This window comes from Pseudomonas sp. UBA4194, from assembly GCF_002379585.1.
In the GTDB taxonomy this organism is placed as follows: Bacteria; Pseudomonadota; Gammaproteobacteria; order Pseudomonadales; family Pseudomonadaceae; genus Aquipseudomonas.
On the sequence record NZ_DFUE01000088.1, the window covers coordinates 1 to 41,676 of the forward strand.

The 41,676-nt window shown below is 63.0% G+C and carries 32 protein-coding genes, 6 tRNA genes and 1 riboswitch; of the genes, 31 read left to right on the forward strand and 7 right to left on the reverse strand.

Annotated features, from left to right (window positions below; all coding sequences use genetic code 11):
• The first annotated feature begins 37 nt into the window (after positions 1–37).
• The 7 genes from B3397_RS21560 to arfB all read left to right on the forward strand — a co-directional run bounded on the left by B3397_RS21560 (position 38) and on the right by arfB (position 4,007).
• Positions 38–113: transfer RNA gene (locus tag B3397_RS21560), tRNA-Val, on the forward strand.
• A 51-nt stretch (positions 114–164) separates the two neighbouring features.
• Positions 165–241, forward strand: a tRNA-Asp gene (locus tag B3397_RS21565).
• Positions 242–335: 94 nt separating this feature from the next.
• A tRNA-Asp gene (locus tag B3397_RS21570) sits at positions 336–412 on the forward strand.
• A 131-nt stretch (positions 413–543) separates the two neighbouring features.
• On the forward strand, positions 544–732 hold the full coding sequence (locus tag B3397_RS21575; protein ID WP_296253883.1) for a DUF1289 domain-containing protein: 189 nt from the start codon (positions 544–546) through the stop codon (positions 730–732).
• A 120-nt stretch (positions 733–852) separates the two neighbouring features.
• Entirely contained in the window at positions 853–2,028 is a 1,176-nt protein-coding gene (gene rluB, locus B3397_RS21580) for a 23S rRNA pseudouridine(2605) synthase RluB (RefSeq protein ID WP_296253884.1), read from the forward strand.
• Between the two features lie 154 nt (positions 2,029–2,182).
• On the forward strand, positions 2,183–3,565 hold the full coding sequence (locus B3397_RS21585; RefSeq protein ID WP_296253886.1) for an amino acid permease: 1,383 nt from the start codon (positions 2,183–2,185) through the stop codon (positions 3,563–3,565).
• 28 nt (positions 3,566–3,593) lie between these two features.
• Positions 3,594–4,007 carry an alternative ribosome rescue aminoacyl-tRNA hydrolase ArfB gene (gene arfB / locus B3397_RS21590; RefSeq protein WP_296253888.1) on the forward strand — a complete coding sequence of 138 codons (414 nt, stop codon included), beginning with the start codon at positions 3,594–3,596 and terminating at the stop codon, positions 4,005–4,007.
• Positions 4,008–4,019: 12 nt separating this feature from the next.
• On the opposite strand, the gene B3397_RS21595 is transcribed toward arfB, so the two are convergent.
• From B3397_RS21595 to B3397_RS21605, 3 genes are all read right to left on the reverse strand, one after another.
• The gene (locus tag B3397_RS21595; RefSeq protein WP_296253889.1) at positions 4,020–5,222 is read right to left on the reverse strand and encodes an MFS transporter; all 1,203 of its coding nucleotides are present in this window, start codon (positions 5,220–5,222) and stop codon (positions 4,020–4,022) included.
• Positions 5,223–5,403: 181 nt separating this feature from the next.
• Positions 5,404–5,538 (reverse strand): hypothetical protein, encoded by a 135-nt coding sequence (locus tag B3397_RS21600; RefSeq protein WP_296253890.1) that lies wholly within the window; start codon positions 5,536–5,538, stop codon positions 5,404–5,406.
• A 126-nt stretch (positions 5,539–5,664) separates the two neighbouring features.
• Positions 5,665–5,925: a DUF2790 domain-containing protein gene (locus tag B3397_RS21605; protein ID WP_296253892.1), complete on the reverse strand. Its 261-nt coding sequence runs from the start codon at positions 5,923–5,925 to the stop codon at positions 5,665–5,667.
• Between the two features lie 364 nt (positions 5,926–6,289).
• On the opposite strand from B3397_RS21605, the gene acs reads away from it, so the two are divergent.
• The 14 genes from acs (at position 6,290) to astE (ending at position 22,127) form a co-directional block, all read left to right on the forward strand.
• Entirely contained in the window at positions 6,290–8,251 is a 1,962-nt protein-coding gene (gene acs / locus B3397_RS21610) for an acetate--CoA ligase (protein WP_296253893.1), read from the forward strand.
• Between the two features lie 638 nt (positions 8,252–8,889).
• The gene (locus tag B3397_RS21615; RefSeq protein WP_296253895.1) at positions 8,890–9,666 is read left to right on the forward strand and encodes an ABC transporter substrate-binding protein; all 777 of its coding nucleotides are present in this window, start codon (positions 8,890–8,892) and stop codon (positions 9,664–9,666) included.
• Positions 9,667–9,751: 85 nt separating this feature from the next.
• The gene (locus B3397_RS21620) at positions 9,752–10,441 is read left to right on the forward strand and encodes an ABC transporter permease (RefSeq protein WP_296253897.1); all 690 of its coding nucleotides are present in this window, start codon (positions 9,752–9,754) and stop codon (positions 10,439–10,441) included.
• Positions 10,438–11,136, forward strand: a complete 699-nt coding sequence (locus B3397_RS21625; protein WP_296253899.1) for an ABC transporter permease — start codon at positions 10,438–10,440, stop codon at positions 11,134–11,136. Before B3397_RS21620 ends, B3397_RS21625 begins: the two co-directional genes overlap by 4 nt.
• 3 nt (positions 11,137–11,139) lie before the next feature.
• The gene (locus B3397_RS21630; RefSeq protein WP_296253901.1) at positions 11,140–12,252 is read left to right on the forward strand and encodes a succinylglutamate desuccinylase/aspartoacylase family protein; all 1,113 of its coding nucleotides are present in this window, start codon (positions 11,140–11,142) and stop codon (positions 12,250–12,252) included.
• A gap of 22 nt (positions 12,253–12,274) precedes the next feature.
• The gene (locus B3397_RS21635; protein ID WP_296253903.1) at positions 12,275–13,039 is read left to right on the forward strand and encodes an ABC transporter ATP-binding protein; all 765 of its coding nucleotides are present in this window, start codon (positions 12,275–12,277) and stop codon (positions 13,037–13,039) included.
• Positions 13,040–13,195: 156 nt separating this feature from the next.
• Entirely contained in the window at positions 13,196–14,176 is a 981-nt protein-coding gene (gene argR / locus B3397_RS21640) for a transcriptional regulator ArgR (protein ID WP_296253905.1), read from the forward strand.
• Between the two features lie 356 nt (positions 14,177–14,532).
• Positions 14,533–15,753, forward strand: a complete 1,221-nt coding sequence (locus B3397_RS21645) for an aspartate aminotransferase family protein (protein WP_296253906.1) — start codon at positions 14,533–14,535, stop codon at positions 15,751–15,753.
• Positions 15,754–15,818: 65 nt separating this feature from the next.
• Positions 15,819–16,847 (forward strand): arginine/ornithine succinyltransferase subunit alpha, encoded by a 1,029-nt coding sequence (gene aruF, locus B3397_RS21650; RefSeq protein ID WP_296253908.1) that lies wholly within the window; start codon positions 15,819–15,821, stop codon positions 16,845–16,847.
• Between the two features lie 75 nt (positions 16,848–16,922).
• Positions 16,923–17,951 (forward strand): arginine N-succinyltransferase, encoded by a 1,029-nt coding sequence (gene astA / locus B3397_RS21655; protein WP_296253911.1) that lies wholly within the window; start codon positions 16,923–16,925, stop codon positions 17,949–17,951.
• Entirely contained in the window at positions 17,948–19,414 is a 1,467-nt protein-coding gene (gene astD / locus B3397_RS21660; protein ID WP_296253913.1) for a succinylglutamate-semialdehyde dehydrogenase, read from the forward strand. The genes astA and astD overlap by 4 nt, the downstream gene beginning before the upstream one ends.
• Before the next feature lie 37 nt (positions 19,415–19,451).
• The gene (gene astB / locus B3397_RS21665) at positions 19,452–20,795 is read left to right on the forward strand and encodes an N-succinylarginine dihydrolase (protein ID WP_296253915.1); all 1,344 of its coding nucleotides are present in this window, start codon (positions 19,452–19,454) and stop codon (positions 20,793–20,795) included.
• Between the two features lie 21 nt (positions 20,796–20,816).
• Entirely contained in the window at positions 20,817–21,107 is a 291-nt protein-coding gene (locus B3397_RS21670; protein ID WP_296253918.1) for a topoisomerase II, read from the forward strand.
• Positions 21,108–21,134: 27 nt separating this feature from the next.
• Complete coding sequence (gene astE / locus B3397_RS21675; RefSeq protein ID WP_296253921.1) at positions 21,135–22,127, forward strand: succinylglutamate desuccinylase; 993 nt, start codon at positions 21,135–21,137, stop codon at positions 22,125–22,127.
• A 193-nt stretch (positions 22,128–22,320) separates the two neighbouring features.
• Here the strand turns inward: astE and B3397_RS21680 are convergent, their stop codons facing one another.
• Positions 22,321–22,827 (reverse strand): 6,7-dimethyl-8-ribityllumazine synthase, encoded by a 507-nt coding sequence (locus tag B3397_RS21680; protein ID WP_296253923.1) that lies wholly within the window; start codon positions 22,825–22,827, stop codon positions 22,321–22,323.
• Positions 22,828–22,935: 108 nt separating this feature from the next.
• Positions 22,936–23,095: riboswitch (FMN riboswitch) on the reverse strand.
• Positions 23,096–23,241: 146 nt separating this feature from the next.
• Here B3397_RS21680 and ltaE point away from each other — a divergent pair.
• The 7 genes from ltaE (at position 23,242) to B3397_RS21715 (ending at position 29,183) form a co-directional block, all read left to right on the forward strand.
• Positions 23,242–24,246: a low-specificity L-threonine aldolase gene (gene ltaE / locus B3397_RS21685; protein ID WP_296253926.1), complete on the forward strand. Its 1,005-nt coding sequence runs from the start codon at positions 23,242–23,244 to the stop codon at positions 24,244–24,246.
• A 145-nt stretch (positions 24,247–24,391) separates the two neighbouring features.
• The gene (gene alaS / locus B3397_RS21690) at positions 24,392–27,016 is read left to right on the forward strand and encodes an alanine--tRNA ligase (RefSeq protein ID WP_296253927.1); all 2,625 of its coding nucleotides are present in this window, start codon (positions 24,392–24,394) and stop codon (positions 27,014–27,016) included.
• Positions 27,017–27,103: 87 nt separating this feature from the next.
• Positions 27,104–28,336 (forward strand): aspartate kinase, encoded by a 1,233-nt coding sequence (locus B3397_RS21695; RefSeq protein WP_296253930.1) that lies wholly within the window; start codon positions 27,104–27,106, stop codon positions 28,334–28,336.
• Between the two features lie 171 nt (positions 28,337–28,507).
• Complete coding sequence (csrA, locus tag B3397_RS21700; RefSeq protein ID WP_003178872.1) at positions 28,508–28,696, forward strand: carbon storage regulator CsrA; 189 nt, start codon at positions 28,508–28,510, stop codon at positions 28,694–28,696.
• Between the two features lie 62 nt (positions 28,697–28,758).
• A tRNA-Ser gene (locus B3397_RS21705) sits at positions 28,759–28,849 on the forward strand.
• A gap of 106 nt (positions 28,850–28,955) precedes the next feature.
• Positions 28,956–29,032 (forward strand) — tRNA-Arg (locus tag B3397_RS21710).
• Between the two features lie 74 nt (positions 29,033–29,106).
• Positions 29,107–29,183, forward strand: a tRNA-Arg gene (locus tag B3397_RS21715).
• Positions 29,184–29,203: 20 nt separating this feature from the next.
• Here the strand turns inward: B3397_RS21715 and B3397_RS21720 are convergent.
• Complete coding sequence (locus B3397_RS21720; RefSeq protein WP_296253969.1) at positions 29,204–29,593, reverse strand: hypothetical protein; 390 nt, start codon at positions 29,591–29,593, stop codon at positions 29,204–29,206.
• A 455-nt stretch (positions 29,594–30,048) separates the two neighbouring features.
• On the opposite strand from B3397_RS21720, the gene mgtE reads away from it, so the two are divergent.
• Positions 30,049–31,497 carry a magnesium transporter gene (gene mgtE / locus B3397_RS21725; protein ID WP_296253972.1) on the forward strand — a complete coding sequence of 483 codons (1,449 nt, stop codon included), beginning with the start codon at positions 30,049–30,051 and terminating at the stop codon, positions 31,495–31,497.
• 141 nt (positions 31,498–31,638) lie between these two features.
• On the opposite strand, the gene metR is transcribed toward mgtE, so the two are convergent.
• Entirely contained in the window at positions 31,639–32,556 is a 918-nt protein-coding gene (gene metR, locus B3397_RS21730) for a transcriptional regulator MetR (protein WP_296253974.1), read from the reverse strand.
• Between the two features lie 105 nt (positions 32,557–32,661).
• On the opposite strand from metR, the gene metE reads away from it, so the two are divergent.
• On the forward strand, positions 32,662–34,974 hold the full coding sequence (gene metE, locus B3397_RS21735; protein ID WP_296253976.1) for a 5-methyltetrahydropteroyltriglutamate--homocysteine S-methyltransferase: 2,313 nt from the start codon (positions 32,662–32,664) through the stop codon (positions 34,972–34,974).
• A gap of 51 nt (positions 34,975–35,025) precedes the next feature.
• Here the strand turns inward: metE and B3397_RS21740 are convergent, their stop codons facing one another.
• Positions 35,026–40,335 carry a dermonecrotic toxin domain-containing protein gene (locus B3397_RS21740; protein ID WP_296253978.1) on the reverse strand — a complete coding sequence of 1,770 codons (5,310 nt, stop codon included), beginning with the start codon at positions 40,333–40,335 and terminating at the stop codon, positions 35,026–35,028.
• Between the two features lie 191 nt (positions 40,336–40,526).
• Here B3397_RS21740 and B3397_RS21745 point away from each other — a divergent pair, with 191 nt between their 5' ends.
• Positions 40,527–41,534 carry an alpha/beta fold hydrolase gene (locus tag B3397_RS21745; RefSeq protein WP_296253981.1) on the forward strand — a complete coding sequence of 336 codons (1,008 nt, stop codon included), beginning with the start codon at positions 40,527–40,529 and terminating at the stop codon, positions 41,532–41,534.
• Positions 41,535–41,676: the final 142 nt, after the last annotated feature.

Consider the following 41,676-nt stretch of genomic DNA (forward strand, 5'->3'; position numbering starts at 1 on the left):
AAGTTAAAATTGCAGTGCAATTTTTTAACGCTGCTCAGGGTGATTAGCTCAGTTGGTAGAGCGTCTGCCTTACGCGCAGAATGTCGGCGGTTCGAATCCATCATCACCCACCACTCTTTTTAGCGAGTGTCTCTGTAATAAGAGAAGATGCTACGACGACCTAAGCAGCGGTAGTTCAGTTGGTTAGAATACCGGCCTGTCACGCCGGGGGTCGCGGGTTCGAGTCCCGTCCGCTGCGCCATTTTATGTACTGATTCGGTCCGCCGGGTCAGCGTTCAAGAAACTCGAAAGTTCTTGAGCAACCTGTTTCAAACGGACGCAAGTCCGAGCGATACGCAGCGGTAGTTCAGTCGGTTAGAATACCGGCCTGTCACGCCGGGGGTCGCGGGTTCGAGTCCCGTCCGCTGCGCCATATAGAGCTTCGAGGCCCTTGAACTCCTTGAAGCAAACAAAGAGAGCGACCTTCGGGTCGCTTTTTTTGTGGGCGCGATTTGATGTGTCCGTTGTCCAAGGTTGCACCCCACCTTCCAGGTACTGCCCTCGATGAGCACCAAGAACCCCTGTATCAGCGTCTGCAAGTTTACCGACGATACGTGCATCGCCTGCGGTCGCACCAAGCGCGAGTGCAAGGCCTGGAAGAAGATGGACAAGGATGAGCGGCGCGACGTCAACGCCGAGGCCGAGCAGCGCCTGCGGGCGCTGAAAGGCGCCGGTAAGCGGAAAAAGAAATAAGCGCGCAAATATCGGCTAGGCTTGGGTGCGCAACGCTGTGGATGAGCGTATGATTCGCGACCCTCTGGCGCGCCTGCGCCACGAGCAGCATTCAATTCGACCCACCGGGAGGTGCTTACGATGAAAGATCTCGATCAGCAAGACGGCAGCCAGGAAATCGGCCCCGCCGGCGAAAAACTGCAGAAAGTATTGGCCCGTATCGGCGTAGGTTCACGCCGTGACGTCGAGGCGTGGATCAGCGAAGGCCGTATCAAGGTCAACGCCAAGGTCGCGACCCTCGGCCAGCGCGTCGACCTGCACGATGCCATTACCGTCGACGGCAAGGTGATCAAGCGCGAAGAAGCCTCGGAAACCGTGCGCCGCGTCATCATCTACAACAAGCCCGACGGCGAAATCTGCACCCGTGACGACCCGGAAGGTCGCCCGACCGTATTCGATCGCCTGCCGCGCCCACGCGAAGGCCGCTGGATCAACGTCGGCCGCCTGGACATCAACACCACGGGCCTGCTGATGTTCACCACCGACGGTGAGCTGGCCAACCGCCTCATGCACCCCTCGTTCGAAATGGACCGTGAGTACGCCGTGCGTGTACGCGGTGAAGTCGACGACGACATGCTGCTGCGCTTGAAGAATGGCGTGATTCTGGAAGACGGTCCGGCGCGTTTTACCGACATCCAGGAAGCACCGGGCGGCGAAGGCTTCAACCATTGGTACCACTGCGTGGTGATGGAAGGCCGCAACCGTGAAGTGCGCCGTCTGTGGGAATCCCAGGGCTTGGTGGTCAGCCGCCTGAAGCGTGTGCGCTTCGGTCCGGTGTTTCTCAACTCCGACCTGCCCATGGGCCGTTGGCGCGAGCTGACCCAGGGCGAAGTCGACACCCTGAGCGCTGAAGTCGGCCTGGCTGCCGTGGCCATGCCCAGCATGACCACCAAGACCAAGGACAAACTGGAGCGCATGCAGCGCAAATCGTCGCGGCCGATGGGTCGTGGCGAGCGCGTGCGCACCTTGCGTCCTGCTCACGATGGCGCCCCTGCCAGCGAGGAGCGTCCGGCCCGCAAGCCGCGTGGCGATTCGGCTCCGCGCAAGGAAGGCGGTCGTGGCAGTGCCGTGGCCGAGCGTCCGGCGGACATGAACAAGCGTCCTGCCAAGCCGGCTGGGAAGCCAGGTGCCAAGCCTGCGGCCAAGCGTCCGGGTATCAAGCTGGTCGACGACGCGCCTTCGGGCAATCGTCGTGGTCCGGCGGCCGGCACGGGTCAGCGCCCTGGCTTCGGCCGTCGCAAGCCCAAGCCCGAATAAGCAGCCCTGATGTGAAGGAGCGCCAGCCATCGAGCTGGCGTTTCCTTTTGGGGTATCCGTGCGGGCTTATGTGCAAGCCGGTGCTACCCGCGATGGGGGCCTTCACAGACACCCCATCAACCCCCCCGACTCACCGAACAAGTGACACCCTCCGATGACCGAACACACCCAGCTCAAGCGCGGCCTGAAAAACCGCCATATCCAACTGATCGCCCTGGGCGGCGCCATCGGTACCGGGTTGTTCCTGGGCTCGGCCGGCGTGCTGAAATCCGCCGGCCCCTCGATGATCCTGGGCTACGCCATTTGCGGCTTCATTGCTTTTCTGATTATGCGCCAGCTCGGCGAGATGATCGTCGAAGAGCCGGTGGCCGGCTCCTTCAGCCATTTTGCCCATAACTACTGGGGCGGCTTCGCCGGCTTTCTGTCCGGCTGGAACTGCTGGGTGCTGTATATCCTGGTAGGCATGTCCGAGTTGACCGCCGTGGGCAAATACGTGCACTACTGGTGGCCGGAAATACCCACCTGGGTATCGGCGGCGGTGTTCTTCGTGATGATCAATGCCATCAACCTGGCCAACGTCAAAGTCTTCGGCGAGGCCGAGTTCTGGTTCGCCATCATCAAGGTGGCCGCGATCGTTGGCATGATCGCGCTGGGCAGCTATCTGCTGGTCAGCGGCCATGGCGGCCCGCAGGGGTCGGTCAGCAACCTCTGGAGCCACGGCGGTTTCTTTCCGAACGGCGTAAGTGGGCTGGTGATGGCCCTGGCAATCATCATGTTCTCCTTCGGCGGCCTGGAAATGCTCGGCTTCACTGCGGCCGAAGCCGACAGCCCCCGCACGGTGATTCCCAAGGCGATCAACCAGGTGATCTATCGCATTCTGATCTTCTACATCGGCGCTCTGGTGGTGCTGTTGTCGTTGACGCCCTGGGACGCCCTGTTGGGTACCCTCAACGCCTCGGGCGATGCCTACAGCGGCAGCCCGTTCGTGCAGGTGTTCGCCATGCTGGGCAGCGATACGGCCGCTCATGTACTGAATTTCGTGGTGCTGACGGCCGCACTGTCGGTCTACAACAGCGGTACCTATTGCAACAGTCGCATGTTGCTGGGCATGGCTGAACAGGGCGATGCGCCTCGCGCACTGGCCAAGGTCGACAGCCGTGGTGTGCCCGTGCGCGCCTTGCTGGTGTCGGCGGCGATCACGCTGGTGGCCGTAGCGCTGAACTACTTCGTGCCGCAGAACGCCCTCGAAATGCTGATGTCTCTGGTAGTCGCCACCTTGGTGATCAACTGGGCGATGATCAGCTACTCGCACCTCACGTTTCGCCAGCACTTGCGCAGCAAGGGCCAGCAGCCGCTGTTCAAGGCGCTGTGGTACCCCTACGGCAACTACCTGTGCCTGGCGTTCGTGGTGTTCATCCTGGGTATCATGTTGCTGATTCCGGGGATCAATCGCTCGGTCTACGCGATCCCGATCTGGGTGATCGTCATGTGGTTGTGCTACCGCGCCAAGCAACGCAACACCCTGGGCAATCGTTGACAGGCTGATTCACTCCGAGGTCTTAGAGATGCTGGAAATTTCCAATGCCGTTCAGGTGCCCGACGCCGAGATCGAGCTGAGCGCCATCCGTGCCCAGGGTGCGGGTGGACAGAACGTCAACAAGGTTTCCAGCGCGATGCACCTGCGTTTCGATATCAATGCATCGTCCCTGCCGCCGTTCTACAAGGAGCGGCTGCTGGCCTTGCGCGACAGCCGCATCACCGGTGACGGGGTGATCGTGATCAAGGCCCAGCAATACCGGACGCAGGAGCAGAACCGCGCCGATGCCCTGGAACGGCTGCGGGAGTTGATCCTGGCGGCGACCAAGGTCGAGAAGAAGCGCCGCCCCACCAAGCCCACCCTGGGCTCCAAGACACGGCGCCTGGAAGGCAAGACCAAGCGCGGGGCGATCAAGGCCAACCGCGGACGAGTGGATTTCTAGGTCATTGCGCCTTCAGACCAGCTTGTCCTCGGGTGGCGGCAGTTGCGCGGCCTGCTTGTACAGATAGACCGTCAGCCCCAGCCCGGACAGCGCGGCCACCGCGGCAAACAGGAAGATCGAGCTGAAGCCGTAGCCCGACGCGATCGCCCCCGCCACCGGTCCGGTGATGCCCAGCGACATATCGATGAACAGGGAGTAGGCACCCACCGCTGCGCCGCGGCTGGAGGCGGGCACTAGGTTCACGGCTTCCACGCCCAGGGCGGGGAACACCAGGGAAAAGCCGAAGCCGGTCAATGCTGCGCCTGCCAGCGCCAGCTCCTGATTAGGCGCCAGCCATAGCAGCAGCAGCCCCAGGGCTTCCACGCTGAGGCAGGCGATGGCGACGCGAAAGCCGCCAAGCCGGTTGATCAGGTTGCCGAACAGCAAGCGTGCGCAGATGAAGCTGGCACCGAACAGGCTCAAGCACAGCGCGGCGTTGTCCCAATGGTTGCTGGCGTAGTACAGGGTGATGAAGGTGGCGATGGTGCCGAAGCCGATGCCGCCCAGGGCCAGACCGGTACCGTGGGGCAACACCCGGCCCAGCACATGCAGGAAGGGCAGGCGGACGCCTGCGACGATGGCGGCAGCGGTCTTGTTCCAGGCCAGGGCGATACCCAGGCCGGCGAGCAGGATGATGCTGACGCCCATGCTCCACAGTCCCAGGTACTTGACCATGACGACGCCCAGCGGGGCGCCGATCGCCAGCGCCCCGTAGCTGGCAATGCCGTTCCAGGAAATCACCTTGGCGGTATTCGCCGCGCCTACCCGGCCAATGCCCCAGCCGATGGAGCCGGAGCCCACCAGGCTTTCCGCGGCGCCGAGCAGTATGCGCCCCACCAGCAATGTACCCAGGCTGAGCATCGGCCAGCTCTGCAGCCACCCCGACAGTAGCATCAGCACACCGCTGCCGCCGCAGCCGAACAGCCCGTAGATCACCGCTTTCTTGCTGCCCAGGTTGTCGATGATCTTGCTGGCCTGTGGCCGGCTGAGCAGGGTGGCAAGGTATTGCACGCTGATCACCAGGCCCGCGACCACCGCACCGAAGCCCAGGTCGCTGTGGACGTAACCCGGCAGTACCGCCAGGGGGATGCCGATGCTCAGATAGCCGATGAAGGTGAACAGGACAATGGAAACGACTTGCAGCGTGACCGCCAGCGGGCGCTCTGATTGAGGCATGGGTATATCCGGACGAAAAGCGGGGGGAGAGGGCGTGGTGCTTATGATAAAGGCGTGCGCCGGCAAAGTGGGCGGATAACGCGGATTTTATGTTCGCTTGGGACGCAGTCCTGGCGCCTGGAGCGGTGTGGGAATCGGGCCGTTGGCCGCTGCGCTTCCCACGCCGCCTGACAGAGGCGTATCAGCCTTCGCGCTGATCGCTGGGCTTGTCCTTGCTTTCATCGTGGCCATCAGGCTTGTGGCTGGCCGATTGGGTGGGTGCAGGCTGCTGCGGTTGGTGCAGGCTTGGGAAGGGGAGGTTTGGGATTTCGTGCATCTTCTGCGCTCCTCGCAAGTGCTGTTGGGTTGAGTGGACAGCGCCCTGATTGTGTCAGGGCGCGGGCAGGATACCCCAGGTTGCATGACAGTTTGGGGATAATCGACCCGGGTCGCCAGGCAATCCCTAGCCGTTCGAGCACCCATTGCCCATGATCCGGTACTCCAGGATATGCCGCGTGCCCTGGGAATCTTCGTAGGTCATGCGCGCCGGGACCACGGCGCAGACGTTGGGCACATCGCTCTGGGAGATCACTCGGGCAATATCAAGGTGCTGAGCGTAGTCATACTGTTCTACAGCAATGTTCTGGGCAGTTTCAGTTGTCGCTTCCTCGGCCACGGCGATGCTGCTCATGCCAATCAGCGCAAGTACGATCAGGGATTTCATTCAGGTTTACCTGTTTTCTTACAGTCGTGAAGGGGCACGCGACCCTTGTGAGGCCACGTGTGAAGCTTGAGAGTTGGGAAGTTGGGTTCAACGTGCCTTCGTGGGGGCGTGTTGCCAGTGTCGAACCTGTTGCCGTTGCTGGCGAGGTGGATTCTAGGCCTGGGGTCGGCGAGCAAACAGAGCGGGTTTGGATAAACTGTTTTATCGGAAGTAGTAACAATCCGTATCCGGCAGTTTCGACCGGTCGCCCAGCGTTGCTATCGCGCCGGGGCAGGCCGTTACTACCATCGTCGAATGGTTCCGTGGCGCAGATACCCTTACAACACGGTCATACAACAACAACTATCGAACCGAGGTGAGAAAGATGAGTGCGGCTTCCCTGTATCCCGTTCGTCCTGAAGTGGCAGCGACCACCCTGACCGATGAAGCGAACTACAAGGCCATGTACCAGCAGTCAGTCGTCAACCCGGACGGTTTCTGGCGCGAGCAGGCTCAGCGCCTCGATTGGATCAAGCCCTTCACCAAGGTCAAGCAAACCTCGTTCGACGATCACCATGTCGACATCAAGTGGTTCGCCGATGGCACCCTGAACGTTTCCTACAACTGCCTGGATCGCCATCTGGCCGAGCGCGGCGACCAGGTCGCCATCATCTGGGAGGGCGACGACCCTTCCGAAAGCCGTCACATCACCTATCGCCAACTGCATGAAGAAGTCTGCAAGTTTGCCAACGCTCTGCGTGGCCAGGACGTGCACCGCGGCGACGTGGTGACCCTGTACATGCCGATGATCCCCGAGGCGGTGGTGGCCATGCTGGCCTGTACGCGCATCGGCGCGGTGCACTCGGTGGTGTTCGGCGGGTTCTCGCCGGAGGCACTGGCCGGTCGCATCATCGACTGTCAATCCAAGGTGGTCATCACGGCCGACGAAGGCTTGCGCGGCGGCAAGAAGACCGCGCTCAAGGCCAACGTCGACCGCGCCCTGACCAACCCGGAAACCAGCAGCGTGCAGAAAGTCATCGTGTGCAAGCGCACCGGTGGCGACATCGAATGGAACCGCCATCGCGACATCTGGTACCACGCCCTGCTGGAAGTCGCCTCCAGCACCTGCGCGCCCAAGGAGATGGGTGCCGAGGAAGCGCTGTTCATCCTCTACACCTCCGGCTCCACCGGCAAGCCGAAAGGCGTGCTGCACACCACTGGCGGTTACCTGCTGTATGCCGCGTTGACCCATGAACGGGTGTTCGACTACAAGCCCGGCGACATCTACTGGTGCACCGCCGACGTGGGTTGGGTCACCGGCCACAGCTATATCGTCTACGGCCCGCTGGCCAATGGGGCTACCACGCTGCTGTTCGAAGGCGTGCCGAACTACCCCGACATCACCCGCCTGTCCAAGATCATCGACAAGCACAAGGTCAATATCCTCTACACCGCGCCCACCGCCATTCGCTCGATGATGGCCGAGGGCACCAAGGCCGTGGAGGGCGCCGACGGGTCCAGCCTGCGCCTGCTGGGATCGGTGGGTGAGCCGATCAACCCGGAAGCCTGGAGCTGGTACTACAACACCGTGGGCAAGCAGAACTGCCCGATCGTCGACACCTGGTGGCAGACCGAAACCGGCGGCATCCTGATCAGCCCCTTGCCTGGCGCCATTGGCCTCAAGCCTGGCTCGGCGACCAAGCCGTTCTTCGGCGTCGTGCCGGCGCTGGTGGACAACCTGGGCAACCTGATCGAGGGGGCGGCCGAAGGCAATCTGGTCATCCTCGATTCCTGGCCAGGCCAGTCGCGCTCGCTGTACGGCGATCATGACCGCTTCGTCGATACCTACTTCAAGACCTTTCGCGGCATGTACTTCACCGGCGATGGCGCGCGCCGCGACGAGGATGGTTACTACTGGATCACCGGCCGGGTCGACGACGTGCTCAACGTGTCCGGCCACCGCATGGGTACCGCCGAAATCGAAAGCGCCATGGTCGCGCATCCCAAGGTGGCCGAAGCCGCGGTGGTGGGCGTGCCTCACGATCTCAAGGGGCAGGGCATCTATGTCTATGTCACGCTCAATGGCGGTGAAGAGCCCAGCGAAGCGCTGCGCATCGAGCTGAAGAACTGGGTGCGCAAGGAGATCGGTCCGATTGCCTCGCCGGACGTGATTCAGTGGGCGCCAGGATTGCCCAAGACCCGCTCCGGCAAGATCATGCGGCGCATCCTGCGCAAGATCGCCACGTCCGAATACGACGCGCTGGGGGATATTTCGACGCTGGCCGATCCTGGTGTGGTGCAGCACCTGATCGATACCCACAAGGAGATGCAGCGGGCGTCGGCATAGGTCGGTACCGCGGCGATCCCATCGCGGGTAGAACCCGCTCCCACAGGGGGGGCTTCACCGGGGCGGACATCCTGGTGATTCACCTCTATCCCTGTGGGTGTCAACATTGGGTTGATTCACCCCTATCCCTGTGGGGGCCCCAACATTGGGTTGATGCACCTCTATCCCTGTGGGGGCCAACATTGGGTTGATTCACCCCTATCCCTGTGGGGGCCAACATTGGGTTGATGCACCGCTATCCCTGTGGGAGCGGGCTCTGCCCGCGATGGGGCCCAGGAGGCGGGTCGAGATGCCATTTAGTTCATGTCCTTCGGACTGCACCCATTGGCAAACCCTTTCCAGCAACACTGCACTTGCCGTCCCACTTGCCTTTGCCAATAATGGGCGCGCCAATGGCTGTCTCAATGGACTGCGTTGTTCGCTACCCATATCTGCTCAATCCTGTCAACATCCGCTCCGCTTAATCTCGATACTTCTGTAACTAGTTGTCGCATTGAAGAAATATCGACTGACACAACGCCGCTAAAATGCCCTCACTCGCCGGCCCTGGCTCGGCGTCCCCTGTTCCGCCTTACCTTTGCACATTGGGCATTTGCTCGGTCTGCCTATTACTGCCCTTTTTCGCTGGAGCTCACCCGATGAAGAAACTTGCACTGTTTGGCGCGTTGGCGTTGTCCGTGCTGTCCATGTCCGCCTTCGCCGATGAAAAACCGCTGAAGATCGGCATCGAAGCCGCCTACCCACCGTTCGCCTCGAAGGCGCCGGATGGCAGCATCGTGGGCTTTGACTACGACATCGGTAATGCCCTGTGCGCCGAGATGAAGGTCAAGTGCACCTGGGTCGAGCAGGAGTTCGACGGTCTGATCCCGGCGCTGAAAGTGCGCAAGATCGACGCCATTCTGTCGTCGATGTCCATTACCGAAGACCGCAAGAAGTCCGTGGACTTCACCAACAAGTACTACGCCACCCCGGCGCGCCTGGTGATGAAAGAGGGCGTGCAGGTCAGCGACAGCATGGCCGAGCTCAAGGGCAAGAAGATCGGCGTGCAGCGCGGCTCGATCCACGACCGCTACGCCACCGAAGTGCTCAAGCCCCTGGGCGCCGAAGTGATGCCGTACGGCTCGCAGAACGAAATCTATCTGGATGTGGCCGCCGGCCGCCTCGACGGCACCCTGGCTGACGCCACCCTGTTGCAGGACGGTTTCCTCAAGACCGACGCGGGCAAAGGCTACGCTTTCGCAGGCCCGACCGTGACCGATCCGAAATACTTCGGTGACGGCATCGGCATTGCCGTGCGCAAGGGCGACAAGGCCAACCTGGATCGCATCAATGCGGCAATCGCCGCCATTCGCGCCAACGGCGAATACAAGAAGATCCAGGACAAATACTTCGACTTCGACATCTACGGCAAATAAGCCCTCAGACGTCGCAACCGATGGTGCAAACCGCAGGTAGCTGTGGTTTGCACCATTTTTTCATTCTCCGGGCGAGGATATTTTCATGTTGAAAGGCTACGGGGCTGTCATCCTCGATGGCGCTTGGCTGACCCTTGAGCTCGCCTTGTCGTCCATGGCCCTGGCCGTGTTCCTGGGGTTGGTGGGCGTGGCCATGCGCCTGTCGCCCGTGCGTTGGCTGGCGTGGCTGGGCGACCTGTATTCCACCGTGATCCGCGGCATCCCCGACCTGGTGCTTATCCTGCTGATCTTCTATGGCGGCCAGGACATTCTCAATCGCGTTGCCCCGCTGGTGGGCTACGACGACTACATCGATCTCAACCCGTTGGCCGCTGGCATCTTTACCCTGGGCTTCATTTTCGGCGCCTACCTGTCGGAAACCTTTCGCGGTGCCTTCATGGCCATTCCCAAGGGGCAGGCCGAAGCGGGCATGGCCTACGGCATGAGCAGCCTGCAGGTGTTCTTCCGGGTCCTGGTGCCGCAGATGATCCGCCTGGCGATACCCGGCTTTACCAACAACTGGCTGGTGCTGACCAAGGCCACTGCGCTGATCTCGGTGGTGGGCCTGCAGGACATGATGTTCAAGGCCAAGCAGGCGGCCGACGCCACCCGCGAGCCTTTCACGTTCTTCCTCGCCGTGGCGGCCATGTACCTGGTGATCACCAGCGTGTCGCTGCTGATCCTGCGGGCGGTGGAGAAACGCTACTCGGTAGGCGTAAGGGCGGCTGACCTATGATTTTCGATTACAACGTGGTGTGGGACAGCCTGCCGCTGTACTTCAGCGGCATGCTCGAAACCCTGAAACTGCTTGCCCTGTCGTTGGCTTTCGGCCTGATCGCGGCACTGCCGCTGGGTCTGATGCGCGTCTCGAAGAACGTATTCGTCAACGGCGTGGCCTGGCTCTACACCTATGTCATCCGCGGCACACCGATGCTGGTGCAGTTGTTCCTGATCTACTACGGGCTGGCGCAGTTCGAGGCTGTGCGCGAGAGCATCCTGTGGCCGTGGTTGTCCAGCGCGACCTTTTGCGCGTGCCTGGCCTTTGCCATCAATACCAGCGCCTACACTGCCGAAATCATTGCCGGCAGCCTCAAGGCCACGCCGCCTGGCGAGATCGAGGCGGCCCGCGCCATGGGCATGTCCAAAGGCAAGATGTACCGCCGCATCCTGCTGCCCTCGGCCCTGCGCCGGGCACTGCCGCAGTACAGCAACGAGGTGATCATGATGCTGCAGACCACCAGTCTGGCCTCCATCGTGACCCTGATCGACATCACCGGCGCCGCGCGCTCGGTGAACGCTCAGTATTATCTGCCGTTCGAAGCCTATATCACGGCCGGGGTCTTCTACCTGTGCCTGACCTTTATCCTGGTGCGCCTGTTCAAGCTGGCCGAACGCCGCTGGCTGGCCTACCTGGCACCACGCAAGGGCTGAAGCATGCAACGAATCGATCATCCGTTGCCTTGGAGCAGCCTGGGCAGCGAGCGTCAGCTGAGCGTTTTCCGCTTTGGCAATGGCGAGCGCAAAGCCTATATCCAGGCCAGCCTGCACGCCGACGAACTGCCCGGCATGCGCACGGCATGGGAGTTGAAAAAGCGCCTGAGCGCGCTGGAAGCGGCAGGCAGGCTCAAGGGCGTCATCGAGTTGGTGCCGGTGGCCAACCCGCTTGGCCTGGGCCAACTGCTGCAGGGCGCCCATCAGGGCCGATTCGAGTTCGGCAGCGGCAAGAATTTCAATCGCGACTTCTTCGAGCTCAGCGAACCCGTTGCGCAGTCCGTTGAAGGGCGGTTGGGCGATGATCCACGGGCCAATGTCCTGCTGGTGCGTCAGGCCATGCGCGAAGCCCTGGCCGGGCTGCCGCCGGCCGCCAGCCAATTGCAGGGCTTGCAGCGCGTGCTGCTGGCCCAGGCCTGCGACGCCGATGTGGTGCTGGATCTGCACTGTGATGCCGACGCCGCACTGCACATGTATGCCTTGCCACAGCAGTGGCCACAGTGGCGCTCCCTCGCTGCGCACATGAACATGCGCGTGGCGCTGCTGGCCGAAGACTCCGGCGGCAGCTCGTTCGACGAAGCCTGCTCGCTGCCCTGGTTGCGTTTGCAACGGCTGTTTCCCGAGGCGCAATTGCCGCTGGCGTGCCTGGCCACCACCCTGGAGCTGGGTGGTCAGGCCGACACGGGCAAGGAGCAGGCCGAGGCCCATGCCGAAGGCATTCTGGCGTTTCTGGCCGAACAGGGATTGATCGACGGCCAGTGGCCTGTCGCCGCTGACGACACCTGCGAAGCCATGCCCTTGCAAGGCACCGAATTGCTCTACGCGCCGCACCCCGGCGTCATCACTTTTCTGCGTCCAGCGGGCGTCTGGGTCGAGGCTGGCGAACCGCTGTTCGAAGTCATCGATCCGCTGTGCGACCGTGCCAGCGTCGTCTGTGCGGGTACCGCTGGCGTGCTGTTCGCCATTGAACGCCTGCGCTACGCCCAGCCGGGTTTCTGGCTGGCCAAGATCGCCGGACGCCAACCTCTTCGTCATGGGCGCCTGCTCAGTGACTGAACGCTGCTCGAGAACCGAGAACATGTACAAACTTGAAGTCCAGGACTTGCACAAGCGCTATGGCACCCACGAGGTGCTCAAGGGTGTTTCCCTGCAAGCCAAGGCCGGCGATGTGATCAGCATCATTGGCTCCAGCGGTTCCGGCAAAAGCACTTTCCTGCGTTGCATCAATCTGCTGGAGCAGCCGCATGCCGGAAGAATCCTGCTCAACAACGAAGAGCTCAAGCTGGTGCCCGGCAAGGACGGTGCGCTCAAGGCCGCCGACCCCAGGCAGTTGCAGCGGCTGCGCTCGCGCCTGTCGATGGTGTTCCAGCATTTCAATCTGTGGTCGCACATGACGGCCCTGGAAAACATCATCGAAGCGCCCGTGCACGTGCTGGGCATGTCGAAGAAAGAGGCGCTGGAGAAGGCCGAGCACTACCTGGCCAAGGTGGGTGTTGCCCATCGCAAGGATGCCTACCCCGGGCACATGTCCGGCGGCGAGCAGCAGCGAGTGGCGATTGCCCGGGCACTGGCGGTCGAGCCTGAGGTGATGCTGTTCGACGAGCCGACTTCGGCGCTGGACCCGGAACTGGTGGGCGATGTGCTCAAGGTGATGCAGGGCCTGGCCCAGGAAGGGCGGACCATGGTCGTGGTGACGCACGAGATGGGCTTTGCCCGGGAAGTCTCGAATCAGTTGATCTTCCTGCACAAGGGACGCGTGGAAGAGTGCGGCAATCCGCGCGAGGTGCTGGTCAACCCGCAGTCCGAGCGTTTGCAGCAGTTCCTGTCCGGCAGCCTCAAGTGAATGTGGATCGAAATATTTCCGGGGCTGTCGTATCCCCGGTAAACGGGCATGCTTGGCGGATCTTGCCAAGCGTGCCGGATTGGCGCGGCATGCTTTACTGGCAAGGGTGCAATCCAGCATTCAGCTTTTGATACCTAAGGTTTCGGTCCGCATTTCATGACAGTTCAACGAATCGGTTTCCTCTATTGGCCCAGCACCCGAGCCCTGACCCTGGCGCTGGCCGAAGAGGCATTGCGGGTCGCCCAGAAGGTGCACCCGGAGGTGACGTATGAGCTGGCATTCCTGCAGGCCGAACCGCCCACCGAAGGGGGCTGGCAGTTGCCGGGCGAGCCATGGAGCGGGCGCCTGGACGGCTGCCAGAAACTGTTCCTGCTGGCCGATGAGCCGCCAGGTGCGATGACCCCGGCGCTGTCCTCGGCGATCAAGCAGGTGGCCCGCTCCGGTTGTGTGGTCGGTGGGCTGTCGGCGGGTGTCTATCCATTGGCGCAGCTGGGGCTGCTGGACGGTTACAGGGCCGCCGTGCACTGGCGCTGGCAGGATGACTTCGCCGAGCGCTTTCCCAAGGTCATCGCCACCAGCCACCTGTTCGATTGGGACCGCGACCGCATGACCGCTTGCGGCGGGCTGTCGGTGCTCGACCTGCTGTTGGCCGTGCTGGCCCGTGATCATGGCGCCGAGCTGGCGGGCGCCGTCTCGGAGGAGTTGGTGGTGGAGCGTATTCGCGAGGGTGGCGAGCGCCAGCGCATCCCCTTGCAGAACCGCCTGGGGTCCAGCCACCCCAAGCTGACCCAGGCGGTGTTGCTGATGGAGGCCAACATCGAGGAGCCGCTGACCACCGATGAAATCGCCCAGCACGTGTGCGTGTCGCGGCGCCAGTTGGAGCGGATCTTCAAGCAGTACCTGAACCGGGTGCCCAGCCAGTACTACCTGGAGCTGCGCCTGAACAAGGCGCGGCAGATGCTGATGCAGACCAGCAAGTCGATTATCCAGATCGGTTTGTCATGCGGCTTTTCTTCGGGCCCGCATTTTTCCAGCGCCTACCGCAATTTCTTCGGCGCTACGCCGCGGGAAGATCGTAACCAGCGGCGCAGCAGCAGCCCGTTCGAACTGTCGCCGGTGCCTGCGGAGCGGGGGTAGGGTTTTGGGTTCGGTGGTGGATGGTCCCCTCACCCCAGCCCTCTCCCTGAGGGAGAGGGAGCAGTACGATGGCGTTACGGATATAGGTGATTTGCTTTTAGCTCCCTCTCCCTCAGGGAGAGGGCTGGGGTGAGGGGACCATCCACCACAGAACCGAAACCCAACCGCTACAACAATCCCCCATCACCCTGCGCCTTTCTATCCCTATATGTCGCATTCCCGACAACCCCCGTAGAATGCCGGTTTGGCGCTATAACAAGTTGTCGCTTGGCGGCAATGCCGGGCGTGGCCCAATCCTTACAATCCCCCATCGCTTGCCCATTTTTGCGGCGAGCGTTCCTTGACAGGAGACTCCGATGTCCGTTGAGCAAGCCCCCGTGCAACGTGCCGATTTCGACCAGGTGATGGTCCCCAACTATGCCCCGGCCGGGTTCATTCCCGTGCGCGGTGCAGGCTCTCGGGTCTGGGATCAGGCCGGTCGCGAGCTCATCGATTTCTCCGGTGGCATCGCCGTCAACGTGCTGGGCCACGCTCACCCGGCGCTGGTCAGCGCGCTGACCGAGCAGGCCAACAAGCTGTGGCACGTGTCCAACGTATTCACCAACGAACCGACCCTGCGCCTGGCCAGGAAACTGGTCGACGCCACCTTTGCCGACCGGGTGTTCTTCTGCAACTCCGGCGCCGAGGCCAACGAAGCCGCGTTCAAGCTGGCGCGGCGCGTGGCCCACGATAATTTCGGTGCGGACAAGTACGAAATCATCGCCGCCACCAACAGCTTCCACGGTCGTACCCTGTTCACTGTCAGCGTGGGCGGCCAGCCGAAATATTCCGACGGTTTCGGCCCGAAGATCACCGGCATCACCCACGTGCCGTACAACGATCTGGAAGCCCTGAAGGCTGCCATCTCGGACAAGACCTGCGCCGTGGTGCTCGAGCCCATCCAGGGTGAAGGCGGCGTCTTGCCGGCCGACCAGGCTTACCTGGAAGGCGCGCGCGCCCTGTGCGACCAGTTCAACGCACTGCTGGTGTTCGACGAAGTGCAGAGCGGCATGGGCCGCAGCGGCGAGCTGTTTACCTACATGCACTACGGCGTGACGCCGGACATCCTCTCCAGCGCCAAGAGCCTGGGCGGCGGTTTCCCCATCGGCGCCATGCTCACCACCGATGCCCTGGCCAAGCACTTTGCGGTCGGTGTGCATGGCACCACTTACGGCGGCAACCCATTGGCCTGCGCCGTGGCCGAAGCCGTGGTGGATGTGATCAATACCCCAGAAGTGCTGGCCGGGGTCAAAGCCAAGCACCAACGGTTCAAGACCCGCCTGGAGCAGATCGGCCAGCGCTATGGTGTATTCAGTGAAGTGCGCGGCATGGGCCTGCTGATCGGCTGCGTCCTGAGCGATGCCTGGAAAGGCCGCGCCAAGGACTTCTTCAATGCCGCCGAGCAGCATGACCTGATGATCCTGCAGGCCGGGCCCGACGTGGTGCGCTTCGCCCCGAGCCTGGTGGTCGAAGATGCCGACATCGATGCCGGTCTGGACCGTTTCGAGCGCGCCGTGGCGCAACTGACCCAGGCCTGATCGGGCCTGTCTCGCGGCGCAGGCATCCACGCCCTGCGTCGCTCACCTATTCAAGGAGTGACACCATGCTGGTGATGCGCCCTGCGCAAATGGCTGACCTGGCCGAGGTTCAACGCCTGGCCGCCGACAGCCCTATCGGTGTCACCTCTCTGCCGGACGACGCCGGTCGCCTGAGCGACAAGATCGCCAAGTCCGAGGCCTCGTTCGCCGCAGAGGTCAGCTTCAATGGCGAAGAAAGCTATTTCTTCGTCCTCGAGGACCTCGCCGCGGGGCAACTGGTGGGCTGCTCGGCCATCGTTGCCTCGGCAGGCTATTCGGAACCCTTCTACAGCTTTCGCAACGAGACCTTCGTGCATGCCTCGCGCGAGCTGAAGATCCACAACAAGATTCACGTGCTGTCGCAGTGTCACGACCTGACCGGCAACAGCCTTCTGACCAGCTTCTACGTCGTGCCCGAGCTGGTCGGCAGCCCGTGGTCCGAGCTCAACTCGCGAGGCCGGTTGCTGTTCATGGCCAACCACCCGGAACGCTTCGCGGACTCGGTGGTGACCGAGATCGTCGGTCACAGCGACGAGAACGGCGACTCGCCGTTCTGGGACGCCATCGGCCGCAACTTCTTCGACCTCAACTACGCCGAGGCCGAACGTCTGTGCGGGATCAAGAGCCGCACCTTTCTGGCCGAGCTGATGCCGCATTATCCGATCTACGTCCCGTTGTTGCCGGATGAAGCACAGGAGGCCATGGGCCAGGTGCATCCTCGGGCGCAGATCACCTTCGACATCCTAATGCGCGAGGGTTTCGAAACCGATCATTACATCGACATCTTCGACGGCGGCCCGACCTTGCATGCGCGGGTTTCGGGCATTCGCTCCATTGCCCAGAGTCGAGTGGTGCCGGTGAAGCTGGACACTGGTGTCGAGCAACGCATGGCCGGCGGGCGCCAATACCTGGTGTCCAATGGCCTGCTGCAGGACTACCGCGCGGCGTTGCTGGAATTGGATTGGGTGCCCGGCAAGCCGGTGAGCCTGAGCCTGGCCGCGGCCGAAGCGTTGGGTGTGGGCGAGGGCGCCAGTGTGCGTCTGGTTGCGGTTTGACAGCAGGATAGCCAGGTCCCCAAGCCTGGCAGCAAGAGCCGCGGTGGCCACAGGGTCGCCGCTCGAGGAGAAAGCATGATCGTTCGTCCCGTACGCAGCAGCGACCTACCCGCGCTGATCGAGCTGGCGCGCAGCACCGGCACCGGCCTGACCACTTTGCCGGCCAACGAAGAGCGCCTGGCGCATCGGGTCGGCTGGGCGGAGAAGACCTTCCGTGGCGAAGCCCAGCGCGGCGACACCGATTATCTATTCGTCCTCGAAGACGACGACGCTCAGGTGGTGGGCATCTCGGCCATCGCCGGCGCCGTGGGCCAGCGCGAGCCTTGGTACAACTACCGGGTGGGTCTTACCGTCAGCGCCTCTCAGGAGCTGAACATCTATCGGGAAATCCCGACGCTGTTCCTGGCCAACGACCTGACCGGCAACTCGGAGCTGTGCTCGCTGTTCCTGCGCGACGGCTATCGCAAGGGGCTCAATGGTCGCCTGCTGGCCAAGGCGCGGTTGCTGTTCATCGCCGAATTCCCCCAGTTGTTCGGCCGCAAGGTCATCGCCGAGATGCGCGGTATTTCCGACGCCAATGGCCGTTCGCCGTTCTGGGAAAGCCTGGGCCGGCACTTCTTCAAGATGGAGTTCAGCCAGGCCGACTACCTGACCGGTGTTGGCAACCGGGCTTTCATCGCTGAGCTGATGCCCAAGTTTCCCCTGTACAGCTGCTTCCTGTCGGAAGCGGCGCGCAGTGTCATCGGCCAGGTGCATCCCGACACCGAACCGGCGCTCACCATGCTCAAGGCCGAGGGCTTTCGCTATCAGGGCTACGTCGACATTTTCGATGCCGGCCCGGCCGTGGAGTGTGAAACCAGCAAGATCCGTGCAGTGCACGACAGCCAGACGCTGGTGCTGGCCATTGGCACCCCGGGGGACGACGCCCCACCGTTTCTCATCCATAACCGCAAGCGCGAGGAGTGCCGCATCACTGCCGCGCCTGCGCGCTTTGCCTCGGGCACGCTGGTGGTCGACCCGCTGACCGCCAAGCGCCTGCAGCTCAACGCCGGTGATCAGGTGCGCGCGGTGCCCCTGGCGCCCCCAGCGCGGGAGGTGCTGTGATGAGCAGCTTGTACATCGATGGGCAGTGGACCCAAGGCCTGGGGCCTACTTTCACCTCACTGAACCCGGTCGGTCAGGCCATCGTCTGGCAAGGTGCTGCGGCCAGCAGCGAGCAGGTCGATCAGGCCGTGCAGGCTGCGCGCAAGGCTTTCCCCGCTTGGGCCAGCCAACCCCTGGAAGCGCGTATCTCCGTATTGGAAGCCTTTGCCGCCAGGCTCAAGGCTCGCGCCGACGAGCTGGCGCGCTGCATTGGCGAGGAAACCGGCAAGCCGCTCTGGGAAGCGGCCACCGAAATCACCAGCATGGCCAACAAGGTTGCCATTTCGGTACAGAGCTACCGGGAGCGCACGGGCGAGAAGAGCGGCCCGATGGCCGACGCCACGGCGGTGCTGCGGCACAAGCCGCACGGTGTGGTAGCGGTATTCGGCCCCTACAATTTCCCCGGTCACTTGCCCAATGGACATATCGTTCCGGCCCTGTTGGCCGGCAACTGCGTGCTGTTCAAACCCAGCGAGCTGACGCCCAGGGTCGCCGAGCTGACCCTTGAGTGCTGGAACGAGGCGGGGCTGCCTGCTGGCGTGCTCAACCTCCTGCAGGGCGCGCGGGACACCGGCATTGCCCTGGCTGCCCACAGCGGTCTGGATGGGCTGTTCTTCACCGGTTCCAGCCGCACCGGCAACGCCTTGCATCAGCAATTTTCCGGGCGTCCCGACAAGATCCTGGCTTTGGAAATGGGTGGCAACAACCCGCTGCTGGTGGAGCAGGTCGAGGATGTCGATGCAGCGGTGTACACCATTATTCAGTCGGCATTCATTTCCGCTGGCCAACGCTGCACCTGTGCGCGGCGTCTGCTCGTACCCGAAGGCCCATGGGGCGATCGCCTGCTCGAGCGCCTGGTGCAAGTGTGTGCGGCCCTGGAAGTGGGCGAGTTCGACCGTCAGCCGGCGCCTTTCATGGGTGCGGTCATTTCGCTGGAGGCAGCCCGGGCACTGCTCGCTGCACAGCAGCAGATGCTCGCCAACGGCGCGGTCAGCCTGCTCACCATGGCCCAGCCGCGGGCCGATGCCGCGCTGCTGACGCCCGGGCTGATCGACGTCACCGCCATGCCCGAGCGCAGCGACGAAGAGCTGTTCGGGCCTTTGCTGCAAGTGCTGCGCTACAGCGATTTCGACGCCGCCATCGACGAAGCCAACAACACCCGCTATGGCTTGGCCGCAGGGCTGTTGTCCGACTCCGAGCAGCGCTACCAGCAGTTCTGGCTGCGCAGCCGGGCCGGTATCGTCAACTGGAACAAGCAACTGACCGGTGCCGCGAGCACCGCGCCCTTCGGCGGTGTCGGCGCTTCGGGCAACCATCGCGCCAGCGCCTATTACGCGGCGGACTATTGTGCCTACCCGGTGGCCTCGCTGGAGGCGCCCACCGTGACCTTGCCCGCTAGCCTCAGCCCTGGCATCACGCTGTAACGCAATGCATAACAACCAGATCCGCGGAGCCGAGCCGATGAAATCCTGTGAAGTGAACTTTGATGGTCTGGTGGGACCGACCCACAACTACGGCGGCTTGTCGTACGGCAACGTAGCCTCGCAGAGCAATAGCCAGCAGGGCTCGAACCCTCGCGAAGCGGCGCGTCAGGGCCTGGCCAAGATGAAAGCGCTGATGGAGCTGGGCTTTACCCAAGGCGTCCTGGCCCCGCAGGAACGCCCGGACGTCGCCGCGCTGCGCCAGCTCGGTTTCAGCGGCAGCGACGCCCAGGTGATCGAGCGCGCGGCCAGGCAAGCGATGCCGCTGCTGGTCGCCAGTTGCTCGGCGTCGAGCATGTGGGTGGCCAATGCCGCCACCGTGAGCCCGAGCGCCGACACCGCCGACGGTCGCGTGCATTTCACTGCTGCCAACCTGAACTGCAAGTTTCACCGCAGCATCGAACATCCCACCACCAGCCGCGTGCTGCAGGCGATGTTCGCCAGCGAACAGCACTTTGCCCACCACGCGGCCCTGCCGGCGGTGGCGCAGTTCGGCGACGAAGGCGCGGCCAATCACACGCGCTTTTGCCGTGACTACGGCGAGCCGGGCGTGGAGTTTTTCGTGTACGGCCGCAGCGCCTTCGACGCCCGCGTTCCAGCCCCGCAGAAATACCCGGCGCGCCAGACCCTGGAAGCGTCCCAGGCGGTCGTGCGCTTGCACGGGCTGAGCGAAGACGGCGTGGTGCTGGCCCAGCAGAATCCGACGGTGATCGACCAGGGCGTGTTCCACAATGACGTGATCGCCGTCGGCAACGGCGAGTTGCTGTTCCATCACCAGGACGCCTTTCTCGACAGTGATGCGGTGATGGCCCAGTTGCAGGCCAAGCTGGCCCGCCGTGGCGGCCGGTTTCAGGCCGTGTGCGTACCCCGCGCCGAGGTGGCGGTGGAAGACGCCGTACGCACTTACCTGTTCAACAGCCAACTGCTGAGCCGCGCCGATGGTTCGATGTTGCTGGTAGTGCCAGAGGAGTGCCGGGCCAATCCGCGGGTGTGGGCGTATCTGGAAGGCCTGACCACCCAGGCGGGCCCGATCGGTGAAGTGAAGGTGTTCGACCTCAAGCAAAGCATGCAGAATGGCGGCGGGCCGGCTTGCCTGCGCCTGCGTGTGGCGCTCAGGCACGACGAGCTGGCGGCGGTGAACCCCGCCGTGATCCTCACCCCCAAGCTGTATGACACCCTGACCCTGTGGGTCGACAAGCATTACCGCGACCGCTTGGCCGAAACCGACCTGGCGGACCCGCAATTACTCATCGAATGCCGCACGGCACTGGATGAACTGAGCCAGATCCTGGCATTGGGCTCGGTGTACCCGTTCCAACTTTAAACGACTTGTGAGAATACGATTATGTCCGACGCCCTGCGATTGATCCTTGAAGACACCGACGGCACTCAGCTGGAAACCTCTTGCACGCGCTTCTGCGTGGTCTGGCAGGGCAAGGAAGTGTGGATTCAGCACGATGGTCGTGGCCAGTTGCTGATCGGCGTCGACGTCGAGGAAGGCGACGCCGAGTACGCCAACCTGCTGCTGCGCCCGTTGGCCACAAACCTGGTCAGCCTGCAGCTGGAGATGGAACCGGCCGACGCTGGCGCCGATGAAGAAGACGGCCACGTGCATGGTCCGGACTGCAACCACTAAGGCAACACTCGCTCAAGGACGCTGCCTATGCTGGCCCTCGGCAAACTGCTTGAATTGACGCTCGCTGGCCGAGAGCCCGCGCAGCAGACGCAAATGACCGTTAGCGGCGTACGCCTGCGTTGGTTGGGCGAGGGCGCACTGGAAGTGCGCCCACCCGAAGGCTCGGACACTGGCCTGGACCTGCTTCTTTCAGCCGGCATCCACGGCAACGAAACTGCGCCCATCGAGCTGCTCGACGAATTGATTCATCAGATTGCCCGCGGCCACCTCAAGCCGCGGGCACGTATCCTGTTTCTGTTCGGCAACCCTGACGCTATTCGTCGTGGCGTGCGCTACGTCGAGCAGGACGTCAACCGCCTGTTCAATGGGCGCCACGCGCTGTCCAGCGGACGTGAAGCGTTGCGCGCCTGCGAGCTGGAACGGTTGGCGACGGCGTTCTTCAGTGTGATGGGGCGCACGCGCCTGCACTATGACCTGCACACGGCGATCCGCGGCTCGAAGATCGAACAGTTTGCCCTGTACCCGTTCCATCCAGACCGGGCGCACAGCCGTGCCGAACTGGCCCGCCTGCAGGCGGCGGGCATGCAGGCGGTGCTGCTGCAGAACCGCTCATCCATCACCTTCAGCGCCTTTACCTACGAGCAACTGGGCGCCGAGGCCTTTACCCTGGAGCTGGGCAAGGCGCGGCCATTCGGGCAGAACGCCGAGGTGGATCTGAGCCGTTTGCACGTCCGGCTGCAACACATCATCGAAGGCACTGAACCGGCTGCCGATGAGGCGCTGACCCAGATGGCGGTGTTCAACGTGGCGCGAGAAGTGATCAAGTACAGCGATGCATTTCGCCTGTATCTGCGTGACGATGTGGAGAATTTTTCCGAGCTGGAAGAGGGCTATCTGCTGGCTGAGGACAGCGATGGACGGCGGTTCGTGGTGGAGGAGCAGGGGGCGCGGATCATCTTTCCCAATCCACGGGTGGCCAATGGGTTGAGGGCGGGGATTGTGATAGTGCCGGCGGGGTAGGGGGCTGTCTTGGGGATCGGCGGTGAATGGTCCCCTCACCCCAGCCCTCTCCCTGAGGGAGAGGGAGCCGAACATCGACAGCCGCCCCACCGCGCTCCGCTTTTAGCTCCCTCTCCCTCAGGGCGATACGGCGGCCCGGGAGGGCTGGGGTGAGGGGACCATCCACCACAAATCCCCAACCCCGCCGCCGCTGTTAAACCGCCACCTTCTGCTGCACCTGCAACCGACGCAACCCACGCACCTTCTGCACGGTGTCAGCCACGGTCCGCGCCGCTTCGGCACCCTTGTGCAGGAAATGATTGAAGAAATACGTGTGATGTTGTTCGCCATCGTGGAAGTGGTGCGGCGTCAGAACCACCGAGAACACCGGCACTTCGGTTTCCAGCTGCACCTGCATCAGGGCGCTGACCACCGATTGGGCGACGAACTCGTGGCGGTAGATGCCACCATCCACCACCAGGGCGGCGCCGACCACGGCCGCATAGCGACCGGTCTTGGCCAGCAGCTTGGCGTGCAGCGGAATCTCGAAGGCGCCACCAACCTCATAGAAGTCGATATCACTTTCCTGGTAGCCCTGCGCGGCCATCTCTTCGACGAAGCCTTTACGGCTCTGATCAACAATATCCTTGTGCCAGCAGGCCTGAACGAAGGCGATACGCTCGTAGGTATGGCTCTTGCTGTCGATTGCGGTGGGTTGCATCTACGTTGACTCCTGTTTCAAGAAAAAAAACAGGGCATGTGGATCGAATGGGATCTGGGGTGCGTGCGCGTGGCACGGCCCTGCGTTGGCCTTGTATAGGTGTCGCAATCCCGTTCTCTCTTCATCCGGACTATGACCGTCGGCCCCGGAATCACACCGGGTCTGCTGACCTTGCAAGGCTGTTGCCAACCCGGCAAGCGCTCGCGGGCTAGACGCATTGCGCGTCATTACCGCCGGTGGGGAGTTGCACCCCGCCCTGAGAACGTGTGCCGCCCATGGGGGGCAGCGAGGGTTTTGTAACATATTTCCGGCACAAGTGAATAGCAGGCTTAGTAATTGTTTCGAGCTGTTACTCTTGATTCAGCAGCCCGCAATCCGCAGTAATAGAGTCTGACTCCGACCTCTGAGGCCCCCATGTCCGTTATCGACCTGCGCAGCGACACCGTCACCCAGCCTACCCCCGGTATGCTTGCCGCCATGCACGCAGCACCCACCGGCGATGACGTCTACGGTGAGGACCCGACGGTCAACCGTCTGGAAGCCGAACTCGCTGCGCGTCTGGGCTTTGCGGCGGGGCTGTTCGTGCCCAGCGGCACCATGAGCAACCTGCTGGGCTTGATGGCGCACTGCGAGCGGGGCGAGGAGTACATCGTGGGGCAGCAGGCCCACACCTATAAATACGAGGGAGGTGGCGCCGCCGTATTGGGCTCGATCCAGCCCCAGCCACTGGAGTTCCAGGCCGATGGCAGCCTGGATCTGGCGCAGGTAGAGGCGGCCATCAAGCCCGACGACTTCCACTTCGCCCGCACCCGCCTGCTGGCGCTGGAAAACACCATGCAAGGCAAGGTGCTGCCCTTGAGCTACCTGGCCCAGGCCCGTCGCTTCACCCGTGAGCGCGGTCTGGAGCTGCATCTGGATGGCGCGCGGCTGTACAACGCCGCGGTCAAGCTGGGCGTCGATGCCAAGGAGATCACCCAGCACTTCGACTCGGTGTCGGTGTGCCTGTCCAAAGGGCTCGGCGCCCCGGTGGGTTCGGTGCTGCTTGGCAGTCGGGCGTACATCGCCAAGGCGCGGCGCTTGCGCAAGATGGTCGGCGGCGGCATGCGCCAGGCCGGCATCCTCGCCGCAGCCGGGCTGTATGCCCTGGAGCACCAGGTGGCGCGCCTGGCCGAAGATCATCGCAATGCCGCGCAACTGGCCGATGGGCTCACGGCCCTGGGCTACGTCGTGGATCCGGTGCAGACCAATATGGTCTATGTGCAACTGGACCAGCGCGCCACCGCCTGCAAAGCCTTCGCGGCCGAGCGCGGCGTGGTCTTGAGTGCCGCGCCGCGGTTGCGCATGGTCACCCATCTGGATGTTTCCAGCGCACAGATCGAGCAGGTCGTCGGCGTATTTGCCGATTTCGCCCGCCAGTAGGCCGTTTGCTGTCCAATTGAGTCGATCAATCGTATAAACACACTGTACCCAGGCCGCAGGGCCTATATAATGCGGCCCTTTGCCGTCGTATCGTCAGTTTGACGTGCGCACTGGCCTCTGGCCGCAGCCTGTCGTGGAAGAACCTATGAAAAGCGCAGAAATCCGTGAAGCCTTCCTTCGCTTCTTCGAGGAGCAAGGCCATACCCGAGTCGCCTCCAGCTCCCTGATCCCGGGCAACGACCCGACCCTGCTGTTCACCAACGCGGGGATGAACCAGTTCAAGGACTGCTTCCTGGGTCAGGAGAAGCGCGCCTACACCCGTGCCGTCAGCAGCCAGAAGTGCGTGCGCGCCGGCGGCAAGCACAACGACCTGGAAAACGTCGGTTATACCGCGCGTCACCACACGTTTTTCGAGATGCTGGGCAACTTCAGCTTCGGTGATTATTTCAAGCGCGACGCCATCACCTACGCCTGGACCTTCCTGACCTCGGACAAATGGCTGAACCTGCCCAAGGAAAAGCTGTGGGTGACGGTCTACGCCAGTGACGACGAAGCCTACGCCATCTGGACCCGGGAAATCGGCGTGCCGGCCGAGCGCATGGTGCGTATTGGCGACAACAAGGGCGCGCCGTACGCCTCCGACAACTTCTGGACCATGGGTGACACCGGCCCGTGTGGCCCTTGCACCGAGATCTTCTACGACCACGGCGCCGACATCTGGGGTGGCCCGCCCGGCTCGCCGGAAGAAGATGGCGACCGCTACATCGAGATCTGGAACAACGTGTTCATGCAGTTCAACCGCACCGCCGATGGCGTGTTGCACCCGCTGCCAGCACCGTCGGTGGACACCGGCATGGGCCTGGAGCGCGTGAGCGCGGTACTGCAGCACGTCAACTCGAACTACGAGATCGACCTGTTCCAAAGCCTGCTGGACGCTTCGGCCAAGGCCATCGGCTGCGCCAACGAAGGCCAGGCCTCGCTCAAGGTCGTTGCCGACCACATTCGTTCCTGCGGTTTCCTGATTGCCGATGGTGTGCTGCCGTCCAACGAGGGCCGTGGCTACGTGCTGCGCCGCATCATTCGCCGCGCTTGCCGCCACGGCAACAAGCTGGGCGCCAAGGGCAGCTTCTTCTACCAGATCGTGGCTGCCCTGGTGGCCGAGATGGGCGAAGCCTTCCCCGAGCTCAAGGCTCAGCAGGCGCACATCGAGCGCGTGCTCAAGGCCGAAGAAGAGCAGTTCGCCAAGACCCTGGAGCAGGGCCTGAAGATCCTCGAACAGGATCTGGCCGAACTCAAGGGCAGCGTGGTCCCGGGCGACGTGGTGTTCAAGCTGTATGACACCTATGGCTTCCCCATGGACCTCACCGGCGACATCGCCCGTGAACGCGAACTGACCCTGGACGAAGCCGGCTTCGAACGGGAAATGAACGCGCAGCGCGAACGCGCCCGTTCCGCCAGCTCGTTCGGCCTGGATTACAACAGCCTGATCAAGGTCGACGTACCCACCGTATTCATGGGCTACGACGCCAACCATGGCAACGGCAAGGTCGTGGCCATCTATAAGGATGGCGCTGCGGTAGACGTGCTGAAAGAAGGCGAAGAGGGCGTAGTGATCCTCGACCAGACGCCTTTCTATGGCGAATCCGGTGGCCAGGTCGGTGACCGTGGCTACCTGCTGGCCGGTGGCTCGCGCTTCGATGTGCGCGACACCACCAAGACCGGCGGCGCGTTCCTGCATCACGGTGTGGCGGTACTGAGCGACCTGGCTGTGGGCGCCGAAGTCAGTGCCGTGGTCGACGAGACCCTGCAGCAAGCGACCGCGCTGAACCATTCGGCCACTCACCTGCTGCACGCCGCGCTGCGTCAGGTGCTGGGCGATCACGTGCAGCAGAAGGGCTCGTTGGTGGACAGCCAGCGCCTGCGTTTCGACTTCAGCCACTTCGAGTCGATCAAGCCTGAGCAGATCAAGGCGCTGGAAGACATCGTCAACGCCGAGATTCGCAAGAACACCCCGGTGTTGACCGAAGAGATGCCCATCGACCAGGCCCGCGAGAAGGGCGCCATGGCGCTGTTCGGCGAGAAGTATGGCGACACGGTGCGCGTGCTGACCATGGGCGGTGATTTCTCGGTGGAGCTGTGCGGCGGTATCCACGCCAAGCGCACCGGTGACATCGGCCTGCTGAAAATCACTAGCGAAGGCGGCGTGGCCTCCGGCGTGCGCCGCATCGAGGCGGTCACCGGCGCTACGGCGTTGAGCTATCTGAACCAGGCCGAAGAGCAGCTCAAGGAAGCCGCGCAGTTGGTCAAGGGCAGTCGCGATAACCTGATCGACAAGCTCTCGGCGGTACTCGAGCGCAACCGCGCCCTGGAAAAGCAGCTGGAGCAGTTGCAGGCCAAGGCGGCCAGTGCCGCCGGCGACGACCTGTCGGCTTCGGCTGTCGACGTCAAGGGCGTGAAGGTGCTGGCCGCGCGTATCGACGGTCAGGACGGCAAGGCGTTGCTGGCGCTGGTCGACCAGTTGAAGAACAAGCTGGGCCAGGGCGTGATCCTGCTCGGCGGCGTGCACGAAGACAAGGTGGTGCTGGTGGCGGGTGTCACCAAGGAATTGACCACCAGGCTCAAGGCCGGTGACCTGATGAAGCAGGCCGCTGCGGCGGTAGGCGGCAAGGGCGGCGGTCGTCCGGACATGGCCCAGGGCGGCGGCGTCGATGCCGGCGCACTGGAAAGTGCCTTGGCGCTGACCGTGCCGTTTGTCGAACAAGCGATCTGATTCAACCCTCGCTGGGGCTCGTAGTCTAGTGACGAGTCCCGGTGTTGTATTTAATGGGCGCCCTTCACGGGCTGAGGCGGCTTTGAAATGGCTTTGATCGTACAAAAATTTGGCGGCACCTCGGTCGGCACTGTCGAACGTATCGAGCAGGTAGCCGACAAGGTTAAGAAATTCCGCGAAGCCGGCGATGACCTGGTGGTTGTGTTGTCGGCCATGAGCGGCGAGACCAATCGCCTGATTGCGCTGGCCAAGCAGATCAGCGACCAGCCAGTACCTCGCGAGCTTGACGTGATCGTATCCACCGGGGAGCAGGTCACCATCGCGCTGCTGGCCATGGCCCTGATCAAGCGTGGCGTGGAAGCGGTGTCCTACACCGGCAACCAGGTTCGCATCCTCACCGACAGTGCGCACAACAAGGCGCGCATCCTGCAGATCGACGATCAGAAAATCCGTGCCGACCTCAAGGCGGGTCGCGTGGTGGTGGTCGCCGGTTTCCAGGGCGTCGACGAGAACGGCAACATCACTACCCTGGGCCGTGGCGGCTCGGACACCACCGGGGTGGCCCTGGCGGCGGCGCTCAAAGCCGACGAGTGCCAGATCTACACCGACGTCGACGGCGTCTACACCACCGACCCGCGCGTGGTGGCCCAGGCTCAGCGTCTGGACAAGATCACCTTCGAGGAAATGCTGGAAATGGCCAGCCTGGGCTCCAAGGTGCTGCAGATTCGCGCGGTGGAATTCGCCGGCAAGTACAACGTCCCGCTGCGCGTTCTGCACAGCTTCCAGGAGGGCCCGGGCACCCTCATTACCATTGATGAAGAGGAATCCATGGAACAGCCGATCATTTCCGGCATCGCTTTCAATCGCGATGAAGCCAAGCTGACCATCCGTGGCGTGCCAGACACCCCCGGCGTGGCCTTCAAGATCCTCGGCCCGATCAGTGCGGCGAACATCGAGGTCGACATGATCGTGCAGAATGTTTCGCACGATAACACCACCGATTTCACCTTCACGATCCACCGCAACGACTACCAGGCGGCCCTGGCCGTGCTGGAGCAGACTGCCAGTGAAATCGGTGCGCGTCAGGTCGTCGGCGACACCAAGATCGCCAAGGTGTCCATCGTCGGTGTCGGCATGCGCTCCCACGCGGGTGTTGCGAGCCGCATGTTCGAGGCCCTGGCCAAGGAAAGCATCAATATCCAGATGATCTCCACCTCGGAAATCAAGGTGTCGGTGGTCATCGAAGAGAAGTACCTGGAGCTGGCTGTGCGTGCACTGCACACCGCCTTCGAACTGGACGCCGCCCGACAGGGTGAGTGACAGGAGTTGACGGAAGGGCGCGGCTAACCGCGCCCTTCTTTGTTTTCGGCGGGTCGGGCGCAATGGGCCGGGCTCGCCGATTTCGGGCTATGTCCATGGCTTCCCACCATGGGTTCGTGCCCTTTGTTGCAGACTGTGTTGTCCCTGAAATGAAAGCGTAAGGAGAAAGGTATGCTGATTCTGACTCGCCGGTGCGCGGAAAGCTTGATCATCGGCGATGGTGAAATCACCGTCACAGTGCTCGGTGTCAAAGGTAACCAGGTGCGTATCGGCGTCAACGCGCCGAAGGAAGTGGCCGTCCACCGTGAGGAAATCTACCTGCGGATCAAGAAAGAGAAGGACGACGAACCAAGCCATTAATTTTTATCGATTTTTGTGTTTGCAAACGGGGAGAAAGGTGGTTAATATACGCCCCGTGTTGCGGAGAGCTGGCCGAGTGGCCGAAGGCGCTCCCCTGCTAAGGGAGTACACCTCAAAAGGGTGTCGGGGGTTCGAATCCCCCGTTCTCCGCCATTATTTGCGTAGTACGTTGAGTTTGGCTTCTTCGGTAAGTTGTTGAAATTACTAGAAAAAGTGCTTTACAAAAGAATTCGACGGCCTATAATGCGCGGCAACAAATGCACTCGTAGCTCAGCTGGATAGAGTACTCGGCTACGAACCGAGCGGTCACAGGTTCGAATCCTGTCGAGTGCACCATTTAAGAAGTTGTTTTCAGTGATGTCTGCATCTTCTGCTTCAACCAGTGGTAATCTGGTCAACAAATACCACCTGCACTCGTAGCTCAGCTGGATAGAGTACTCGGCTACGAACCGAGCGGTCACAGGTTCGAATCCTGTCGAGTGCACCATACAAGTGAAAAGCCCGCATTCAATGCGGGCTTTTTGCTTTCTGCGTTTTGAGTTTCTTCGGCGCCAGGGTCTGGCCCGCGCCGAGGTATCTCGACTTCTTGGTCTTCTTCGATCGTTTTTTCTTTTTCGCCGGTGCCGATGCTGGCGGTTGTTGGCGTGCGTGGCTATTGCGCGTGCCGTCTTCGACGATGGTGACGGGCAGTTCCCGGGCGGCCGGGCGGCGGGCCATGGGTTGCTTTCCGGAGGAAGGGTTGTTCGCCCGGTGACGGCTCCAGGGTTGACTGTCTGGGCAGTTGGAGTGGGTAAAAGTGATGTGACCTTCGGGGCTGGTGCACCGCTGTACGGCGGCGGCCTCGGTGCCTGGGGTTGCCAGCAAAAGCAGGAGCAGGGTGGTAGAGAGTGTGTACATGGCGCCGTCCTTGTAGTGTTCATGCCGGCCTCATCGCGGGTAGAACCCGCTCCCACAGATGATCACCGGGGCAGGTCGGGCCCATGAAGATCTCAGAAGCACTGCAGATCCCCTATGGGAGCGGGTTCTACCCGCGATGAGGCCGGTCCTGCTCACCGCAGGCTCGAACAGGCTACCCCCATCCCCCTCAATGTAAATTCTGTTTAGTTTGCCGGATGCGTCGTCGCACCCGTGTTCAACCGCCGCCGAGATTCTTCGCGCAAGCAGTTGTTTCAAGCTGTTTTTTTCACTATCAATCCGTACAAGTTGTGTATGATTGCGCCCGTCAGCCCCGCCGGGGCTTTGGAATATCTCCATGGACTTACCCAGTAGTTACTCAATAAAGCTGTATACCGATCAAGAATTGACTGATTGATTCTCCCGGCGGGGTCCACTGCTGGGAGTGGAGTTCGCCTATGTCCGAAGTAGAAGCAAAAAAAACGCAGGAAAGCTTGCAGGATCGCCTGGCTCAGGTCGTCGATCTGCTGCAGCGCCAGCGTGTGGTCGAAGAACTGACTCACCGTCAGGAAGGCCAGCACCAGAACCTGGTGGAAAATCTGGTCCACCGGCAGAACCTCGTCGAGCTGCAACGCAAGCTCGATGACCTGCACTCCGCCGACGTCGCCTACATTCTCGAAGCCTTGCCGCTGGAAGACCGCCTGACCGTCTGGCAGTTGGTCAAGGTCGAACGCGACGGCGACATTCTTCTCGAAGTGTCCGACTCGGTGCGCGAAACGCTGCTGGCCGACATGGACGACCACGAGATCCTCGCGGCCGCCAAGGAGATGGACGCCGACGAGCTGGCCGACCTTGCCTCCGAACTTCCCCGCGACGTCGTCCATGAGCTGATGGAAACCCTCGACGCCCAGCAGCGCGAGCGTGTGCGTTCGGCCCTGAGCTACGATGAGGAACAGGTCGGCGCCCTGATGGACTTCGAGATGGTCACCATCCGCGAAGACGTCAGCCTGGAAGTGGTATTGCGTTATCTACGCCGATTGAAGGAATTGCCTGGCCATACCGACAAGTTGTTCGTGGTCGACTACGACGGCATCCTCAAGGGCGTGCTGCCAATCAAGCGTTTGCTGGTCAACGACCCCGAGAAGCAAGTGGCCGAAGTGATGGCCAACGACCCGGTCAGTTTTCACCCGGACGAAGACGCCTACGAGGCGGCTCAGGCGTTCGAGCGCTATGACTTGATTTCTGCGCCGGTGGTGGACAAGCACGGCAAGCTGATTGGCCGTCTGACCATCGACGTGATGGTCGACCTGATTCGTGAAGAGAGTGAAAGCGAAGCGTTGCGCACCGCGGGTCTGCGCGAGGAAGAGGACATCTTCGCCTCGGTTTGGCGTTCGCTGCGCAACCGCTGGTCGTGGCTGGCGATCAACCTGATTACCGCGTTCATGGCTTCGCGGGTCATCGGTCTGTTCGAGGGTTCGATCGAGAAGCTGGTGGCGTTGGCCGCACTGATGCCGATTGTGGCGGGTATCGGCGGGAACTCCGGCAACCAGACCATCACCATGATCGTGCGGGCCATGGCCCTGGATCAGGTCAGCCCCGGCAACGGCAATACCAAGCGATTGATGCGCAAGGAGCTGGGTGTCGGCCTGGTCAACGGCCTGGTGTGGGGCGGTGTGATCGGGGTGGTGGCATATCTGCTGTATGGCAGCTGGTCGCTGGGCGTGGTGATGACCGCTGCGATGACCCTGAACTTGCTGCTGGCGGCGTTCATGGGCGTATCCATTCCCATGACGCTGGCCAAGTTCGGCCGCGATCCGGCCATGGGCGCCAGCGTGATGATCACTGCCGTGACGGACAGCGGCGGGTTCTTTATTTTCCTGGGGTTGGCGACCGTATTCCTGATGTGAGGTGGGGGCAGTGCTGGCCCCTTCGCGGCTGGACGCCGCTCCTACGGGAGCTCCAGTGTGGCTGGAATCTTTGCCGCACTGGAGATCCCCTGTGGGAGCGGGCTCTGCCCGCGAGAGGCCCGCCCCGACACCGCAATATCCTCAGCGCACCGCGCTCACCCCGTCCAGCGTCGAAAACGACGTATCCTTGGCCGTCAGCAGGAAATCGCGCATGTACGGCGCATCCAGCATGTCGGTGCGCACCGCCGCGTACAACGTGGCGAACAGACCTTTCTCACCTAGCCGCTTGGCCTTCACATAGCCTCTGGAGCTGTACTCGTGCAGCGCCCAGTGCGGCATGCCGCACACCCCGCGTCCGCTGGCCACCAGTTGCATCATCATCACTGTCAGTTCGGACGTGCGCACCAGCGCAGGCTCCACGTCGGCGGGCTCCAGGAACCGTGTGAAGATATCCAGCCGGTCGCGTTCCACCGGGTAGGTGATCAGGGTTTCGCTGGCCAGGTCGTCCGGCACGATGAACGCCTTGGTCGCCAGCGCATGCTGGTTGGCCACCGCCAGCATCGCTTCGTAGGTAAACAGTGGCACATAGGTGATGCCCGGCAACTCCAGCGGGTCCGAGGTCACGACCAGGTCCAGATCACCGCGCGCCAGCGCCGGCAAAGGTGCGAAGGCGAAGCCGGACGCCAGATCCAGTTCCACTTCCGGCCAGGCGTCACGGAACTGGTCGATGGTGGGCATCAACCACTGAAAGCAGCTGTGGCATTCGATCGCCATGTGCAGGCGCCCGGCCGTACCGCCGGCCAAGCGTGCGATATCGCGCTCGGCACCGCGCAGCAACGGTATGGCCGCATCCGCCAGTTGCAGCAGACGCAGGCCGGCGCTGGTGAAGCGGATCGGCTTGGTCTTGCGCACGAACAACTGCATGCCCAGGCGCTCCTCCAGTTCCTTGAACTGATGGGACAAGGCTGACTGGGTCAGGTGCAACCGCTCCGCAGCCTCGACCAGGCTATCGGCCTCACGCAGCGCATGCAGGGTTTTCAGATGGCGGATTTCGAGCACGGGGTCTCCATGAGCAGAACTTGTGATCAACACGAATAGATTGAGTTTGTCTCATGTTGCTGTGGATGTCGACAATGGCGCCATCTTTTACAAGGAGCAGATTCCATGGCATTGGCCCACAACCTCGGTTTCCCCCGCATCGGCGCCGACCGCGAACTCAAGAAAGCCTTGGAGGCCTACTGGAAGGGCGATATCGACCAAACTGCCCTGCGCCAGACCGGCCGCGACCTGCGCGCGCGCCACTGGCAAGTGCAGAAGGATGCCGGCATCGACCTGCTGCCGGTGGGCGACTTTGCCTGGTACGACCAGGTGCTGAGCCACTCACTGGCCTTCGGCGTGGTGCCCGCGCGCTTCGCCGCCACCCGCGACGACAAGGGCTTGCCCACGCTGGACACCCTGTTCGCCATGGCCCGCGGCGCCGCCCACGGTTGCTGCGGGGTCGAACAGCAGGGCGCTCAATACGCCCAGGAGCTGACCAAGTGGTTCGACACCAACTATCACTACCTGGTCCCCGAATTCAGCGCCGACCAGCGCTTTCTGCTCAGTTGGGACCAACTCTTCGACGAGGTCGATGAAGCCCAGGCATTGGGTCACACGGTCAAGCCGGTGATCATCGGCCCGCTGACCTACCTGTGGCTGGGCAAGGCCAAGGGCGAAGAATTCGACAAGCTCGACCTGCTCGAACGGTTGCTGCCGGTGTACGGAGAGATTCTCGGCCGCCTGGCCCGCCAGGGGGTGGAGTGGGTGCAGATCGACGAGCCGATCCTGTGCCTGGACCTGCCCCAGGACTGGAAAAACGCGTTCGAAAGGGCCTACCACATCCTCCAGTACTCGCCCCTGAAGAAACTCGTGGCGACCTACTTCGGTGGCCTCGAAGACAATCTCGGGCTGGCCGTCGGGCTGCCGGTGGAGGGCTTGCACGTTGACCTGGTGCGGGCCCCGGAGCAGTTGCCAGTGGTGCTCGATCGACTGCCCACCTACAAGGTGCTGTCGGTGGGCGCAGTCAACGGCCGCAACGTCTGGCGCTGCGACCTCGACCAAGCCCTGGCCCTGCTTCACCAGGCCCAACAGCGCTTCGGTGCCAACCTGTGGATCGCCGCCTCCTGTTCGTTACTGCACACCCCGGTCGATCTGGGTCGGGAAGACAGGCTCGATGCCGAACTGCACAGTTGGCTGGCGTTCGCCGTGCAGAAATGCGCAGAGATCGCGGTACTGGGCAAGGCGCTGGTCAATCCTCAAGACGCCGCCGTGCAGAACGCACTGGTGCAAAGCCGTCGCGTGCAGGCCAGCCGCCGGCAGTCATCGCGAATTCACAAACCTGCTGTGCAGGCACGGCTGGCGGCGGTGACCGCCCGCGACAGTCAGCGCCAGTCGGCCTTCGCCCAACGCATCGAAGTGCAGCGCGCCCGCCTGCAATTGCCGGCCTTCCCGACCACCACCATCGGCTCGTTCCCGCAAACGTCGGCCATTCGTCTGGCCCGCCAGGCCTACAAGCAAGGCAAGCTCTCGGCCAACGACTACACCGATGCCATGCACAGCGAAATCCGCCACGCGGTGAAGGTTCAGGAGCGCCTGGGTCTGGATGTGCTGGTGCACGGCGAAGCCGAGCGCAACGACATGGTGGAGTATTTCGCCGAACAGTTGGAGGGTTACCTGTTCACCCGGTTTGGCTGGGTGCAGAGCTATGGCTCGCGTTGCGTGAAACCGGCAGTGATCTACGGTGATCTGAGCAGGCCGCAGGCCATGACCGTGGAGTGGATTCGCTATGCCCAGCAGCAGACCGACAAGGTCATCAAAGGCATGCTTACCGGCCCGGTGACCATGCTGATGTGGTCGTTCCCTCGCGAAGACGTGTCCCGGGAAACCCAGGCGCGGCAACTGGCGCTGGCGATTCGCGACGAAGTGCTGGACCTGGAGGCGGCCGGCATCAAGATCGTGCAGATCGATGAGGCAGCGTTCCGCGAGGGTCTGCCGCTGCGTCGGGCGCACTGGCAAGGGTATCTGGAGTGGGCTGTCGAGGCGTTCCGCCTGTGCGCCAGCGGGGTGGCGGATGCGACCCAGATTCACACGCACATGTGCTACAGCGAGTTCAATGATGTGATCGAGGCAATTGCGGCGATGGATGCCGATGTGATCACCATCGAAACGTCGCGCTCGGACATGGAGTTGCTGGAGGCCTTCGAAGCGTTCGATTACCCGAATGACATCGGCCCAGGGGTATACGACATCCATTCGCCACGCGTGCCGGCCACCGAAGAGATGGTCAAGCTGATGGAGAAAGCCGCCCGGCGTATTCCCGCCGAGCGTCTGTGGGTCAATCCTGATTGCGGACTGAAAACTCGCGCCTGGCCCGAGACCGAGGCGGCTCTGGTGAACATGGTCGCCGCAGCGCGACGGTTGCGCAGCGAATTGCGCTGAGCCCGTCAGGGCAACGTCACAACGGCGTGCGCTGCCCTGTCGGGACGTGGGCTACTCGAACAGCCTGCGGAAATGCTTGTGCACCATCGCCTTGTTGATGTCGCCCCGGTGAATCGCCGGGGCGCCGTCTTTCTGGGCCTGCTGCCACTTCATGCCCAGGTATCGCTGCTCAGCCGTCTTGATGTGAGCCTTGGCGAAGTTGTCCAACGTCGGCGTGTCCGTGCGGTAATGAAAGTGCACGTACCAGAGCGGGCGGGGCGTGTCGCCGGTAATGTCGCGCACCTCGAATTCCAGTAGGAAATCCTTGCCGCCACCCGGGTACGGGTCCAGCTCTCGCACCCCACCTTGCTTGACCACTTCGACACTGCCTTGCTCCAGCAGATAATCCAGGTCGCCGGCCTCGGGCTGCTGGCGGCGCAGACGCGTCTGGATATGCTGCAGGCGGCCCCGCTGACGCAGTGCTTTGGCGCGCGCCCGCAGCTCTTGCACCACGCTTGAATCGGCTGCGCGCTCAGCAATGTCGTCGGCGCGCATGTCCAACTGGCGCGCCTGCATGCCGAGCATGTCCTCGATGTCCTGGGCGCTGACGCTGGCATAACCCTCGATGCGCGTCACCTGGGCATCGGTGCCGAGCAGCAGTTGCCGAGACTCCTCGATCAGTCGTTGCAGATTCGGCTGCGAAGCGGCCGGCGCGGGCAGCGCTTCATCCATCCGCCAGCGATTGCCGGGCGCCTCGACCCACACTTCCCAATGCCCACCGGGCCCCTGGGTACGGAAGCGCCGTGGCAACAGCGGCGTCGCGGCGAATTCCTCACCGATCAGATGCTGACCATCGGCGGTTTCGAACACACGCCTGCGCGATGGTCCGTCCCCTCGCGGGCGCGGCGCGGCGCTGCCGGCCTTGAGCCCGGCGATGGACTGACGCGCCTTGGCGATCAACGCGTCCAGGGTCTGGGCCATGCGCGGCAGCAACTGGGCATCGAAGTACTCCGGGCGCAGCCGTGACAACAGTTCCAACTGCCGCTTGTAGTGCCGATAGCTGGCGATGGTCGACTCCAGCACCTGTTTGAGCTGAGCCACCGAGGCCTGGACCTCGCCGATGGTTTTCTGGCTCTGCAAGGCATTGTGAAAGGGGGTCAGGCTTTCGCACATCTCGCGCAGGTGGAACAAGCCGGGAATGTCGTCCAGCGGTGACGCCGCGTGCAGCAGGAGCGACACCAGGCTGGCCTGGAAAATGTCCCGCTGCGAGACTTTCCTGACCCTGGCGAGCAGTGCGGTGATGGCCTTCTGTTCGCTACCGATCATTCTCTGGTTCCAACTGCCGGCCAATTCGACCAAGGGGTCTATCTCATCGAGCAATGCCAGGCTTTGCCGATAGTTGGCCTGGCGTTGCTGCAACTGTCGTGCGCTATAGGCCACAAAGGTGCCCGGCGCGATGTTCGAGCGGATCTGCTCCTGCAAGGCGTTGTAGCGCATCTCCAGATGCTCGATCTGCTCGATCAAGCGCTTGCACACGGTCTCGGCGACCTGGCCTTGCTGTTCCAGGTTGCGCGCCTTGTTGCGTCTGTCCAGGTACGGTGCCTGGCGTTGCAGGTCGGCGTACAGCGCCTGACCCTCACGGACATCGCGCTCGCACACGGCTTCGGCGGCTTCCCGACCGGTACCACTGCTGCGGTAGCGCTCGAGAATCTCGGCGCTGGCCAGGTTGCGGTGATTGAGGGCTTCGATGGCGGTATCGATGCGACTTTTCAGCGCCTCCCGGCGATGCACCACCCGATCGATCAGCCAGCGCGGCAGGTATTGGCGTATGGCTTGCGGCCAATGAGGTTCTGCGCTGTCGAGCAGATGCCCCAGGGTATTGCCGCCCCCGGCCAGGCCGCCATTGTGAGCGCGGCCGTACACCGCAAAATGGGTATTCCACTGATCGGCTTCGTCCAGGGTGATCGCCTGCCTGACCTGTTTGCGGGCCGTGGCGCTGAGATACCAGAGCGGCGGCTCGCCTTGCAGTTCGACCTTGTAGGCGCGCCCCTGACGCATGATGAAATGCCCTTCGGGCAAGCTGTAGACATGCCGGTAGAGGCCATAGCGTCCGGCTTGTCGACCCCATAGGTCCACCACGCCAGCATGCTCGTAGCCGGCGAAGGCGTCGGCCCGTACGGCCTTGGTCCTGGCGGGTGTGAGTGAGCGCAAGGCGCCGGGCGTGTGGCGCAATTGGCGGGCCTGACGCTGGCCGGTCAGGCGCCGGATCGCGCCGCTGCCCCGGACGACGTTGCCCGGCAGTACGTCCATGGTGGCATCGATCAGGCATTGCAGCACCTGCTGCAGGTCGTCCAGGCCGTTACCGACATCGGCCTGTCGAAACGCCGCCACCGCCTTGTTGGCGCTGTCCCAGGCGTCATACAGGGCCACCGCCGAGCCCACGAACGGCAGCATGCCCAGGGCCATGCGCACGTAGTTGAAGACCTGGCCGCTGTCGAGCGCGAATCGTTCCAGGAACAGGTGGTCGTTGGAACGGGCGGTCAGGCGATGGGCTTCAATAAGGCGGCCCATGTGCGTGTTCAGCAGGTGGTTGGCCAGTGAGGTGGTAGCCGGCCAGGGCGTCCCCACCTCAAAGGGATCGAAGTCACGCAGCCGGGCTTCGCGCAGCCGTGCCTGGTGCACCGTCGTATCGCCGAGCAAGGCGCGCTCGGCGATGTGAGCGAGCATCTTTTCGTTGTTCAGCAGTTGGCCCAGCCCGTCCATGGCCAGGGCCTGGCTGTCGTACCGGCGCAAGCTGCGATGATCGGGGCTGTCGGGGATGTAGAGGAAGGTCGTGGCGCTGACCTGCTCGTGGATCAGGGTGATGCCGGCCAAGGTGCTGGCGACACCGTGGGCGCCAAGCGGCTTCAGGGCCACGGGCTTGAGTTGGATTCGGCGGCCCTCGGGTTGCCAGGCTGCGCTCGAATCGGCATCGATGGCGGTCTGCACGATGTCGTACGCGGCCTGCTCGAACGGGTCTTCGTGGCGCGCCTGGATAACCTGCAATTGCAGCATCAAACGGATCGGCTCCAGCAGGCTTTCGCGGCGAAAGGCGAACGTGAAGCCTGCTTCGTCCGGCGTGCCCAGGAAGCTGGCGCGAATCTTCCGCTCATAGTCCGCAGCCAGGTCCAACTCGCTCACCAGCCGGCTCAGATAGGGTTTGCTGAGGCCTTGCTGAAGCCGTTCGTGGTTTGCCGTCTGGCCACCACGGATCTGCACGCTCATATGTCCCAGGCGCTCGGCCATGTCGGGGTCGACGTTGCCCAGGGCCAGTTCTTCCAGGCTGATGACCTCACGTTCTGCGCTGGGGACCTTGATCAGCTTGAACGGCGTGCCAGGGCTGCCGGAACCGGTGACCAGTTCCTTGCGCTGCTCCATGCGTGCAGGCAGATCGAGGCTGATCTGATACGGCTCGTGGAGCGTGAAGTCCTTGCTCAGTCGAGCCTGCACCTGGGCGCGCGCGTAGGCGGCGCGGGCAGGCAGGTGGCGGGCAAGCACCTGCGCCGAGCGTTGCATGGCGCTGATATAGGCTTGGTACAACGCTTTGTAACGACCCCGTTGAGTGTCGTCCAAGTGCAGCAGCCATGACGGTTGGCGCTGACTCAGCGCGCTGGTCTGGTTCTGTTCGAGCAACTGCGCATAGGCCAGCGTTCGTGCGGCGGGTATCGGTACATGCAACTGCGCCAGGGTGTCCTCGCGCAGGCGTTCGAGCTCGGCGCTTCGACGGCGCTTGTGCTGCTCGCCCGGATAGCGCTCGAGCAGGGCTGCGGCGCGGGTCTCGCAGCCGAGCAACAGTTGCTCCAGGCTGTGCCCGATGGCCTGCGCAGCCTGCTGCTTGATGCTCAGGCGGACATCGTCATCGTGCTCGGCCAGGTCCAGCAGCCAGGTTTTCAAGTCTGCCAGCGAAGCGAAGCGGTGCAATCCACCCTGGATGCCCAGGCTGTAGAGCAGCACGGCGCCGCTGGGCGCGTCGGCGTCGATGGCCGCGGGCCGACAGATCAACAGCCAGCCGCCCAGCGTATCGCTACGGGTTGATTCGCCGGTCGGCAGCCGTTGGTGGTACGCCAGGCTCAAACCGGCCACCAGGGTGTCGACGTTTTGCGGGTCAGGGTCCAGTACCGCGCGCAGCAGTGCCGCGTCGTCGGCTTCGAGTTGTCCCAGGCTGTGCTGAATCTCGGTTTCAGCCCGCAGCGCTGCGACATGGGCGGCTTGCAGGGCGCTGTAATGGGCGTTTGGCTGGGTGCGCAGCTCAGTCAGCGACTGCCCGGCGTCGATCGCGAGCAGGTCATCCAGAGACGCTTGAGCGGCGAGACGGGCCTGGTTCAGGCTCTGCAGCAGCCCGCTCAGGCTTCGCCATCTCGGGTGCTCGGCATCGCCGGCATAGTCAGCCCCCAGCCATTGCTCCATGGCCCGACGCTGGCGCATCACTTCAGCCGCGCGCTGCTCCAGGGCGATATCGGCGTGCAGTTGGCCGAAGGTGATCGGCGCGAGGCTTTCAGGCCCGCTGTCAACGCTGACGACGTGTTGCTCATTCAGCAGTTGAAGGTGTTGCTGGCGCAATTCGGTATCGAGGTGGTCGTCGTGCTCGCTGGGCTCGGCGCCCAGCGCTTCGAGCACCGCCACACGGCAATGGCTGAGCAATTGCCGCGGCGCGCTGTCCAGCGGGTCGTCCTTGACCTCGTAGTGCAAGCGGATGTCGCTGGGGTGTTCGATGCCGGGCCACAGCCGCGCGATTTGACCGGACAGGGTGCCCTCCAGGTCGGCGCGGCTGGTGAAATGGCGCAGGGCAGGGTGTTCGCCCGGCACATACAGCAATTGCTCGGTGGGCGCCTCGCCGTCCAGGGTGAACAGCAGCGCACCCGGCAGGCGGGCGCGTTTGCCGTCGGTCAAGGCCAGCGCCAGGCTCTCCACGTAGAGGGTGTGGCTGCCGAGTCGATGGGGGCCCAGCGGCGATTCGAACAACCGCCACACTGGCTTCAGTTGCACGGCACTGAGTCGACCGGTGGCGTAGGCCAACTGCGCGCAGGCTTGCAGGTGCCGAGCATACTGGTCGGCGAAGTGTTCGCGGTGCGACAGGGCGGTGGCGGCTGCCCGTTCGTTCCAGTAGTCGATCCAGCGTTGCTTGAAGGCGTCGGCGACATTGTCGGGAGCCGGTGCCAGTTGCCGCATCTGCAACAAGCCAGGTGCTGCCGCCAACAGCTGCCCGGCCGTGTGCCGGACCGCTGCCAGCTCAGTGGTGGCCGTCAATTGCAGGCTGGCATCGAGTCGCTCGGGCGTCGGCGACACCGAGGCGGGATTGGAACGTTGGGTGGTGTGGATGAAATCATCGAGGGCATCGTGCATGGGGCACTCCTTGGTCGGGCTGGCGGACTGCACAAAGCCGTCCGCGAGGCGGCATTACAGCGGGCACCGCTCGCGGCCGTGCCCTAGCCCGGTACCACCTGACCGCTCGGCACCGTTCATCAAACTGTCACGCAACTGTGGCAGCGCCCGCGACAGAACTTCATCAGACTCGCGCTCTACTGGGGATCTGTATGCTGGTGTCATTCATGCGTTTATTTCTGTTCCTGGCCGCGCTCTGGTGCGGCCAGTCTGTGCTTGCGGCTTCTCGTTGTTCCGTCGATGTGCCAGTCCAGCATGCCCAATTGGCCGAGGTGAATCTGGCGTACCAGAGCATCGGGCGCGAGCAGGATCCGGCCTTGTTGCTGGTGATGGGGCTGGGCGGGCAGTTGATTCACTGGCCCGATGAGGTGGTCTCGGCGTTGTGCCAGCGCGGCTTTCGGGTGATTCGCTACGACAATCGCGACGTCGGCCTGTCCGTTTGGGCGCAGGCACCCCAGGGTGTCAACCTGACCTTCGAGGTGCTGCGCTACAAGCTGGGGCTGCCGGTGTCGGCGCCCTACAGCCTGACGGACATGGCCGAGGATGGCCTGGGGCTGATGGACGTTCTGCAGGTGCGCCGGTTTCACGTGCTGGGCGTCAGCATGGGCGGCATGATCGCCCAGCATCTGGCCGACCGCGCGCCGGTCCGGGTGCAGAGCCTGACCCTGATCATGTCCAGCTCCGGTGCCCCTGGCTTGCCGGAACCGCGCCCGGCGCTGCTGCAGTTGCTGGCCAAGCGCAGCGCGCCGAATCGCGAGGTGGCGTTGGAGCAACAGGCGGATCTGCTGGCAGCCCTGGGCAGCCCGCAGGTGCAGGACGACCGCGCGCAGTTGTTGCGCGAGGCGCAGATTTCCTATGACCGGGCGTTCAATCCAGACGGCGTGCAGCGGCAGATTCTGGCGATACTGGCCGAGCCGAGCCGGGTGGAGCTGTTGAACAGGCTGCGGGTGCCGACGCTGGTGGTGCATGGCACCGCGGACCCGTTGTTGCCGGTGATGCACGGGGTGCATCTGGCGGCGCATATACAAGGCAGCCAGTTGAAGTTGATTCCCGGGTTGGCCCATCGTTTCCAGGAGGCCTTCAAGGCACCGCTGCTGGGCGCGGTGTTGCCGTATCTGACGCAGCAGCGCCAGCGCGATGGGGTGTTGGCGGGGTTGTAGCGGTGTCAGGGCTGGCCCCATCGCGGGTAGAACCCGCTCCCACACAGGATCTCCACTGGGCTGGAGTTCTGTCTCTGACACAGATCCCCTGTGGGAGCTGGATTCATGGCCTCACCCAGAGCCCCTGTGGGAGCTGGATTCC

What these genes read in the sequence shown, in the direction of transcription:
- B3397_RS21625 (WP_296253899.1), top strand. Translation starts at nt 10,438, where the DNA reads ATGATTTTCGATTACAACGTGGTGTGGGACAGCCTGCCGCTGTACTTC.
- arfB (WP_296253888.1), top strand. Translation starts at nt 3,594, where the DNA reads ATGCTGGAAATTTCCAATGCCGTTCAGGTGCCCGACGCCGAGATCGAG.
- astB (WP_296253915.1), top strand. Translation starts at nt 19,452, where the DNA reads ATGAAATCCTGTGAAGTGAACTTTGATGGTCTGGTGGGACCGACCCAC.
- B3397_RS21680 (WP_296253923.1), bottom strand. Translation starts at nt 22,827, where the DNA reads ATGCAACCCACCGCAATCGACAGCAAGAGCCATACCTACGAGCGTATC.
- csrA (WP_003178872.1), top strand. Translation starts at nt 28,508, where the DNA reads ATGCTGATTCTGACTCGCCGGTGCGCGGAAAGCTTGATCATCGGCGAT.
- B3397_RS21695 (WP_296253930.1), top strand. Translation starts at nt 27,104, where the DNA reads ATGGCTTTGATCGTACAAAAATTTGGCGGCACCTCGGTCGGCACTGTC.
- B3397_RS21740 (WP_296253978.1), bottom strand. Translation starts at nt 40,335, where the DNA reads ATGCACGATGCCCTCGATGATTTCATCCACACCACCCAACGTTCCAAT.
- ltaE (WP_296253926.1), top strand. Translation starts at nt 23,242, where the DNA reads ATGTCCGTTATCGACCTGCGCAGCGACACCGTCACCCAGCCTACCCCC.
- B3397_RS21635 (WP_296253903.1), top strand. Translation starts at nt 12,275, where the DNA reads ATGTACAAACTTGAAGTCCAGGACTTGCACAAGCGCTATGGCACCCAC.
- astA (WP_296253911.1), top strand. Translation starts at nt 16,923, where the DNA reads ATGATCGTTCGTCCCGTACGCAGCAGCGACCTACCCGCGCTGATCGAG.
- B3397_RS21600 (WP_296253890.1), bottom strand. Translation starts at nt 5,538, where the DNA reads ATGCACGAAATCCCAAACCTCCCCTTCCCAAGCCTGCACCAACCGCAG.
- B3397_RS21720 (WP_296253969.1), bottom strand. Translation starts at nt 29,593, where the DNA reads ATGTACACACTCTCTACCACCCTGCTCCTGCTTTTGCTGGCAACCCCA.
- B3397_RS21630 (WP_296253901.1), top strand. Translation starts at nt 11,140, where the DNA reads ATGCAACGAATCGATCATCCGTTGCCTTGGAGCAGCCTGGGCAGCGAG.
- B3397_RS21575 (WP_296253883.1), top strand. Translation starts at nt 544, where the DNA reads ATGAGCACCAAGAACCCCTGTATCAGCGTCTGCAAGTTTACCGACGAT.
- astE (WP_296253921.1), top strand. Translation starts at nt 21,135, where the DNA reads ATGCTGGCCCTCGGCAAACTGCTTGAATTGACGCTCGCTGGCCGAGAG.
- B3397_RS21585 (WP_296253886.1), top strand. Translation starts at nt 2,183, where the DNA reads ATGACCGAACACACCCAGCTCAAGCGCGGCCTGAAAAACCGCCATATC.
- mgtE (WP_296253972.1), top strand. Translation starts at nt 30,049, where the DNA reads ATGTCCGAAGTAGAAGCAAAAAAAACGCAGGAAAGCTTGCAGGATCGC.
- aruF (WP_296253908.1), top strand. Translation starts at nt 15,819, where the DNA reads ATGCTGGTGATGCGCCCTGCGCAAATGGCTGACCTGGCCGAGGTTCAA.
- rluB (WP_296253884.1), top strand. Translation starts at nt 853, where the DNA reads ATGAAAGATCTCGATCAGCAAGACGGCAGCCAGGAAATCGGCCCCGCC.
- argR (WP_296253905.1), top strand. Translation starts at nt 13,196, where the DNA reads ATGACAGTTCAACGAATCGGTTTCCTCTATTGGCCCAGCACCCGAGCC.
- B3397_RS21670 (WP_296253918.1), top strand. Translation starts at nt 20,817, where the DNA reads ATGTCCGACGCCCTGCGATTGATCCTTGAAGACACCGACGGCACTCAG.
- B3397_RS21645 (WP_296253906.1), top strand. Translation starts at nt 14,533, where the DNA reads ATGTCCGTTGAGCAAGCCCCCGTGCAACGTGCCGATTTCGACCAGGTG.
- B3397_RS21595 (WP_296253889.1), bottom strand. Translation starts at nt 5,222, where the DNA reads ATGCCTCAATCAGAGCGCCCGCTGGCGGTCACGCTGCAAGTCGTTTCC.
- alaS (WP_296253927.1), top strand. Translation starts at nt 24,392, where the DNA reads ATGAAAAGCGCAGAAATCCGTGAAGCCTTCCTTCGCTTCTTCGAGGAG.
- acs (WP_296253893.1), top strand. Translation starts at nt 6,290, where the DNA reads ATGAGTGCGGCTTCCCTGTATCCCGTTCGTCCTGAAGTGGCAGCGACC.
- B3397_RS21615 (WP_296253895.1), top strand. Translation starts at nt 8,890, where the DNA reads ATGAAGAAACTTGCACTGTTTGGCGCGTTGGCGTTGTCCGTGCTGTCC.
- metE (WP_296253976.1), top strand. Translation starts at nt 32,662, where the DNA reads ATGGCATTGGCCCACAACCTCGGTTTCCCCCGCATCGGCGCCGACCGC.
- B3397_RS21620 (WP_296253897.1), top strand. Translation starts at nt 9,752, where the DNA reads ATGTTGAAAGGCTACGGGGCTGTCATCCTCGATGGCGCTTGGCTGACC.
- B3397_RS21745 (WP_296253981.1), top strand. Translation starts at nt 40,527, where the DNA reads ATGCTGGTGTCATTCATGCGTTTATTTCTGTTCCTGGCCGCGCTCTGG.
- B3397_RS21605 (WP_296253892.1), bottom strand. Translation starts at nt 5,925, where the DNA reads ATGAAATCCCTGATCGTACTTGCGCTGATTGGCATGAGCAGCATCGCC.